Here is a 54,749-nt window from a genome sequence, read left to right on the forward strand (position 1 = left end):
CAGCCTCGCGACCGACGCCTTGCGGTTCATGTGGGTCGCTGCGACCAGCTTCCCAGAGGACTTGCACCCCCTAGCCAAGGCCCATGCTGGGCACACAAATGAAAAAGGCCCGGGTTTGCCCCGGGCCTCTCTCGTCGCGCGTCCTGTGCCGCCGGTCAGACCGGCGCGGCGGTGGAGGCGATCTCGGGCGGGTAGTGCTCGTCGGCCATGCCGAGCATCTTCGGCAGGCTGGACCGGTGGGCCCAGGCGAGGCGATCGACCGAGGCCGTGAGGGCCCCCTCGATCACCAGCGACTCGCCGCCGACCGTTCCGAGCACGGTGAACGGCGCGCCGGCCTCCTTGGCGATCCGCTCCACCTCGGCGCGCTTCGCCGGCTCGTAGGAGATCACCACGCGGCTCGGATCCTCGGCGAAGAGGAGCAGGTCGGCGCGGGCGCTGCCCGGCACCTTCACCTTCGCGCCGAAGGCCTTGCCGCCGATGCAGCACTCCGCCAGCGCGACGGCGATGCCGCCCTCGGCGCAGTCGTGGGCCGAGGCGACGAGCTCGGCCCGGACCAGCTTGCGCACCGCCGCCTGCACGGCCTTCTCACGGGCCATGTCGAGGCGCGGGGGCAGGCCTGCGGTCTTGTCGAAGATCGCCTTCAAGTACTCGGAGCCGCCGGCCTCGCCGGTGTTCTGGCCGAGGAGCGCGATCTCGTGCCCTTCGGCCTTCCACCACGGCGTGGAGACCTTGTTCACGTTGGGCACGAGGCCCACCACCGCGCACGAGGGCGTCGGCAGCACGGCGCGGCCCTCGGTCTCGTTGTAGAGCGAGACGTTGCCGGAGACGACGGGCACGTCGAGCTCGCGGCAGGCGTCGGCGATGCCGCGCACCGCCTCGGCGAACTGCCACATGATCTCGGGGCGCTCGGGGTTGCCGAAGTTGAGGCAGTCGGTGAGGCCCACCGGCTCGCCGCCGACGACGCTCACGTTGCGGCAGGCCTCTGCCACGGTGAGGCGGCCGCCCTCGTAGGGATCGAGGTAGACCATCCGCGAGGGGCAGTCGACCGACAGCGCCACGCCCTTGTCGCCCTTGGAGTCGACGCGGACCACGGCGGCGTCGCCGCCGGGGCGAACCACCGTGCCGGCGCGGACCATGTGGTCGTACTGCCGGTAGATCCACTCCTTCGAGGCGATGGTCGGCCGCGCCATCATCTTCTCGAGCACGTCGTCCAGGGTCTTCGGCTGCGGGAGCGTCTCCGGCTGGAAGTCCTGGAGGATGTCGAGCTCCATCGGCCGCTTGCGGGGGCGGTCGTAGACCGGCGCGCCCTCGGTGAGCGGGTCGATGGGCAGGTCGCCGGCGAGCTCGCCGTGCCAGAAGAGCTTGAGGTGGCCGGAGTCGGTCACGCTGCCCACCACGGCTGCGTCGAGGTCCCACTTCTCGAAGATGCGCAGGACGTCCTGCTCGCGGCCTTCCTTCGCCACGATGAGCATGCGCTCCTGCGACTCGGAGAGCATGATCTCGTAGGGCGTCATCCCCGTCTCGCGCATCGGCACGCGGTCGAGGTGCATGTCGAGGCCGTTGCCGGCCCGGCCCGCCATCTCCACCGACGACGAGGTGAGGCCGGCGGCGCCCATGTCCTGGATGCCGACGATGGCGTCGGTCTTCATCAGCTCGAGGCAGGCCTCGAGGAGGAGCTTCTCCACGAAGGGATCGCCCACCTGCACCGTGGGGCGCTTCTCCTCGGTCTTCTCGTCGAACTCCGCCGACGCCATGGTGGCGCCGTGGATGCCGTCGCGGCCGGTCTTGGCGCCGACGTAGATCACCGGATTGCCGACGCCCGAGGCGTTGCCGCGGAAGATCTTGTCGGAGTCGAGGACGCCGAGGGTGAAGGCGTTGACGAGGCAGTTGCCGTTGTAGCTCTCGTCGAACATCACCTCGCCGCCGACGGTGGGCACGCCGATGGCGTTGCCGTAGCCGGCGATGCCGGCGGTCACGCCTTCGACCAGGTAGGCGGTCTTCTGGTGCGAGGGATCGCCGAAGCGCAAGGAGTTGAGCGAGGCGATGGGCCGCGCGCCCATGGTGAAGACGTCGCGGAGGATGCCGCCCACGCCGGTGGCCGCGCCCTGGTAGGGCTCGATGTAGCTCGGGTGGTTGTGGCTCTCCATCTTGAAGGCCACCGCCTGCCCGTCGCCGATGTCCACCACGCCGGCGTTCTCGCCGGGGCCCTGGAGCACGCGGGGGCCGCTGGTGGGGAAGCCCTTCAAGTGCTTGCGCGACGACTTGTAGGAGCAGTGCTCGCTCCACATCACCGAGAAGATGCCGAGCTCGAGGAGGTTGGGCGTGCGGCCCATGTGCTCCTTGATCCGCTCGTACTCGTCGGCTTTCAGCCCGTGGGTCGCCACGATGTCGGGCGTGATCTCGCTGCTCATCGTGCTGCTCCCATCAGAGACTCGAAGATCTTCTTGCCGTCCTCGCCACCGAGCACGCCTTCGCAGAGCCGCTCGGGGTGGGGCATCATCCCGAGCACGTTCTTCTGCTCGTTGACGATGCCGGCGATGTTGTTGCGGGCGCCGTTCGGATTGGCGTTGGCGGTGACGCGGCCGTCCGCCTCCACGTAGCGGAAGACGACCTGGCCGTTCCCCTCAAGGCTCTCGAGCCCCTCGTCGTCGAGGAAGTAGTTGCCTTCCGCGTGGGCGATGGGGATCCGCAGCAGGCTGCCCTTCTCGATCGTGCGGGTGAAGGGCGTCTCGCTGGTCTCGGTGCGCAGCCACACGTCCTTGCACACGAATTTGAGCGAGTCGTTGCGGCGCATCGCGCCGGGCAGCAGCCCCGCCTCGAGCAGGATCTGGAAGCCGTTGCAGATGCCGAGGACCTTGCCGCCCTTCTTCGCGAAGGCCACCACCTCCTCCATCACCGGAGAGAAGCGGGCGATCGCGCCGGAGCGCAAATAGTCGCCGTACGAGAAGCCGCCGGGGAGGACCACGCAATCGAGGCCCGAGAGGTCCCGGTCCTTGTGCCAGATGAAGCGCGCGTCCGCGCCCATCACGTGTTTCACCGCGTGGTAGGCGTCGTGATCGCAATTCGATCCGGGGAAGACGACGATGCCGAAGCGCACAGGGCTCTCCTTTGCTCGGAGCGAGCAGTCGTCAGGAACCGACGATCTCGATGCGGAAATCCTCGATCACCGTGTTGGCCAGCAGCCGCTGGCACATCTCGGTGAGGCGCTCCTTCGCGCGGGCGGGATCGGTCTCGTCGATTTCCACCTCGACGTACTTCCCGAGGCGCACGTCCTGCACCTCCTCGTAACCCATGGTCGCAAGGGAGCGGGCGACGGCCTTACCCTGGGGATCGAGGACCCCTCGCTTCAACGTGACGTAGACGCGGGCGTGCATCCGAGTGCCTCCTCGTTCGCCCCCGCGGGAGGGGGGCGGAGTCGGCGCGGCCTATAGCACGGGGCGGGCGCCATGCGAAGGCCGTTCGGGGTCCCGCCGGGGCGGGTGGGCGGACCGGGCTGCCTCGGCTATGCTTTCGGGATAGTGAGCCTCGACGCCCTGCTCCTCGTCGTTGCCGGCGCTGCCGTCATCGCCCGTGCCCTCTTCGTCGCCGCCGATGCAGCGCTCGGCGGTGTATCACCCGAGCGCGCCGCCGAGCTGCGGGAGCGGAACGATTCCTTCGAAAATCGGGCGCTTCTGGCGCTGAAGCGGGACCTCGAGGGGACTGGCTTCACCACCCGCGGCGGCGCCATCGCGGCGCTCGCCCTCGCCGCGGCGCTGGCAGGCGCGGCCTCCCTGCGGCTCCTCGGCCCTGCGTTCGACCAGCTCCCCCTGGGGGAGCTCGCCGCTGCGGCGGTGGGCGGCGCCGCCTCCACCCTGGCGATCCTGGTGGTCGATCTGGTGCCCCGCTCCCTCGCGGTGGCCCGGCCCGAGCCCTGGGCGGGCCGGGTGGCCCTGCCCGTCTGGCTCGCCTCGCGGATCGTGGCGCCGCTGGGCAAGGCGATCCTCGGGGCGGTGGGGCGGATGCTCGCGCCGCTCGGCGTGAAGGCGACCTTCCGCTCGGCACCGCCGGCCCTCGAGGATCTCGAGCGCTACCTCATCGACGCCAGGGAGGACGAGGACGCGCCGGATTCGGAGCTGGTCCACTCGCTCTTCGAGTTCTCCACCCGGATCGCGCGCGAGGTGATGGTGCCGCGCACCGAGGTGGCGGCGGTGCCGATCGACATCACGCCGGCCTGCCTGGTGCAGCTCCTCGCCGAGAAGGGCCACTCGCGGCTGCCGGTCTACCAGGGGGACATCGATCACATCGTCGGCGTGCTCCATACGCGGGAGATCGTGCCGCTGCTCGCGCACCCGGAGCTGATCAAGCTGCCCGACGTGATCCGGCCCGCGACGTTCGTCCCCTGGGCCACGCGGGTGGTGCGGCTGCTGCGGGTGATGCAGCAGCAGCGGATCCACATGGCGATGGTCACCGACGAGCACGGCGGCTTCATGGGCGTGGTCACCCTCGAAGACATCCTCGAGGAGATCGTCGGCGACATCCACGACGAGTTCGACGAGGGCGAGACGGGGGAAATCGAGACACTCGCCGATGGCAGCTGGCGGGTGGACACCGGCATCGCCATCCCCGATTTCAACGACGCCCTCGGCGCGGCGCTCCCCGACGACGAGGACTTCGACACGCTGGCGGGCTTCCTCAACCACCTCGCCGGCGAGATCCCGGAGCGCGGCGCCACCCTCCACGCCCACGACCTCGTCTTCACCGTCGAGGACCGCACCCCCCGCCGGGTCCTCTCCGTCCGCGTCACCATCGCCCGCACGCGGCAGGTCGGTTGAGGTGACCGTGGCGGCGACAGTGCCGTGACCATAGACTGATGACCATGGGCACGACCAAGAAGACGATCCCGGCTGGGAGGTTCAAGGCCGAGTGCCTCGCGCTCATCGACGACGTCGCGCGCACCGGCCAGCCGGTCGTGATCACGAAGCGGGGCAAGCCGGTGGCACAGGTGGTGCCGCTGGAGGGAGAGGAGCCTCCTGGGCTCCAGGGGAGCGTTCTCTACGAGGGCGATCTTCTCTCCCCCATCGACGAGGACTGGGACGCGAACAGGTGATCGTCCTCGATACCCATGCCTGGATCTGGCTGGCCAGCGATCCGTCCAGGCTCTCAGCCAAGGCTCGACGTGCGGTCGCGCAGACACCTTTGGGCGTCGCAGCGATCAGCCTCTGGGAAGTTTCGATGTTGGTCACGCACGGTCGCATCCGCTTCGATCGGCCCGTCCGACAATGGCTCGACCAGGCCCTCGCCCTACCCGGCATCGAGTTGGTTCCGCTCGATCCAGAAGTGGCCTCGCACGCGGGAGAACTCGGCGACACCCTCCATGGTGACCCAGCCGATCGTCTCATCGTCGCAACCACGCTGGTGCGGGGCGCGAAGCTCGTCACGAAGGATCTTCGAATCCGCGGCAGCGGCATCGTCCAGACGATCTGGTAGCCCCCTGCTGCCCCTGCGGGTAGCAGCCTTGCCGCATGGGCCCTTCCTGCGCACCGTACAGAGATGCGCCATGCCGGCGCCGCGACCACCGCATCCGGGGCGCTGGCAGGGGGAACGGAGGAGCCATGCGCTGTGTCACCTGGGAAGAGTTCTTATCGGCAGGCGAATCGATCCTCGACGAGGCCCTGCGTTGCGGAACGCCGATCTACGTCCGCCGCCACGGAGAGATCGTCCTCGAGATCATGCCGACGGAGCAGGCCGAAGAGGCCGAGGAGGGAGGCGTCACCCCATCGGATCGCGCCTCGATCGCCGACCGCTGGTGCGCCGCCCAGCTGAGCAGCGACAACATCTAAAGGCCAGCACGGTCAGCTGTCCGCCAGACCGCCGCGGATGAGCGCAGCCAGCGCATCCGCTGCCTGGGCTTCGCTGCAATCGCCGCGGATCAGCGCTGCCGAGAGTGCCTCGCCTGCCCCGACCAGACCGATGCAACGCTGGTACAGCACGTCGTGAGCCAGCTTGCTGTGCGGTTCAAGCGCCGAGACGAAGAGCTGGACATAACCGTCCACGAGCTCCTGGTGCACGGCGCCCATCTCCTCGCTGCCTGAGAGCGCAGCCCCTACCGCATGCCACTCGCCGCTGTTGTCGGCATAGCAGTGCATGTAGGCGGCCGCGAGCGCATCGGCGGTCTCCTCGAACCCGCGTGGGTTGGCCCGCAACGCCTCCCGCAGCGCATTCGCGTGCTCCACGTCGATGGTCTTGTAGAGCTCGATGAGCAGGCCCGAGCGCGTGCCGAAATGCTCGTAGGCGATGGGCTTCGATACACCGGCGCGTGCGGCAAGGTGGCCCAGCGTCAGCCGGTCCGCCCCCTCCTCGCGCACGATCGCAAGCGCGGTGGCGAGCAGCTGCCGCCGCCGTTCGGCCTTCGAAAGCCGGCGCGAACCCGGTCCCTGGGTCGCAGTCTTCGATGAATCGGCCATGCGCGGCATTTCCCGTTGCGAACCTACGCCCAGAAACCTGCCACTGGTAACCTACTGAAGGTAGGCCACCTCGTTTCAGGAGCAAGCTCGCAATGATAAACGATCCGATTCTTCTCCTAGGCGGCTCCGGCATCGTCGGCCGCCGGACGGCGCAGTTTCTCCGCGCCGCCAACCCCACTGCGCCGGTGCTGATTGGCGGCCGCGATCTGGCCCGGGCGAGCGATGTAGCCGCTGGGATCGGGCATGCCGAAGGCGTGGCGCTCGATCTCGCTGCCGACGACCTCGGCCTCGGCGGCCGCCCGGTAGGCGCGGTGGCCATCTTCCTGAAGGACGACACGCTGGCCGCGCTGCGTTTTGCGCAGGCGCGCAAGGTGCCGCACATCAGCATCTCGTCCGGCACCTTCGAAATCGCCCCGGAGGTATCGGCGTATATCCACAATCCCACCGCGGCTCCGGTCGTCCTCGGCTCCGAGTGGCTCGCAGGCGCGGCGACGCTCCCCGCGCTCGAGTTCGTCAAGGCATTCGGCCGCGTGGACGACATCACGATCGGCGTGCTCCTCGATGAGCAGGACATCGGCGGCCCGGCGGCAGCGATCGACCTGCACCGGCTGACCGAAGTCGCGCCCACCGCGCTGCCCCGGCGCGACGGCGCCTTCTTCTGGCGCGTGGGTGACGAAGCCAGGGCAACCTACCGTGCCGTCGACGGCACGGAGATGGAAGCGTTCGCCTACTCGCCCTTCGACATCGCCGCCCTGTCGGCGGCGACCGGGGCACCCAATGTCCAGGTGAACATCGCGGTCGGAGTCAGTTCGACACGACGCCGCGGCGAACCGATGTCGACCGAGATCATCCTCGATCTGGCGGGCGAGGATCACGCTGGGCAGCCGCTCCGCACCCGCCATGCGATCGTCCATCCCGAAGGCCAGGCGCCGCTGACTGCGCTAGGCGTCACGATGATGCTGGAGCGGCTCGTGGGGCTCGACGGTAAGCCACCCAGCCCCGCCGGACTCTATCTCCCCGAACATCTGGTCGACCCGGCCGAATATCTGCGCCGCCTGGAGCAGATCGGCGGAACGGTTTCGAAAGCGGAGGTGCAGTGATGCGTCTCGATCCCGTACTGCTCATCGGCGGCACCGGCGCGTTGGGACGCAAGATCGCCGAACGGCTGCGCGCCCGGAACCCGGACCTCCCGATCACCATCGCAGCGCGCAACCAGGAACGGGCCCAGGCGCTGGCGGGCCAGCTGGGCCACGCCGATGCCACGGCGATCGACCTGGCCCGGGCCGATCTCGGACTTAGGGATCGGCGGTTCAGCATCGTCGTGCCGGCGTTCAAGGACCACGGCCACGTCAGCTACCGCTTCGCCCAGGACAGCGGCATTCCCTATCTGGCGCTGTCGGAGGTGGCATTCGAGATCGGTCCGCTCGTAGCGATGCACGCGCACCGTCCCCACACGCCCCTGCTGCTGGTCGGCCACGTCCATGGCAGCCTGCCCGCGATGATTGCGCTCGCGCTCTCGCGTTCTTTCGCTAGCGTCGACGCAATCCGGCTCGGTGCGATCTTCGATCCCGCCGACCCCCTGCCGCCCGGCGCGGAGGTCGACATGGCGCGGATCACGAAGGCGGGCCCCCCGCCGCTGGCGCTGGTCGACCGGAGGTGGCGTTGGCTGTCGCCCGAAGAGATGCAGTCGATCCGCCGCGAGGGAACCGAATCGGTTCCGGCCGAAGCGGCGGGGCTCACCGACACGCTCGGGCTCTGGGCACCCACCGGCGCACGGTCGGTCCGGCTCGACATGGGCGTGGGCGCGACCGCACCGGGCACGGACGGTAACCCCGGCCACGAGGTGGTCATCGAGATCGCTGGCACCGATACGGAAGACCGTACCGTCACCAGGCGCTGGAAGCTGACCGATCCGGACGGCAACGTCGCCTTTGGCGCCAAGGGGCTGCTGCTGGCCGTCGAACGCTTGCTCGGACTCGACGGGAGGCCGCCGGCGTCGGCCGGCCTCTACCTGCCCGAGACGCTGTTGGACGCCGACCACGTCGCCAGCCAGCTCCCGTCCTTCGGCATCACGCTGACCCAGGTCGCGTAGGCCGTACCGACCGCGGTCCGTTCTCCTGCGGACCCGGTCCTCGATCGGGCCGCTCGGTGATCTCAGCCACCGGGCCGGAGCCTGCCGTCGAGATCGAAGGGCACGCGCACCGATGCCGTCCTGCCGGGCACGCGGACGACCACGCTGCCCCGCACCTGCACCGGCAGCGCGCCGCCGCGCTCGAGCCGGCGCACCGCCAAGTCTGATTCGAGCAGACCCCGCTGGTCCGAGTTCCGCGGGGAACGCTCCGGATTGGCTCGACCATGCAATAGCCTTGGCAGTGATCGGTATCCCAGCACGGATGCCATAGTCCTCCGTCGGCAGCATGCAACGTCGGTAGATGTCACTCGCCGGGACCGGCAGACCGCCAAGGTTCCAGCACCCCTCTGCCGTCGGCGGTTCTTCGATCGTAACCGTTCACCGGTTTGCTAGGCCGCCGGCACTCTTGGCTCAGGTAGCAGCGAGGGCCGCGGTTTACCGCGGGCGGCTGCGTCCACCGACTGCGCGAGGAAGTCGAGCGCAGGGCGCTTCTGCTTTCGCAGCGTCGTAGTCACGGTGAGGATGCGCTCGGCATAGCGGCTGCCGTTCTCGCTGTCCGTCCCAAAGCAGCGCTTCCGCCAAAGCACCGCGCGACGCAGGTCACGCTCCGCCGCGTTGTTCGTCGGGTCGATCCCCTCCGTTTTCACGAAGGTCCAAAGCGCCGACTCGACCTTGAGGATCTCGGCGCACATGCCGGACACGCGGCCATCAGGGCACACCTCTCCGTCGCGGAGAAGGTCGCCGATGCGGCGCTCCACTTTCCTCATCCGCCGCTGGAATCGCTCGCGCGGCAGCGTGCCGTCACGGACCCGAGCCCACCACCTGAACATCTTCGACAGCTGCACGAGGAGCGCCTCGCCAATCTGCTTGCCGGGGCCACCGCGGTCGACCATCCCCTGGAAATCTCGCTTCACGTGAGCCCCGCCGATCGGGCGCTGAGAGAGCAGCAGCCACGAGTATGCCGCCCAGCGATCGCTGATCACGACGCCGGCAAACCCCTCGTTGAGGATCTCCAGGGCGACCTTCTTGCCGCGACTGCGCGCGATGGTGAAGACGCTCACCAGCGCGGTGGCAGCTACCCACAGCCAGGCCCGCCGCTTGTCCTCACGCCAGCCGGTCTCGTCCAGGTGCGCACTGGGCGCGCAGCGCACGAAGTCTCGCGCCTCTGCAACCGCGCCGGCCGCGGCCTCGCTCACGACCTGCTCGGTGTTGCTGATCGAGCCGCCAGCGAAATCGATTCCGAGCACGTCGGACACGAACTCGCGCGCCGAGCGCTTGGAAACGCCGAGCTTGCCAGTCAGCAGCGCGACGACGGCGACGAGGCGCGAGCCGAACGAGCCGCCCGGCAGGTTCGCCGGTTCGCCCGGGCGCGAGACGATGCCGCAGTCCGGGCAGCACAGCGCGTGGTAGCGAACCTCGGTGACGTCCGGCTCGATCTTCGGCAGGTCCACGATCTGGCGGCGACGCGGATTCGGATCGGTGCCCTCGAGCGGGCGCCGGCAACGATCGCAGTTGGAGGGCTTGAGGTCCACGAAGCGGTTCACCTTCTCGGGAGGCAACAGCTCGCGCTTGTGGTGCTTGTGGCCGCGCTGGCCACCGCGTGCTCTGCCGGTCGGATCCTTCTGCGGACGCGGAACGGACGGCGGATCGGACGACGGTGGTTTCGAGGAGTTGGTCGAATCGAGCTTCAGCTGGGCACGCAGCTCGGCGTTCTCCGCCTCGAGCTTCTCGATCTTCACCAGGGCAGCGGTCAGCAGCGTCTCGAGCTGCGTGATGCGGCCCTCGAGTTCGGCGATGCGCTGGTCTCTGGGATCGGCGTGCGACACACCGAGGTTGGATCAGACGGAGATCCTCTAGTCGGTCCCCGATCCACCCGCCTCCATGTGGAAACCCGTGAACGGTTACGCCCATTCTTGCTGCTCCGCGAAGAGGGCCCGCCCGGCCAATGCCGAACGAGCCCTCTCCCGCGCCGTGGCGACGCCGGTGCGGCGCCGGAGGCCCTACTCGATGCGAAATGTCTGCACCGCGTCGGCGGTGAAGGAGGCGTCGCGGATCATGACGGTCTCCGCGCCGACGGCGCCGTCGACGCACTTGATGCCGGTCGCCTGGTCCTTGAAGAAGAGCTCCATCTGCACGGTGGTGCCGTCGGCGGAGATCGAGCCGCGGCCCTCCTGGGCGAAGCCGTTGAAGGTGGCGGTCACGTCGAAGCAGCCGCCGTCTTCCTGCACGTTTTCGATCAGGATGTTGGTCGAGGTGTAGGTGAGCTCGTTCGATACGGTCGCGTGATCGCACTCACCGGTCTCGCCGATGTCGGCCGCGCCGTTGAGGGTGCCGAGCTTCGAGGTCACGGCCCACTGGCCCGCCTGCACGAGGATGCTCATCTCGGCGTAGCACTGGGTGGCGCCGCCGAGGTTGGTGTCCTCGTCGTAGCCGTTCGGGTGCGACGGGATGTCCTCGCCCGTCATCAGCATGACCTTGCCTTCGAGGTAGGCGTTGATCTTGGTGGCGGTCGAGAAGTCGTTGACGGGGCCGCCGCCACCTGCGCCGCCGGCGCCACCCATGCCGCCGTCGCCACCTGCGCCGCCGGTACCACCGGCGCCGCCCGTGCCGCCGCTGCCGCCCACGGCGCCGGTTCCGCCGGCGCCACCGTTGTTTTCGCCGCTGTCGGTGCCCTCGCCGCACGCGGTGACGGCGGTGGCTGCTGCGAGGACCGAGACGAGAAGAATGCGCTTCATTTGATGGATTCCTCTGAAGAGAGCACTGCCGATGCAAGACGGCCGGGAACCCCCGACCAACGAAAATCGAGACGGCGGGTTACGCCCTTCCAGCGGGCGCGACGGGTGCAGCCTCGCGCCGGGCGTGAACCCTGCGGCCGAACGTAGAGACACCGAGCACGACGAAGCGACGATCCCCTCGGTGGCGGAGACGGCGGGTTCATGGTCTCGCCCCGCCCCCAGACGACGATGACGTAGTGGACGAAGGACCACCAGCGCGACCAGCACACCGCCGTTGGCGGCGAGCCCCAGGTGCAGGAGCGCGCTCACGCCGTGTGCGTAGACGAACCCCCGGGTTGATCACGAAGGTGGCGGTGCTCGCCACCGACGCAGCCAGGGTGATGCCGACGGTGATCGGGCCGAGATCACCGTTGGCGAGGGCGAAGGTCTGCGTCTTGCGCATTCCGCGCCAGACGAGCCACGCGGTTGAGGCGGCGTAGCGTCCGAAGATCAGCCAGGCGAGCTGCAGCTTGTCCATTGGCCAGCATCCTCACTGCAAGGCCGTTGACCCGTCAATCGAACCACACCCCGACGGGGTTAGACACCACCCCGTGCAGGGAGAGCCGGCGCGGCGGAGAGTCGAGCTGGCCGAGATGGAGGAGCGGTCGCCTTCCTTTGCAGCGACGAGACCAGGAAACCCACTGGCTGTGCCCTCGCAATGGACGCCAGCTGGCCCCTGGACTGACCAAAGCTACGGTGCAAGCTCCACCGGCCGGAGCCTGCCGTCGAGATCGAAGGGCACACGCACCGATGCCGTCCTGCCGGGCACGCGTACGAGCACGTTGCCCCGCACCTGCACCGGCAGCGCGCCGCCCCGCTCGAGCCGGCGCACCACCGCCGTCGGGAGTTGATCCCAGCCGAAGGTCAGCGGCAGCTGCAACGCAGCGGTGCCGCCTGCCGGAACGAGCACGCCGGTGGCCCCGCCCACGGCGGCGCTGCCCACCGCCACCGTCTCCTCCTCGAGGCGCACGTCGTATTCGAGCGCGTGGGCGGAGACCGGCTCCTCGGAGCGGCTCCGCAGAACGAGGGAGAGATCGAGGATCGCCTGCCCCGCGTCGAGCCGGTAGGCGGCGTGGTCGAGCGCTTCGGCGCGGAGGGGCGCGCTCTCGGCGCAGGAGAAGAGCAGCGGCAGGACGAGGAGGGCACGGCGCAACACGGGCCGCACCCTACCCCACTCCCTGCGTTTTGCGACGGCCTCGCTCAAGCGCGCTCGTAGATCGCTTCGCAGCGGGCCGCCGCGGCGTCCCAGCTGAAGTCCTGCGCCATCCCCGCCTGCTGGATCTCGCGCCAGCGCGCCGGGTGCTCGAAGGCCCGCAGGGCCCGGTCGACCGCATCGATCAGCGCGCCGGCGTTCGGATCCTGGAAGCGGAAGCCGGTGCCGAATCCCCCGGGCACGGTGGCGTCGACCACGGTGTCGACGAGGCCGCCGGTGGTCCGCACGATGGGCACGGTCCCGTATTTGAGCGAGTACATCTGGTTGAGGCCGCAGGGCTCGTAGAGCGAGGGCATCAGGAAGGCGTCGGCGCCCGCCTCGATCCGGTGGGCGAGGCCGTTGTCGTAGCCGACGTAGAGGCCGATCCGCTTGCCGTGGTAGCGCTTCGCCCCCTCGAGCCTGTCGACGTAGTGCTGCTCGCCGCTGCCGAGGATCGCGAGGTTGACGTTGCGCTCCATCAGCGCCGGGATCGCATCGACGATCATGTCGATCCCCTTCTGCCAGGCGAGGCGGGTGACCACCCCGAGGAGCATCGAGCCCGGGCGATCCTCGATGCCGAGTTCCTCGCAGAGCGCGCGCCTGCAGACGGCCTTGCCGGCGAGATCGTCGGGGCCGTAGCGCGAAGGCAGGTTGCGATCGGTGGCGGGGTTCCACTGGCCGTAGTCGACGCCGTTGAGGATGCCGACCAGCCGGTTCGAGCGCGACCGGATGAAGCCGTCGAGGCCGAAGCCGTGCTCGGGTGTCTGGATCTCCTGGGCGTAGGTCGGCGAGACGGTGGTGATCCAGTCGGCGAAGGCGACGCCGGCCTTGAGGTAGTTGACCCGGTCGTATTGCTCCATGCCCCAGGGCGTGAAGGCATCCCAGCCCAGGCCCAGCTCGTCGATCACCTTCTTGTCGAAGACGCCCTGGTAGCCAAGGTTGTGGATGGTGAAGACGCTCTTGGTGAAGCCGGGGCGCAGCCCCCGCTGCCGGGAGAGCTCGAGGGCGGCGACGCCGGTCTGCCAATCGTTCAGGTGGAGGATGTCCACCGGACCGAAGCCCAGGGCGTCCGCGGTGGGCAGGATGCGCCGGGAGAAGAAGGCGAAGCGGTGGGCGTTGTCGTCGTACTCCTTGCCGCCCTCGTCGTAGATCCCCGGCCTGTCGAAGAAGTGGCCGTGCTCGAGGAACACCACCCGCACGCCGCTCTCGAGCACGCGCTCGTGCACCGGCATGTCGAAGACGCGGGTCGAAGTGGGCCAGATGCCGTGCTTCTTCCGGTCGATCTGCCCGTAGAGCGGCGTCACGACCAGCACCTCGTGGCCGCGCCTGGCGAGCGCGTCGGGGAGCGCTCCAGCCACGTCGCCGAGGCCACCGGTCTTGGAGAAGGGCGCCACCTCGGACGCGGCGAAGACGATCTTCAAGCGTTCCTCCTACAGCTCGAGCTTGCGCAGAAACGAGGCCGCCTCTTCCGGCGGCGTGGGATTGATGAAGAAGCCGGAGCCCCACTCGAAGCCGCCGATGCGCGTGAGCGAGGGGGCGATCTCCAGCCGCCAGTGGTAGCTGGGCGAGCTCTCGAAATGGAGCGGGCTCGTCTGCAGCATCAGGTTGTACGAGGGATGCTCGAGGGCCTTGTCGATCTTGCGGAGGACGAGCCGGAGCGCCTCGGCGAGAGAGGCGAGCTCCTCGCGCTTGATCGTCTCGAAATGCGAGCGGTGGACCTTGGGCAGGATCCAGGTCTGGAAGGGCGTGCGCGACGCATACGGGCAGAGCGCGACGAAGCGGTCGTTCTCGAAGACGATGCGGCTACCGTCCTTGCGGTCCTGCCGAATGACGTCGCAGAAGACGCAGCGCTCGCGGAAGGCGTGGTAGCGGGCAGCGCCCTCGATCTCCGCCCGCGGCTCCCGCGGCACGATCGGCAGCGCGATGAGCTGGCTGTGCTCGTGCTCGAGCGTCGCGCCGGCAGCGGGCCCGTGGTTCTTGAAGACGAGGATGTACTCGAAGCGCCGGTCGCGCTTGAGGTCGACGATCCGCTCGCGGTAGGCCCAGAAGACCTCCTCGATCTCCCGCACCGAGAGCTGCGCCAGCGTCGCCTCGTGGCGCGGCGTCTCGATGATCACCTCGTGGGCGCCGATGCCGTTCATCCTGTCGTAGAGCCCCTCGCCCTCGCGGTCGAGGCTTCCCTCCACGTGCAGCGCGGGAAATTTGTTGGGGACGACGCGCACCGACCAGCCCGGCTCGTCGCGGCCGGTGCCGTGGCTCCGCCAGGAGAGGATCTCGCGGGGCGTCGCCGCCTCGTTGCCGGGGCAGAAGGGGCAATAGCCGCCGCTCTGCACGGTGGTGATGGTGTGGAAGTCGCTGGGGCGCACGCCCCGCTCACTCGCCACGATCACCCAGCGCCCGGTGATCGGGTCCTTGCGCAGCTCCGACAAGCTGTCACTCCTTGTGATGCACCGCTGCGGGCGCCCTGCGTCGCTTCGCCGTGTGGACAGGCGGGCGAACGTAGCCCCCCGGATCCGCACCTGCAAGGCGCAGATCCGCTCGGGTGTTCACCGGGAGGTAGGCTGCGCGCTACCCGACCACGCAGTTGCGGCCGGCGCGCTTGGCGGCGAGGAGGTTCATGTCGGCAGCCTTGATGAAGGCGACCGGGTCGACGATCTCCGAGTTCATGTCGGCGACGCCGACCGAGACCGTGATCGGGATCCGGCGGGTCTCGAAGAGGAAGCGGTGGTCCGCCACCAGGGCGCGAAGCTTCTCGGCGAAGATCCGCACCTTCTGCGGCCCGCTCTCGGGAAGCACCACCGCGAACTCCTCGCCGCCGTAGCGGGCGACGAGCTCCTCCTTGCGGATCATCCGGTTCTTCACCAGCAAGGCGAGCTCGCGGAGCACGTAGTCGCCGGTGAGGTGGCCCAGCTCGTCGTTGACCTGCTTGAAGTTGTCCACGTCGAACATGAGCAGCGAGAGCGGTCTGCCGTAGCGGGAGCAGCGCGCCATCTCCCGGTCGAGGAATTCGAGGAAGTAGCGCTTGGTGTGGACCTGGGTGAGGCCGTCCACGACGATCGTCCGGTAGATCTCCTCGTGGTAGAGCGCCTCGACGTTGCCGGCCTGCAGGAATTTGAGGATGCAGCCGCCCACCTTGATCAGATCGCCGGAGCGGAGCTGCCGCTCCTCGGGGCGGCGGACCTCCTGCTCGTTGACCCAGGTCCCGTTGGTGGAGGCGAGATCCTGGATGGTCACGCCGGCGTCGCGGCAGCGCACCACGCAATGGCGGCGCGAGACGTTCTCGAGCTCGACCACCAGGTTGCAGGAAGGATCGCGGCCAAGCACGGTCTCCGCCGCGAGCAGCGGGATCCGCCGCCCCAGCCCCGGCCCGTAGATGATCACCAGGCAGCTCTCGCCCTCGCCTTCCGGCAGCGTGAGCCCCGGTCCCACCCTGGTGACCTGCGTTTTCAGCGACGCCATTGCCAGCTACACCTTCCAGTGGACCCGCTCGAAATGCTCGTCGGGAACGTCGAAAGAGAGCCATCCCTGCGACGGGATCCGCTCCGCCTCGACCTCGCCGCGCATTCCTCGAACGGAGACGCCCGCGCGCTGTCCCGCGTGCAGCCCCACCGCTGCAAAGGGAATCGCGAGTTCGACGATAACACGCATCCGTCCGCCTCCAATCGCACCCCCATGGCCATGGTGTAGGCGGATGTCTTCATCCTTCAGCTCGGCCCGCAGCTCGATCACCTCGTCCTCGCGCTGCAGGCTGATGCGCAGGCCGTCGAGCCGTTCGGTGAAATCGGCGCCCTCCTCCACCGGGTCGAGCCGCAGGTAGAGGTGTTCGGCGTCGAAGCCGTAGTAGAGCGCGCCGAAGGTGCCGACGTTCTGGTGCATCGCGCCGCCGCGGGCCTGCTCCGCCCGGAAGAGGCCGGCGCCGAGCCATTCGCGCCAGCTCTCGGCTTCGCCGTCGATGGTGGGATGGATGAAGCCGGTCGGCTCCTTCGCCGGCGTGGCCTCCGCTGCGCTCGGCCGGACGCCCGCGGCGATCGGCTGCAGCACCCGCGGCGGCGGCGGCAGGCCGAGGATCCGGAAGACCGCCTGGATGTGGCCACGGAAGAGTCCGTCGAATTCCGAGGCGCTCTCGGTGACGAAATCCTCGCCGTACCACCAATACCAATCGGAAGCCTCTGCAGCGAGGAGGTGCTCCCGGGCAGCGGCGATCCGCTCGGCCTCGACCCCTTCGGTCGCAGCGGTCTCCAGCGCCTTGCGCGCCTCGCCGACCAGGGTCCAGGCGGTGACGTCCTCCTCGTGGCCGATCCAGATCCGGTAGCTCGCCTCGATCCAGGAGCCCGACCAGATCTTCTCGATCCGCCCGGGCGGCACGCCCCTGGCGACCCGGGCGCCGATGGTCGTGGTCCGCACCCCGCCCTCCTCCTTCTCGAGCCGGGAGAAGAGCTCCGTCAGGAAGAGGTGGCCCGACTGCGGGTAGTGCTCCCAGGGATTCTCGCCGTCGAGGATCACCGAGCAGAGCGGCGGCTCGCCCCCCTCCCACGGCGCACCGTGGGCGATGCGGCCGAGGTGGCCGAGGAAGTCGTTGACCGCGTCGCGGGCGGGGCTGCGCGCGTAGGTGAAGCCGAGGAGGTCGGAGAGGCCGTGATCCCGGAAGACCATGGCGATCTCGCCGTCACCTGCCCGCGCCGACCACGGGCGGTAGAGCGCGCGGCGGCGATCCGTCCCCGCTGGCAGGGAGCGGAAGAGCACCTCCTCGTCGGTGGCCACCCACTTCACGCCCTCGGTGGCGAAGACCTCGAGGGCCTCCGGCGAGACCGAACCCTCCGCGGGCCACATGCCCTCGGGACGCTTGCCGAAGACCTGCTCGAATTTCTCGAGGCCGCGGGCCACCTGCTCCCGGGCGTCGTCGGTGGCGCGCATCCGCGGCGGCATCGGGTGGTGCGGCAGCGCGATCTGCGCCGCATCGGTGTCGCAGAGCAGCGGCAGGATCGGGTGGTAGTAGGGCGTGGCGGTGAGCTCGACGCTCCCCTGCTCCTGCAGCTTCTTCCAGGTGGGGATGATCGAGCCCACGATCTGGCGCTGCGCCTCGAGGAGCGCGTGCTTCTCCTCCTCGGTGAAATCCCGGCCCTTGCGCACGAGCGCCTTCACCGTGTCGTTGCTCTCGCGGGCGGCGAAGCCCATCCACGCCAGGTTGAAGAGCACCTGGAGGTCGCGGATCTCGCCCACCGTGAACGAGCGGGCGACGCGGTCGAGGTCGACGCGCGAGAGATCGGTGCCACGCTTGTGGAGGATCTCCCAGTAGCGGGGGAGCGGGCGCACGCCCTGCTCCCAGCTCACCATGAAGAAATTCCGGAGCAGGAAGACACGCTCGGCGTCGACCAGATCGGCCGCGGAACGGGCGGTGAGGTCGAGGAAGCGATCCCGCGCCGTGCCGGCGGCGTAGTCCTCGAGCTGCGCGAGCAGGCTGGGGACGAAGTTGACGGTGCTCCGCACGCCGGGAAAGCGCTCGTGGATCGCCGCCATGTCCAGATAGGCGCGGGTGGCGTGGAGCCGCACCCACGGCAGGATGTACGCACCGCTCTCCGGATCGCGGTAGGGCGGCTGGTGCATGTGCCAGAGAAAGGCGAGTTCGATCCGAGACATAGGTCGGGCAGCCTACCTAAGCTGCGTCGGCCGGGGCCAGCGTGCATTGCCGCGGCCTCGGGGGCCACCAGCTTTCAGCGGAGGAGGCGATCGGCGTCGCGGGTGGCGGCACGGTCGGTGCGCAGCAGCCAGAGCGCCAGCGCGCCGCAGAAGCTGGCGGCGGCGAGGCGGTAGATCACCGCTTCGAAGGTGCTGGCGTCGTTGCCGCCGCCGAAGGAGAGCGGCGCTGCGCGGACGGCGTCCACCAGCGACACGACCGCCAGCACGGCAAAGAAGAAGCCGCCCAGCCGGGCGAAGGGCCGGCGCCTTTTCTTCCGCTGGAAGATGTCCTCCACAGGCGGCGCACTCTGCCAGACGGACGGGTCGTGAATCCAGCGGCCCGGCGAACAAAAACGGGCGCCCGGCAGATGCACGGGCGCCCGCTTGCCTGGCGTCGTCCGATCGCTACTGGGGCTCGATCATCATGCCCTTCGGGATCACCACGATGCCGCTCTCGGTGACGGTGAAGCGGCGCTTGTCCGCCTCCGCGTCGTAGCCGATCGTGGTGCCCGGCGGCACGTCGACCCCCTTGTCGATGATCGCCCGGCGGATGCGGCAGTTGCGGCCGACGTTGACCCGCTCGAAGACGATCGAGTCCTCGATGTGCGAGTAGGAGTTGATCCGCACCTGCGGCGAGAGCACGCAGCGGTGGACGCTGCCACCGGAGATGACGCAGCCCTCGGAGATGAGCGAGTCGGTGGCGGTGCCGACGCGGTCGTGCTCGCGGTCGGCGAAGACGAACTTCGCCGGGGGCTGGTTGTGCTGGAACGTGTAGATGGGCCAGCGGTTGTTGTAGAGGTTGAAGACCGGATCGACGTCCACCAGGTCCATGTTCGACTGGTAGTAGGTGTCGATGAGCCCCACGTCCCGCCAATAACCGCGCTCCTTCGGCCCCTGCCCCGGCACCGAGTTCTGGGCGAAGTCGTAAACGAAGACGCGGGAGTGCTGGTACATCTCCGCGATGATCGACTTGCCGAAGTCGTGGGCCGATTCGCGGCCTGCGTCGCGGACGATCTCGCGGACCAGCGAATCGGTGGTGAAGATGTAGTTGCCCATCGACGCGAGGATCTTCGTCTTGTCGTTGGGCATGGTCTTCGCGGTCTCGACGCTGGGCTTCTCCTGGAAGCCGATCATCCGGCCGCTGCGATCGACCTCGATCACGCCGAACTGCGGGGCGTCCTCCACCGGCATCGGGATCGCGGCGACGGTGCAGTCGGCGCCCATCTCCCGGTGGAATTGGAGCATCTGCCGCACGTCCATCCGGTAGACGTTGTCCGCGCCGAAGACGAAGACGAAGTCCGGCTCCTCGTCGGTGACGAGGTTGAGGTTCTGGTAGACCGCGTCGGCGGAGCCCTTGAACCACTCGGGGCCGGTCCGCATCTGCGCCGGCACCGTCTCCACGTAATTGCCGAGCTGCGAGGAGAGCCGCCAGCCCCTGGTGATGTGTGTATTGAGCGACTCGGATTTGTACTGCGTCAGGACCTTCATCTTGAGAAAGCCCGAGTTCGCGAAATTCGAGAGGACGAAATCGATGATGCGGTAGCGGCCGCCGAACGGCACGGCGGGCTTGGCCCGGTCCCTGGTGAGTGGATCGAGGCGGCGCCCTTCGCCACCGGCCAGGATCAAGGCAAGCGTTCTCGACATGGCGGTGAAGCCCTCCCTGGGAGCCCCGGTCTCCCCGGGGCCCACGGCTGCGCGGAACAGCGTTTTCCGGCGGATCTAGCTGCGCCCTTCCGGGTGGGCAAGGAGGGGATCCCGGTACCTTTCCCGCAGCGAACAGTCCGGCAGCGGTGCCGCCGGAGCGCGCGGGCTCATTCCGCCCGCGCTTCGGCCAGGACGCGCTCGATCGTCGCCGTCACGTGGCGGAGGAGATCCTGCTTTTCGCGGTAGGGGAGGAAGGCGCTCTTCCAGCCGTTGATCACGCAGGTGATCAGATCGTCCAGCGAGAGGCCGCAATGCTGGTGGGCGAGGAGCAGTTCCTTCGTCACGCTGGTGTCGGTGATCAGGCGGTTGTCGGTGTTCACCGTCACCCGCAACCCGTAGTCCAGGTAGAATTTGATCGGGTGGCTCTCGAGGCTCGGCACCGCGCCGGTCTGGACGTTGGAGGAGGGGCAGCACTCCAGCGGGATGCGGTGGTCGTTGACGTAGTTGAGGAGGTCGCCGTCCTCGCGCAGGCGCACGCCGTGGCCAATCCGGTGGGCGCCGCAGGTGTGGAGCGCCTGGGAGATCGACGCAGGTCCGTAGGCCTCGCCCGCGTGGCAGGTGCAGTTGACGTTGTTCTCGAGGACGAGACGGAAGGCGGCGAGGTGCTCCTTCGCCGGGTTGTTGTATTCCGCGCCGGCGAGGTCGAAGCCGCGCACGCCCCGGTTCTTGTAGGCGACCGCGAGCTCCGCGAGGCGCAGCGAGTGGGCCGGGTCCATGTTGCGGATGCCGCAGAGGATCACGCCGCTCTTGATCCCGGTCTCGCGCTTCGCGGCGCGCAAGCCGTCGAGCACCGCGTCGACGATGGTGGTGAGCTTCAGGCCGCCGCGCTGGTGGAGGATCGGCGAATAGCGGACCTCCACGTAATGGACGCCGTCGTTCCACTGGTCGATCGCCAGCTCGTAGGCGGCGCGGTAGAGCGCGTCCGCCGTCTGCAGCACCGAGAGGGTGACGTCGAAGGCGACGAGGTATTGCTCGAGCGAGCCGCAGAGCTCGCCCATGTGGATCGCCCGGGCGAGCGAGGCCTCGTCTGCAGCCGGGAGATCGACCGCCTGCTCCTTCGCCAGCTCGAGGATCGTGGAGAGGCGCATCGAGCCGTCGAGGTGGCAGTGGAGGTCCGTCTTCGGAAGCGCTCGGACGAGCGCTTCCGTGACTTTGACCTTCTCTTCCGCGCCCGGGCCGTCCACGCGCCCACCCCGCTTCCAACTCCGCGCAGTGGAAGGAATGCCGACCGGCGCTTCGTCGTCGAGGAGGGGATCGCTCATGCGCCGCGACCCTAATCCCGCCAGGGCGTGGCCGACAAGCACACGCTCGCCCTGCATGCGAGCAAGGCATCCGCGGTGGAGGCTGCACATGTTTCCGCAGTTCCCCCTCCCCCAACGAGGGGACGGTTCACGGAAGGAGGAGCCCGGGTATGCAGTGCAGGGACGTGATGTGGAGCAGCCCCGTCACCCTGGCCCCCGAGGATACGGCGCATGTCGCGGTGCGGAAGATCACGCAGGCCGATGTCGGTGCGCTGCCGGTGGTCGACGACGACGGGCGTTATCTGGGGATGGTCAGCGAGCGGGCGCTCGTACGGCAGGTGATGGCGGAGGGGCTCGACCCCAAGCTGACCCGCGTCGGCCTGATCATCGATCGGAGGATGCCGCAGGTCGATCCGGACGACCCGGTCTCGGTGGCCCTGAAGCGGATGGACGAGGCGCGGACGCGCTGGGTGGCGGTGGTGCAGGACCGGAAGGTGATCGGCCTCATCGGCACCCGGGACATCCGGCAGCGGGCGCGGAGCGAGGACGCGAGCGACCTGCACGTGGTGACCGACGCGGCGCTCCTGCATTGACGAGTGCTGTGCGGTGCTGCAAGCGTTCGACGCATGGACGACGAACAGGCACGTGAACGGCTCGAGGCGTTGCGCGCGGAGCTCGAGGCACAGCTCCGCGCCAACGCCGAAGGCGCGCGCCCCGTGGATCTCGATCAGCCGATCGGCCGGGTGAGCCGCGTCGACGCCCTCCAACAGCAACAGATGGCCCAGGCCGCGCGGCGGCGCGACGAGCTGCGCCTGCAGCAGGTCCGCGCCGCGCTGGGCCGCCTGCAACGTGGCGAGTACGGCGACTGCCTGCGCTGCGAGGAGCCGATCGGCGCCGAGCGGCTGCAGGTGAAGCCCGAGGCGGCATTCTGCATGGCGTGCCAGGCGGGCGCGGAGTAGCACCGCGGCCGATGACGAGGCGATCGTGCCAGCGGCGGCACCAGACAGCCGGCAGGGGCGGTACCGGCTAGCCGGCATCGCCGACACGACGCGAAGAACCCGACCGCACGCCGCCTCGAAAGCCCGGTTCGCGCCCCCGGTCCACACCCGACAGGTCTCTCACACGGGGTCTAACGTCCCTCCTACTCCCCATGCGAACATCAGCCTCATTCAAGTTCGCGGGGGCGGGCGATGGGCAATCGGCGGCAGAAGCACGAGCAGCGGGAGATGCGTTTCGAGACGGTCCGCTGGGGCGGCGCCCGCCAAGGCGCAGGCCGCAAGCCGCTGCCGAAGAGCAAGCGCCGGATCGCGCACCGGAGCCGCGAGGCGATCGGCCTGCAGCAGCCCGTGCACGTCACCTGGCGCGTACGCGACGACGTCTGGAACCTGCGCTCCCGGCGCTCGTTCCGGCCGATGCTTCGCGCGTTTGCAGCGGTCTCGGACCGCTGGGGCGTCCGGCTCACCCACTTCGTGGTGCTCGGCAACCACCTCCACGTCATCGTCGAAGCAGACGGCGCAGGCGCACTGGCGCGCGCGATGAAGGCCCTCGCCATCCGCCTCGCCAAAGGCCTCAACCGGCTGATGGGCCGCAAGGGCGCGCTCTTCACCGACCGCTACCACACCCGCGTGCTCCGCTCGCCCACCGAAGTGCTGCACGCGATCCGCTACGTGCTCGGCAACGCCAACGTGCACGCAGCACGGCAGGGCAGGCCCACCTCGCTACGCGCGGACGCCTACGCCGCCGGCTACGGCGTCAACGACGGCAGCGACGCGTCGTGGCGCGCGCTGGCGGACGACGGCCCGCCGATCGCGCCGCCGCGGAGCTGGCTCATGCGCGTGGGGTGGAAGGTCGCTGCCGCACGGACGGCGCGACCTGCCTGAGACGCCGCGCTACGCGCGCAGCGCGGCGTCCGCCTCGGCGAGCTCCGCCTCGGAGAAGACGGCGATGCCGTGCTGGCGCAGCAGCGCGGTGGTGACACCCTCGCCGGCGATGGCCTTGCCGGTGAAGGTGCCGTCGTAGATCTGCGAAGAGCCGCAGGAGGGGCTGCGCTCCTTGAGCACGGCGACCCGGATGCCATGTCGCTGCGCGATCTGCAGCGCCCGCTCGGCGCCGGCGCGGAAGGCGGCGGTGTCGTCGCCGCCCAGGTTGTTGCGCACGGCGGCCCTGCCCGCGAGCACGTCGGCGCCGACGCCGCTCCGGATCTCGGCTGGCGGCCGCGGCACGGGGAGCCCGCCGCCGATCTCGGGGCAGAACGAGACCACCCGGCCCTCCCGCTCCCACCGGGCGAGGATGTCGTCGTGCGAGCGCTTGTCGCGCCCGTCGTAGCGAACCCGCTCCCCGAGCAGGCACGCGCTCACCAGCACCTTTTCCATCCCCGCACCTCCGGCAGCGGCATAACGCTGTGCGCCGGTGCGGGCAAGGCCTACCAGCCCCCGCACGGCATCTGGCCCGGCACGGGCGGCTCCGCGTTCAGCGCCCTGGCACCGGCGCGAGCCAATCGTAGGGGACGGACGGCAGATCCGCCGTGGGATCCGGCGGCGGGTCACCCGGGTCGTGGGGCTCGGTGACCCTCCCGGCGACCAGCAACACGCCGGTGCGGTAGTCGCGCACGAGGAAGAGGAAGGGTCGATCGAAGTCCAGGTTGGCGGCGAGACGCGGGGCGCCTCGGGGGCCGTAGACGACACGCGCGTAGTCGCCGGAGAGGCTGCCGCCCTCGTCGAATTCGAAGGTGACGTCGTGGGAAGCGCCATCGACCTCGAGCCGGCTCGTCACCCGGAACCGCGGCACCTCGATGCGAATCGCGGCGGACTGCAGCTGGGAAATCCAGCGTGCGATGCGCTCGGTCGAGAGCATCGCCTCGATCGATGACAGAGGTCGCGGCTTCGGCTGTTCGGAGGGCGGGGGTGGCGGCTTGCTCGGGGTGGGGACGCCCGCTCTCCTGGCGAGTTCCTGCATCGCGGGGTCGGAACCGAGCAAGGCGTCGCGATTGCCTGGTCCGGTGTCCGGCGAGATCAGCAGCAGGGCGACGTCGCCGCAGGCATAGGGGATTTCGACCACGCGCACCCCATCGACGAGGGCGTAGCGGAAGGGCCCGAGGTAATCCCACAGCGACGTCGTCTCGACGGTGCGGTCCGGCGTCACGCGGAAGCGCAAAGTCGAGGTGCTGCGGATCGAAAAGGGGCTCGCCCATTCGGCTTTCCACGCAGCGGCCGCGACCAGCTTGCCACGCGCCGCCTGCCTGCTCTGGTGGTCCAGCACACACCGGGGGTCCCTGCTCCGCAGCAGCAGTTGCAGCGCGTCGCTCGTCCCCTGGAAGGGCTCGACGGCAGCCGGCGGTGAAGGCGCCGCGACGAGCGCTGTGGCCAGCGCAGGCCCCGATACGGCGACGTCCACACCGGCGGGCGCCGCGCGGAGGAGCTGCAGGGTCAACTTGTCCACCCGCGCCGCCAGCGCCAGCAGCTCCTCGGGTGGCGATCCATCGACGGGGGATTGCGGCCCGGTGGCGACCGGCGGGACCGGGCGTGAAGGCCGCGCGCCCACGGTCTCCACCACGGCGCGCGGCTCCGGCGTCGCCTCCGCCGGTGGCGCCGGGTCGCTGCAGCCGGCAGCCGCCAACGCCAACGACAGCCCGGTGATCGTTCGCAGCACCGCCATGGCCCCGATCCTCCCCGGGCCATGGTCCCACGGTTGGGCAGCGCCCGTCGTCACACCGGCTGCACGAAGCGCGCGACCACGCGCTTCACGCCGACGCCGGGGAAGCGGATCGAGAGCTTGTCGCCCTCGGCGCCCTCGACCATGCCGACGCCGAAGCTCGGGTGCCGCACCGGCGTCCCGATCGGATAGGCGCCGGGGCCGCCCATGCCCATCGACGGCAGGGTGGCGGCCTTCTCGATCACCTCGTTCGGCCTGCGGCGGAACATCGCCGGCTTCGGCGGCGCCACGCGCTGCTGCATCTGCGGCCGCTGGTCGAAGGAGTAGTCGATCGAGGTGTCGACGAAGCCGTCGTCGTCGCCGAGGTCGATGTCGGGGCCGGGCGCCTCGTCGTATTCGACGTAGGTGCCACCACCGCCGGCGACCTTCGCCTGGTGGCGTACCCGCTCGCCCGCTGCGCCGCCGACGCCGGCGAAGAGCTCCTTCGGGACATCGCCGAGGAAGCGCGAGGGCGGGTTGAAGCGCAGGTCGCCGTAGAGCGCGCGCGAGGTGGCGAGCGAGAGCACCAGCCGCCGCTTGGCGCGGGTGAAGCCCACGTAGCAGAGGCGCCGCTCCTCGGCGACCTCCTCGGCCCCGCCGTTCTCCCCCAGCGCCCGCGAGTGGGGGAAGACCTGCTCCTCCATGCCGGTGAGGAAGACCTCCTCGAACTCGAGGCCCTTCGCAGCGTGGAGGGTCATCAGGGAGGCGCGCGCGCCCTGCGCCTTCTCGTCCCCCTCGCCGATCAGGGCGATCTGCTCGAGGAAGGCGGCGACGGGCAGCGGCGGCTCCTCCTCGGGGGCAGCCGGGTCGACCTCGGGCTCCCAGGATTCGTCCCACTCCTTCGCCGCGCCCACGAGCTCGCGGACGTTGTCGAGGCGGTCCGCCGCCTCGTCGGAGCCGTCGGCGAGGAAGGCCTCCTCCATGCCGCTCTTCTTCAGGGCAGCCTCGGCGACGGCGCCGGCGCCGTCGGTGAGCGCCACCTGGATCAGCTCGCCGACGAGCTGGGCGAAGCGGCGCACCTTGGTCTGCGCGCCGCTGTTCAGGCCGGGGATCTGATCGGCCTGCGCACAGGCCTCGACCACCGAGACGCCCCACTCCTGCGCCGCCGCCTCGATCCGGCCCACGGTGGTGTCGCCGATCCCGCGGGCAGGCTTGTTGATCACCCGGAGCGCGTCCTGGTCGGAGCGCGGGTTGATCGAGAGCCGCAGGTAGGAGGCGAGGTCCTTCACCTCGGCCCGGTCGTAGAAGGAGCGGCCCCGCACGATGTGGTAGGGGATCCGGCCCAGGCGGAAGGCCTCTTCGAGCACTCGCGACTGGGCGTTGGTGCGGTAGAAGACCGCCACCTCGTCGGGATCGACGCCGTCCCGGATGGCGATGCGGACCTGGTCGGCGACGAGCTGCGCCTCGTGGCGCTCATCGCGCGCCACGATCAGCTCGAGGAGCTGGCCCCCCTCCTGCTCGGTCCAGAGCTTCTTCTCCATGCGCTGGCGGTTGCGGGAGATCACCGCGTGGGCCGCATCGAGGACGAGCTGGGTGGAGCGGTAGTTCCGCTCGAGCTTGACGATCTGCGCGCCGGGAAACTCCTGCTCGAATTGGAGCAGGTTGGTCACGTCGGCGCCGCGCCAGCGGTAGATCGCCTGGTCGTCGTCGCCCACCACGCAGAGGCCCCGCCCGTCGCCGGCGAGCATCTTGAGCAGCCGGAACTGGACGCCGTTGGTGTCCTGGAACTCGTCGACCAGCACGTGGCGGAAGCGGCGGCGGTATTTGTCGAGGGTGTCGGGCGATTTGTCGAAGAGCTCCACCAGCCGGTGGAGCAGATCGCCGAAGTCCACCGCGTTGGCCAGCGCGAGCGCCTTCTGGTAGCGCCGGTAGAGCTCGGGGAAGAGCCGCCCCGCCTCGTCGTAGGCGGGGAACTTCGCGCAATCGTCCGGCGAGCGGCCGTGGTTCTTGGCGTCGTCGATCCGGTGGAGGATCTTCCGCGGCTCGATCTGCTTGGCGTCGATCCGCATCGCCTTCATCACCCGCTTCATCTCCGCGAGCGAATCGCCTTCGTCGTAGATGACGAAGTTCTTCGAGAGGCCGATCGCCTCGCCGTCGCGCCGCAGGATCCGCGCGCCGGTGGAGTGGAAGGTGGAGACCCAGACGTCGGCCCCCTCCGGCCCGAGGAGCTTCTCGAGGCGCTCCTTCATCTCCCCGGCGGCCTTGTTGGTGAAGGTCACAGCGAGGATCTGCCAGGGCGCCACGTCGTGGGCGGCGATGAGGTTGGCGATCCGGTAGGTGATCACCCGGGTCTTGCCCGAGCCCGCGCCTGCGAGGACGAGGAGGGGCGAGCCGACGTGGGTGGCTGCTGCGAGCTGCTCCGGGTTGAGGAGCGAGGGGAGCTGCGAGGGATCGAAAGTCATTTCGGCGGGCAACCTAACGGACGGGCGGATCGATGGGCAAACGATGTCGTCGGTGGTCGGGAAGGAACCACCGATGCCGGGGCTCCATTCGGCCCCGCCACCATCGCATGCCCCTCCGACATCGGGCCCGAACCCTCCCGCCGGACTGCTAGCGCGCGCCCTCGAGGCGCCCCAGCGCGACGGCCCCGAGGAGCAGCCCCAGGTCGCGGAGCGCGATGTCGTAGTAGCGCCGCTGGGTGAGCAGGTTGCCGATGATCCCGCCGAGCCAGCCCGCGACCACGTAGCTGCCGAGCCGCGGCTTCGCCGCCACCAGCAGCCCCGCCGCCACCTCGATCCCGCCGACGAGCCGCATGAAGCTGCGCGGGCTCATCCCCAGGCGCTCGGCCACCCGCGGGTCGAGGTAGCGCTCCCAATCCACCAGGGCGTCGAAGAATTTGTCGGTGCCAGCGACCAGCGGCGCCACGGTGAAGCCGAGGTGGAGAATCTCCCGGGCCTGCACCACCGGGTCCCGCGCCTGCCGCTTCGCCGCTTCCAAATGCGCCGGTACCCTGCCGGCACGGCGGGAAGGGCGCTCGGCCAAACGGCCGGGCGGCTGCTCGAGGTGGGTCGTCGTTTCCATCCGGGCCTCCTCCCGCGAAGCTGGGGCGGTGCGCCCGGGAGACGCAACCGGACCGCTCCCGGTCCCGCCAAGGCACCGGCCTCCCGGCGGCTTGATCGGCCCCGGGGCGGGTGGTAGGTAGCGCCCTTTTTCGGCCCCTGCGGCACGAGAACCCATGCTCCGCATCATCCCCCTCGGCGGCCTCGGCGAAGTGGGCCTCAACGCCATGGTCTTCGAGACCGACGGCGAGGCCCTCCTCGTCGACTGCGGGATCATGTTTCCCCAGGCGGAGCAGCTCGGCGTCGACGTCGTCCTCCCCGACTTCACCTACCTGCGGCAGCTCGGCGACAAGCTCAAGGGCGTGGTCCTCACCCACGGCCACGAGGACCACATCGGCGCCCTGCCCCACTTCCTCAAGGAGTGGCGGGAGCTGCCCGTCTTCGGCTCGCGCTTCACCCTGGGGCTCCTCAAGAGCCGCCTCGACGAGTTCGAGATCGCCGCCGATCTGCGCGAGTTCTCCGCAGGCGACACGGTGGAGGTGAGCGAGGCCTTCCGGGTGGAGGGCGTGCGGGTCACCCACTCGATCCCCGACGCCCTCGGCCTCGCCATCCACACGCCCGAGGGGCTCGTCGTCCACACCGGCGACTTCAAGGTGGACCACACGCCGATCGACGATCAGCCGATCGACCTGAAGCGCTTCGGGCGCCTCGGCGGCGACGGCGTGCTCGCCCTGCTCTCCGACTCGACCAACGCCGAGCGCCCCGGCTCCACCATCTCGGAGCGCAAGGTGGGCCGGGCGCTGGATAGCATCTTCGCCCGCGCGAAGGCCCGGGTGGTGGTGGCCACCTTCGCCTCCAACATCCACCGGATCCAGCAGGTCCTCGACATCTCGAAGCGCTTCGGCCGCAAGGTGGTGCTCCTCGGCCGCTCGATGCAGCAGAACGTGAAGCTCGCCACCGAGCTCGGCTTCGTCGACGTCCCCTTCAACATCCTCGTGGAGCCCGAGCGCGCGCGCTCGATGAAGCATCACGAGGTGACCATCCTCTCCACCGGCGCGCAGGGCGAGCCCCGCTCGGCGCTGGCGCGGATGGCTGCAGGCGATCCCAACGCGCCGCTCTCCATCGACGAGGGCGACCTGGTCGTCCTCTCCTCGCGCTTCATCCCGGGGAACGAGGTGGCGATCGGCAACGTGATCAATCTCCTCGCCATGCGCGGCGCCGACGTGATCTACGAGAGCGCCGAGGAGATCCACGTCTCCGGCCACGCCTGTTCCGAGGAGCAGAAGCTGATGCTCCGGCTGGTGGATCCGCAGCATTTCGTGCCGATCCACGGTGAGTACCGCCACCTCCTCCGCCACGTGAAGACCGCCCACGCGGTGGGGATGAGCGACTCGCGGTGCCACCTGATCACCGACGGCGACGTGCTCGAGTTCGCCGGCGGCGCCGCGCAGCAGGCGGGCCGCGTCCCCTCCGGCCGCGTCTACGTCGAGCGGCGCGGCGGCCCCGACGTGCCCGAGCTCACCCTGCGCGAGCGGGCGCTGATCGCGGAGACGGGCCTGGTGACCGCGGTGGTGGTGATCGACCGCGCCACCGGGGCGGTGGTGCGGGGCCCGGAGATCACCGCCCGGGGGATCAACGTCCCCGACGAGGCGCGGCTCCAGGCGGACCTGCGCCACGAGGTGCTCACCGCCCTGGAGGCAATGTCGCCTCTCCTGCGGAGCGATACCGCGACCGTGCAGGAGGAGGTGCGCCTCGCCGTGCGCCGTGCCTATAAGCGGAGCTCCGAACGCAAGCCGGTGGTGCTGCCACTGGTCATCGAATTGTAGGAGGAGAAAGCCATGCCCTCGTTCGACATCGTTTCCGAAGTCGATCTCCAGGAGGTCGACAATGCCGTCAACCAGACCCGCAAGGAACTGGGCGGCCGCTTCGACTTCCGCGGCGTGCCCGTCGAGGTGAAGCTCTCCGACGACAAGAAGAGCCTGCAGATGAAGTCCGACGGGGAGGAGCGCCTCGACGCGGTCTGGGACGTGCTCCTCGGCAAGCTGCTCAAGCGCGGGATGACCGCGAACTCCCTCGAGCGGCAGAAGAAGGAGCCGGTCGGCGGCAAGCAGTACAAGCAGGACGTCAAGCTCCAGCAGGGCATCCCGACGGAGAAGGCCAAGGAGATCGTCAAGCTCCTCAAGGACTCGAAGATCAAGGTCCAGCCTTCGATCCAGGGCGAGACGGTCCGCGTCACCGGCAAAGACAAGGATGACCTGCAGTCCGCCATCCGTTTGGTTCGCGAAAACGCGGAGTCGATGAAGATCGACCTCCAGTTCACCAATTTCCGGGACTGACTCACCGCTGTCCGCTCGCAGGGCGGCCGAGGCACCAAGCTTTGACCCAGAAGAACGTCCACATCGTGACCCTCGGCTGCCCGAAGAATCGGGTGGACTCGGAAATCATGCTCGGCGGCCTCGTCGAGGGCGGCTGGCAGCTCACCGAGCAGGCGGAGGACGCCGACGTCCTCGTCGTCAACACCTGCGCCTTCATCGAGGCCTCGAAGCAGGAGTCGGTCGAGGCGATCCTCGAGGCGGCCCGCTTCAAGACCGAGGGCAAGGCGCAGAAGCTGGTGGTGACCGGCTGCCTCTCCCAGCGCTATGCGGACGAGCTCTCGCAGGAGATGCCGGAGGTCGACCACTTCCTCGGCACCTCGGCCTACGCGCAGCTGCCGAAGCTCCTCGCGGACGTGGACGGCGCGCCGCGGCAGGTGATCCCCGATCCCGACTACATCCACTCGTCGGCGACGCCGCGGATCAACTCGCTGCCCTCGTACACGGCCTACCTGAAGATCAGCGAGGGCTGCGACAACGACTGCGCCTTCTGCATCATCCCGACCTTGCGCGGCGGGCAGCGCTCCCGGCCCATCGACGACATCGTCCGCGAGGCCGAGGTGCTGGCGGGCCAGGGCGTGCGCGAGATCAACCTCGTCGCCCAGGATCTCACCGCCTACGGCCACGACCTGCCCGGCAGGCCGAAGCTCCACGAGCTCATTCGCGCGCTGGGGGAGGTGAAGGGCGTGCGCTGGGTGCGGCTCCACTACGCCTACCCCCGCAACTTCCCCGAGGCCCTGGTGGCGGCGATCCGCGACACGCCGAACGTGGTGAAGTACCTCGACATGCCGGTGCAGCACGCGTCCGACCGGCTGCTCCGCAGCATGCGGCGCGGGCGCAACGCCGACTTCCTGCGCGGGCTCCTCGGCGAACTTCGTGCCCAGATTCCGGACATCGTGCTGCGCACCTCGCTCATCGTCGGCCTGCCCGGTGAGACAGAGGAGGACTTCCAGCTCCTCCTCGACTTCATCCGCGAGCAGCGCTTCGACCACCTCGGGATCTTCCGCTACTCGCAGGAGGAGGGGACCCTCGCCGGCGAGATGGACGGCCAGCTCGACGAGGAGACCAAGCTCGTGCGCTGGAACCAGGCGATGGAGCTCCAGGCGGAGATCCGGGCGGAGCAGCAGCAGAACTACGTGGGCAAGGAGATCGAGGTGCTGGTGGAGGGTCCCCACGAGGAGACCGAGCACCTCCTCGTCGGCCGCCACGCGGGCCAGGCGCCGGAGATCGACGGCCAGGTGATCATCAACGACGTGCCGGAAGGCGGCGTCTCGCCGGGCGACATCGTCAAGGTGCGGATCGAGGAGGCGTACGAATACGACCTCGTCGGTGGTGTCACCGAGGTGGTGCTCAAGGCCCCGGTGGTGGCGCGGCCGACGCCCTTCGGCGCGCGGCTGCCCGTCTTCAACTCGCACCGCTGAAGGGAAACGATGACCGCGCGCCTCGCCAGGGAGATCGAGATCGCCAGCCGGCTGGCCCGGGAGGCAGGCCGGATCCTCCTCGAGGTCTACGACACCGACTTCGAGGTGATCGAGAAGGCGGCAGACGCGGGACCGGTGACCATCGCGGACAAGCGGGCGAACGATCACGTGGTGGCAGCGCTCCACGCCGCCTTCCACGGCGACGGCGTGGTGGCGGAGGAGACGAAGGACACCTCCGACGCCACCCGCTACGAGCGCTGCTGGTTCGTCGATCCCCTCGACGGCACCAAGGAGTTCATCAAGCACAACGGTGAATTCGCGGTGCACATCGGCCTGGCGATCGGCGGCGAGGCGCGGCTCGGCGTGGTCTACAGGCCCGTGGGCGACAGGCTCTACGCCGGCGTCGAGGGCGCCGGCTGCTTCCTCGAGACCGGGGGGACGCGGCGCGAGGTGCGCATCCCGCAGGCGGCGCCGGAGTCGCTGCGGCTCGTGACCTCGCGCTCCCATCGCTCGAAGAAGCTGGAGACGATCCGGGCGGAGCTCGGCATCTCCGAGGTGCTGGCGATGGGTTCGGTGGGGATCAAATGCGGCGTGCTCGTCGAGGGCGACGCGGATCTCTACGTGCACGCCAGCAAGGTGAGCTCGCGCTGGGATTCCTGCGCGCCGGAGGCGGTGGTGCGCGCAGCGGGCGGCGTCTTCACCGACATGGCGGGGGAGCGCTACCGCTACGACGGCAGCGAGCTGCGGAACCTCCGCGGAATCGTGGCCTGCAGCCCGGCGGTGCTCGAGCGGGCGCTGCCGGTGATCCAGCGGGTCGGCCGCGAGGCCGGGCTGATCTGAGCGGTCGATGCGGCAAGGCCGCCAGCCCTCTCGAGCCGGCGGCCTCGCTACCTCACGGTAGCCTCGAGCCTTGTACGTTCCCCACTCGCCCCGCTAGCGCGGGGCAAGCGGGCAACGTGGCGCGCTGCGCGCGCAAGGAGCCTTTGCGTTTGAGACCCGCGGGGTCTCAGAGCGGCTCCGGCTCCTCCGTGCCCTTCTTCTTGCACTTCTTCACCTCGACGGTCTCCGAGTCGCTGCCCTCCACCGGGTCCTGGCACTCGTCGATGCCCTCGAAGGTCGCGGTGTTGGTGTAGGAGACCGACCTGCCGATGTCCTCGACGATGACGTAGGTCGCCTCGCAGGTGAAGGTCTCGCCCTCCGCCAGATCGATGAGGCAGTTGGCAGGGATCGGCGTGGTGGTGGCAGGCACCAGCTCGCAGGTGTTGCCGATCCCGTTCACCGGCAGGACCGGGCAGACGAAGACGTCGCCGGTGCCGCCCATGTCGTCGACCAGCGTGCCGTCGACGATGTCGCCGACGCCGGTGTTCTCGACGGTATAGGTGAAGGTCATCTCCGCGTCGTCACCCTTCTCGACGCAGTCGATGCGGTTCGAGTCGGCGGTCTTGGTGACCGTGACCTCGGAGTCGACCGGGCAGACCTCGCCGCCGGCGAAGCCGCCCACGCCGCCGGTGCCGCCGGTGCCGCCCGTACCGCCGGTGCCACCCGTACCGCCGGTGCCACCCGTTCCGCCGGTACCGCCGGTACCGCCGGTACCGCCCGTGCCGCCCGTACCGCCGGTGCCACCGCAACCCGTGCACTCGTCGGAGATGTCGACGAACTCCTCGCTGCAGACATTCGCCGACTTCGCGAAGCCCCACACGTCGGGCGGCGTCACCACGTTCTCGAAGACGAGGCAGAGCCGGTAGGACTGCTCGGTCAGGCCCTCCCACTTGCAGACGGTCCCCTCGTACGTGAAGGGCGTGTCGCAGCCCTCCGCGAGTCCGGTTCCGCAGACGGGGTCGGCGCTGATCGGCGTGGTCGAGGTGCCTTCGTAGAGGAAGGCCTCGAACTCCTCACCGGGGCAGCCCGCGGTCGCATAGGCGACGAAGCTGATGTCCTGGTCGTTCGAAATGGTGAAGCACTGCTCCACGCCGCACGAGTTGATGAGCTCGTACGGCTCCGCATCGATGATGTCCACGCCCGGAACGATGGACGAGTTCCCGCGGCCCTTGCTGTCCGAGCCGCAAGCGAGACCGCCCGCCCCCAGTGCAAAGGCCGCCGCCAGACAGAGGCCCCACTGCGTTCTTGCTCCCATCCTTCACCCTCCTCAGGAAGTTCCAGCTGCGGCCATTCGCCGCGCGGCGGGACGAGGGAGCAAGGGCCGTGCCCCACCTTTCGGCAGCCCGTACGCCATCCATGCAGGCAAGCAGGCGCGAGGCGAGGGCAGCGCCGGGGAACGACAGGGCAATCGCCTTCCCAATCGCACCTTCGCGATGCCCTCCGATGCGCCGTTGGGCACCGTGCACTCCCTGCCGGGCTACTTGCCGCCGGGCTGCCCGATGACCAAAGCTTGATCCGCTCCGACAACCGAACCCGCGGCACCCCGGCAAGCCTGCAGGCCTCTCGGCAAGCAGCAGCGCGGGAGCCCCAGGAGGAGGACATGCCGCTCTACCGCGCCACCGGAAACCTCGTGATCCGTCCCTGCGAAACCTGCCTCGCCCTCGTGCTCCACGAAGAAGGAGCGGCGGCGAACGAAGCGACGGAAGGCGAAGAGATGATGCACGCGCGTTGGCGCCCCTTCCCCCACCACGCGCCGGGCGGCGTCGCCTGCATCGGCGGCGGATCGATGCGCACGGCAGGGCGCAAGACGGTGCAGCGTCCTGCAGCTGCAGCCCGGCGGGTGCAGGCCCGCGTAGGGAAGCGCCAGTAGGTCGGTGGGATCGGTAGAGAAGGGCCCGGGCGATCGCGGCATGGTGCTCGCGCAGGATGAGGCGCGATCGCCCGGGTAAAGCACGGTGCGCGCGGCGGCAGCGTCGTGTGTCGAGCCACGACGCTGCTCTTGCCGCAGCGCGATTCTCGGACGGCGGGTGACGGCGTTGGTGGGGTGCCTGGCTGGCGCTTCCCTTCCGTCGCGAGAACGGGGCGGCTAGTACCGCAGCGAGCTGGCAGGGTCAATACGGCGCAAAGCGCTATCACCGCAACTGCACCACTTCATGAAGATCGCTGCAGGAGGAGCTCCATTTGGGGCGTGCATGGCGATTCGGTGCACGTGTGGTTGCAATGGTGCAGCGCCTATCGACTGGTTTGCAACAGAAAATACGATGCCAGCGGCAGGCTACTGCTGGCCGGGGATCGCCGCCCTGGTGAGCGTGGTGCCGGCTGGGAAGACCTTCGCCGGATCGAACTCTCCTGCTTCCACCGAGGCGTCGAGCTTCGGCTCCACGAAGGAGATCCGGTTCTCGCTCCCGTTGGCCTGCACCACCACCGACTGGCGCACGGCGCCGGTGGCGGGGTCGACCACGAGGAAGACCTGGCTGAAGCCCTGCCCCTGCTTCTTCGGGGTGAGCTCGAGGGCGACGCCGTTTCCGTCGAGATCGGTGCGGGTGGCCCGGGCGATCTCGAACTCCTCGGCGATCCGGCCCTTGCCCCAGAGGAAGGTCACCGCAGCGGAGAGGTTGGAGGCGTCGACGCGGTACTCCGTCGCCTGCTTCGTGTCGGGGTCGTAGCTCCAGCTCTTGTCCCCCACCAGGAGGAGGACCCGCCCGTCGGCGTAGTCCCAGCGCATGAGCGGACCGCTGGCGCCGTCGGGCTTGCGGAAGCGCATCCGGCCCTGCGCCGTCGATCCGGCGAAGCGGGAGGGCATACCCCCCTGGCGGAAGCTCTGCTCGAAGCGGGTGTCGAAGCCCCGGGTCTTCTCGTAGAAGGCCTGCATCCGCGCCACGATCGAGCCGATCGGCTGCTGGGCCTCCTGCTTCGGAGCCGTCGCGGGCGCGGCCTTATCGGCAGCGTACGCGCTGGCGGCAGTTGCGAGGATCGCTGCGGCGACGAGGAGCTTCTTCATCCGTCTTCCTCCTCCCCCCGCAGCTGCGCGAGCAGCTCAGGGGGCGGCTTCTTGTGGCCGAAGATGCGCCGGCGCTGGCGCACGGCCTGGAACGAGAAACGCTCTTCGAGCTCCCTTGCTTCCGCTGCCGGGAGATCGCCCGGCAGGCCGCCCTTCTCCCGGGCGCGGTGGAGCGTGAGCCACGAGAGGGAGACGGCCACCGCCACCGAGATGTTCAAGCTCTGGGTGAAGCCGAACATCGGCACCACGAAGGAGCCGTCGCAGGCGGCGATCGCCTCGGGGGAGACGCCGACGCTCTCGTTGCCGAAGACGAGGGCGAGCTTCTCGCCGTGGGGCAGATCGTGGAGGGGCGTCGAAGCGCCGTCGAGGCGCGAGGCGAGGACCCGGAAGCCCTCGCCCTGCAACCTGCGGATGGTGGCGACCACGTCCCGCGAGCGGTGCACGTCGACCCATTTGTCGGCGCCGCGGGCCACCAGCTTGGCGGTGTGGAAGGGGCTGCGCGGCCCCTCCACGACGTGCACGTCCTGGACGCCGAAACACTCGGCGGTGCGGAGGACCGCCGAGTGGTTGTGCGGATCGTGGACCTCTTCGAGGACCACCGTGAGGGAGCGCGTCCTGCCTGCCACCACCCGCTCGATGCGGGCGAGCCGCTCGTCGGTGAGCAGATCCGCCGGGCGCACGCTCCTCAACCCCAGAGCACCTCGGCGCAGGCATCGACCACGGCGTCGACGCCCTCGCGGGTGGCGGCGGAGATGAGGAAGACCCGCGGCGGGTTCTTCCGCTTGCGCACCTTGCGGGCGAACTCCTCGGCCCGGGCCCGTGCATCCGGCAGGTCGCATTTGTTGAGGACGAGGATCTGCGGGCGGCCGGCGAGCTCCTCGGAATAGCGGGCGAGCTCGCGGTTGATCGTCTTGTGATCCTTGTCGAGGTCGCGCTCGGGATCGAGATCCGGCGCCGAGGCATCGACCAGGTGGACGAGGATCTTGCAGCGCTCGACGTGGCGCAGGAATTGGTGGCCGAGCCCCGCCCCTTCGCTCGCACCCTCGATGAGACCGGGGATGTCGGCGACCACGAAGCTCTTGTGGTCCTTGTAGCCGACCACGCCGAGGTTCGGCACCAGGGTGGTGAAGGGATAGTCGGCGATCTTCGGCCGGGCCCGGGAGATCACCGAGATCAGCGTCGACTTGCCGGCGTTGGGGTAGCCGATGAGCCCCACGTCCGCCAGGAGCTTGAGCTCGAGGACGAGGGTCTTCTGCTGCCCGGGGATGCCGGGCTGGGCGAAGCGCGGCGCCTGCCGGGTCGAGGTGGCGAAGTTCATGTTGCCGAGGCCACCGCGGCCGCCCTTCGCCGCGACCCACTCCTGCCCGGCCTCCGCCAGGTCGGCGAGGATCTCGTCGGAATCTTCTTCCTTGAAGAGCGTGCCCACCGGCACCCGGAGGACGAGGTCCTCGCCGTTGTGGCCGTTGCAGTCGGCGCCGCCGCCCTGCTCGCCGTTCTGCGCCTTGTGGTGCTGCTGGTAGCGGTAGTCGAGGAGGGTGGTCAGCTGGGGATCGGCGCGGAAGATCACGCTGCCGCCCCTGCCGCCGTCGCCGCCGGAGGGCCCGCCCTTGGGAATGTGCTTTTCGCGGCGGAAGGCGACGGCACCGTTGCCGCCGTCACCCGACTTCACGTAGATGCGGACCTGATCGACGAATTTCATGGCGTTCGCGGCGGTGGCCGCCCCCGAAAAACAACAGAGCCGCTACGGCAAATCGCCGCGGCGGCTCGGTTGGGATGACGCGCGTACGGGCGCTGTCCGGCGGACCGGATCAGGCCTGGACGATCGTGGCCTTCTTGCGATCCTTGCCGTAGCGCACGAAGGTCACGACGCCCGGAACGAGCGCGAAGAGGGTGTAGTCGCGGCCCATGCCGACGCCGTCACCCGGGTGGATCTTCGTGCCGAGCTGCCGCACGATGATGTTGCCGGGCACGACGCGCTCGCCACCGAACTTCTTCACGCCACGCCGCTGCGCGTTGGAATCGCGCCCGTTGCGAGACGAGCCCTGCCCCTTTTTATGAGCCATGGTTCAACTCCTGCCGTTACGCCTGCGAAAAGAGGCGGAAAATCAGTGGGCGATCCGGGTGACCTTGACCGCGGTGAAAGCCTGGCGGTGACCGCGGATGCGCTTCCAGCCTTCCTTGCGCTTGCGGAAGGCGAAGACCTTGCGGCCGCGGCCCTGCTCCACGATGTTGCCCTCGACCGTGGCGCCCTGCACGACGGGCATGCCGATCTTCGGCTGCTCCACGTCGCCAATCATGAGCACCTCGGCGAAGTCGACACGGTCACCCGGATTGCCGGCGAGCTTCTCGACGCGGAGGGTGTCACCCTCCTTCACCCGGTACTGCTTGCCGCCCGTCTTGATCACGGCGTACATCGGAAACCTCAACGTTTTTGATCGAGCCCGGGGGACCGGAACACTCGACGAGTTGCACTGCTCGCAGACCCCGTGCACGGGGGGGCCCCGCGGAAAGCGGCTGATCTAGGGGATCGCCCGGGGGCTGTCAAGCATCCACAACCGGATTGATCGCACCAGCTCGAAACGCCCCGCTTCGGAGGCGCATTTCCACGGCTGGCCCCGCGTAGGGGCGGAAAACGGGCGCACTGTAGCGGATCGCGAGACGTTTTGCAGCGATCGGAAGACGAAACGCGCGAAGGCCGCCTGCCCGACGGGGGAGACGGCCTTCACCAGACGGCCATGGGGCCGCTCCTCAGTGGAGGCTGGAGCCTGGCGGCTGGCGGCCCTCTTCGCCCCGGGGCTCCGTGGGCCGCTCGCCCGGCAGCCTCGTCCCGGAGAGCACCTTGTGCTCCGCCTCGTTGTGCGCCTCCCACTGGTGGAGGCGGAGGAGCTCCTCGTCGCCGCTCGAAGTCTGGTAGCGATGCCGCGCCGCGTGCACGCCCGGCGTCTCGACGTCGCGGATCCGCAGGGCGAGCCAGGTGGCCATCGGCACGCCGAAGAAGACCGCGTGGATCAACGCCTGGGTCACGGCGTTGAGCTCGCTGACGTACCAGGGATAGAGCCACCTGCCGATGAGCTCCATGTTGATCGCCCAGAGCACGAGACCGTAGGCGGCGCCGCCGGCGAGCTCGAGGGTGAGGTTGTTGCGGACCGGCCGCTTGATCGCCGCGACGATCAGGCCGAAGAGCGCGCCGAAGGCCGCGGAGAGGCCGAAGTGGACGAACGCGCCGAGGACGAAGGTGCCGATGTCGAGGCGCCCCTCCATCTGCCCGGCGCCTCCAGCCACCGACGCGAAGAACTGCCACGGCGCACCGGGCGGGAGGCCCATGATCGCCGCTGCCAGCGTCTGCCCTGCGGCGAAGGCGGCGCCGCCGATGATGCCGGCGACGATGCCCTCCCGGATGATCTTCTTGCGCGAAAGCTCGGCCATGCGTCCTCCATTCGGATCCGCGGCGGCACGGGCTCGTCCGCGCGCCACCTCCATCTGCCAACCCTTCGTACGGGCAGCGGCGGCGGCAAGGAGCGAGCTACACCACGGTCCGTCGCACGCCCGCAGCCCCCTCGATCGGCCGCAGCCGGGCGGTGAGGTAGAGGCCGAGCGGCAGGCCGAACGCCAGGGCGTGGAGCAGGATCTGGGCGAGGGCGTTGGTCTGCAGGAACCACGGGTAGACCACCCGGGCGATCACCTGGAAGTTCACCAGCCAGATCACCAGGCCGTAGATCATCGCCGCCACCGCGTGGGCGCCCCAGCTGTCGCGGATGCCCCGGGAGACCGACTTGGCGGTGGCGCCCCAGATCAGGCCGAAGAGCGCGGAGAGGACGAAGTGGACGACGAAGCCGACGATGAAGATCCCCAGGGTGAACTCGGCGCTCAGCGCACTGCTGCCGAGCAGGATCGAGGCGAACATCGCCCAGGGACCGAAGATCGATCCGCCCATCGCCGCGGAGACGAGCATTTCAGCGAGGGCGAAGACCGCGCCGGCCAGCAGGCCGCCGATCAAGCCTTCGCGGAGCACGGTGCCGGCGAATGCCTCGCGCTCGCGCTCGATGATTGCGTCAGCCATACATGCCTCCTTCCGCATGCCGTGTGCGTGCGCATGCGCGGCCCCGGCCTGCGGGGCTCCCGCTAGCCTTCGGTCCTGCCGTGCATGACGACAAGCCACGGCCGGCCGCGGCGGCGCTCGCCGCATGGATCGATCAGGCGAACGCCCACCAGAGGAGGATCGCGAGCAGCACGAAGGCGCTGCCGAGGCTCTGCCAGGCAGCGAGGCGCCGCTCGGCCGGTGCGGGATCGGGAAGGCGCAGCCCTGCCGCCACCCGCGCGATCCGGCGCCAGGCGGCGGTGCTGGCAGCGAGCGCCGCCCCGCCCCACCCCGCCGCGAGGGCGGCGATTCGCTCCATGGGCCCGAGCAGATCGCCGAGGGGAAGCAGGGGCGCCCGCACCCGCAGCACGAGGGCGGCAGCGACGAGGGCGACGCCCAGGAGCACGGGCCAGGCGGCGGTCCACAATCCTCCGGTTGCGAGCACCTTCTCCCGCACCGCCGGCGCTGCCAGGAGCCAGGGCACCAGCGGCGCGAGGAGCGTGCAGGCGCCGAAGGCGAGCCAGCACGTCGCCGGTGCGCCGCCGTGGCGCTCCGCCCGCCGCACCACCAGCAGGTAGCGGGCGAGGAGCGCGGTGCTCCCCAGCGCCGCGACCGAGAAGGCGAGCGCCACCGCTTCGGGCGCGCCATCCTTCACCGCCGCCTTGGCGAGGGCGCCGCCGGTGAGGGGCGCGCCCGCCAGCGCGAGGGCGAGGAAGAGGAGGAGGCCGAGCGCCAGGGGGCGGCGCGCGGTGCCGAGCGCCACCGTGGTGCCGAGGAAGAGGCCGGCTTTCGCCAGGGCGTGGTGGACGACGTAGAGCGCCACCGCGGCAGTGGCCCTGTCTGCGGCGCCTGTGCCCAGGGCGAGGCCGGCGGCGCAGGAGACGAAGCCCATCTGGCTCACGCTCGAGTAGGCGAGGATCGCCTTGGGCGCCCGCTGGCAGAGGCCGAGGAGCGCGCCGGCGAAGGCGCCGACCAGCCCCACCACCACGAGGACCGCCGCTGCGTCGACGGCGCCGGGCAGGAGGCGCAGCCAGCCGAGCACCGCCACCTTGAGCATCGCGCCGCTCAAGACCGCGCTCGCCGGCGCCGGCGCGATCGAGTGGGCGGGCGGGAGCCAGACGTGGAGGCCGGGGAGGCCTGCCTTCACCCCGAAGCCGAGGACGAGGAGCGCAGCGATCCAGGGGTGCGCGCGGACGGCGGCGGCGATCGCCCCGAGCTCGATCGCGCCACCGGCAACGGCGCTGCCGGCGACGAGGCCGGCGAGGACCAGCACCTCGCCGACCAGCATCCACACCAGGTAGACGCGGCCTGCGTGGCGCCCCGCCGCGCCGCCCACGTGATCGACGAGCGCCCAGGTGGAAAAGCCCATCACCGCGTAGGCCAGGTAGAAGCTCGCTGCGTCGAGGGCCAGGGGCAGCGCGAGGTTGCCCGCCATCGCCACGAGGAAGAAGCAGCCGAAGCGGAGCCGACGCGGATCGTTTCGCAGGTAGCCCAGGGCGTGCACCGCGGCGAACAGGTAGAGCAGCGAGGTGGCGAGGAGGAAGGGGCCGCCGATCCCGTCGAGGCCGAGCCGGGCGTCGAGGAGAAATCCGTCCACCACCGCCGGTGGCGCCTCGACGAGACCCAGCGCGAGGAGGAGCGCCGGCACCGGGGCGAGGACGGTGGCGAGCGGGATCAGGCGCCGTCCGGTGGGCGGGGCGGCGAGGAGGAGCACGAGAAGCGGTGGCAGGAAAGCGGCGAAGGCGCTCACCGCACGAACTCCCCGAGGGCGACGAACTCGGCCCAGGAGAGCGGGCTCCAGGCGGCGCCTGCGGCGAGGCCCACGGCGAGGGAGAGGAGGGCCGTGGTGACGGGCGGCACGACGAGGCGCGGATCGCCGTGGGCGTGTTCCCTGGCGCCGGCGGCAGGCTGCCGGAACCACGCCCGATGGAGGAGCGGCAGGAAGTAGGCAGCGTTGAGGAGGGTGCTGGCGACGAGGATCACCACCGCCCAGCGCTGGCCCGCCGCCACCGCGCCGACGCCCAGGTACCACTTGGAGACGAAGCCTGCGACCGGCGGCGTGCCGATCATCCCGAAGGCCCCGACGGAGAAGGCGGCCATCGTCCAGGGCATCTTCCTGCCTGCCCCGTCGAGCTCGCGGATCTCGTGGATGCCCAGCCCGTGGGCCAGCGCGCCGGCGCAGAAGAAGAGCGTGATCTTCATCAGCCCCTGGTGGACGAGATGCACGAGCCCGCCGGTGGTGGTGATCGCGCCGGCGAGCGCCGTGCCCAGGGTGATGTACGAGACCTGGCTCACCGTCGACCAGGCCAGCCTGCGCTTGAGGTTCTCCTGGCCGAGGGCGCGGATGGAGCCGTAGACGATGGTGATCGAGGCGGCGATCGCCAGCGGGTGGAGCACGCCGATCTCCGCGGCGTAGCCGACGCCGAAGAGCTCGTAGACCACGCGCACGATCCCGAAGGCCCCCGCCTTCACCACCGCCACCGCGTGGAGGAGCGCGCTCACCGGCGCCGGCGCAACCATCGCCTCGGGGAGCCAGCCGTGGAGCGGAACCAGCGCCGCCTTCACCCCGAGGCCGACGACGAAGAGGGCGAAGAGCAGGCGCGCGCGCTCCGCGTCGAGGAGCTCCGGCCCGAGGGAGCCGCCGGGACGGAACTCCACCGGGCCCGCGGTGGCGTGGAGCAGCGCGGTGGCGAGGAAGAGGACCGCGCCGCCGGCGAGGGTGTAGGTGAGGTAGATCCGGCCGCCCCGCAGCGCGGCGGGCGTGGCCTCGTGGATCACCAGCGGCCAGGTGGAGAGGGTGAGGAGCTCGTAGAAGACGAGGAAGGTGATCGGGTTGCCCGCCAGCGCCACGCCCATGGTGGCGGTGACGCAGAGGCTGAAGAAGCCGAAGAAGCGGCGCTGGTCGTGGGAATCGGCCAGGTAGCCGATGGCGTAGACGGTGGTGAGGAGCCAGAGCACCGCCGAGAGCGTGGCGAAGAGGAGCGTGAGGCCGTCGGTGAAGAAGTAGAGGTCGAGCCCCGGCAGGAGCGCAAGCCGCGTCTGGTAGCGCTCGCCCGCCTGGATGCCCGCGATCATCCACGCCACCAGCCCCACCTTCACCGTCGCGCCGGCGAGGTTGAGAAAGGAGCGGGTCGCGCGGCGCTCCTCGGGCAGGAGCAGGATCGCCACGCCGGTGACGAAGGAGCTGAGGAGCACCAGCACCGGCAGCCAATCGTTGCCGGTCACGGCGCCTCCCCGATCACCAGGCGGAGCGGGAGGGCGGCAGTGAAGCCGAAGGCGATCGCCGCCAGCGCCAGGCCCAGGGCGGCGAGCTCCATCGAGCGGGGCACGTGGTGGAGCGGGGGCGCGCCGGCTGGCACGAGGTGGGCAAGCACGCGCACCAGGTAGCCGGCGGCGAGGAGGCCGCCGACGAGGAGCACGACGGCGACCGGCCACACGCCCTGCGCCAGCGCCGCCTCGAGGAGGAGCCACTTGCCCACGAATCCCCCCGAGGGCGGGAGGCCCACGATGCTCACGCCGCCAGCGGCCAGCGCAAAGACGCTCGCCGGGCTGAGCGCGGAGGCGCCGGCGAGGCGATCGAGCCTGTCGTCGCCAAAGGCCTTCTGCAGGTTTCCCGCTGCGAGGAAGAGCGCCGCCTTGGCGCAGGCGTGGGAGGCGGCCAGGGCCACCGCGCCGGCGAGCGCCTGCCGCCCGGCGAGGCCGAAGGCGAGGAAGAGGTAGCCGAGCTGCGCCACGGTGGAATAGGCCACCACCTGCTTGAGGCGCTGCTGCAGCAGGGCCTGCCACGAGCCCCACAAGACCGCGGCGCCGCCGAGGGCCGCCACGACCTGCGCCGCGCCGCTGGCGGGGGCGAGGGTGCCGAAGAGCCGCAGCGCCACCACGAAGGAGCCCTTCACCACCAGCGCCGAGAGCGCGGCGCTGGCCGGCGCCGGCGCGCTGCCGTGGGCAGGTGGCAGCCAGCCGTGGGCGGGAAAGAGCGCGCTCTTCAGGGCGAGCCCCGCCACCGCGAGGCCCAGCGCCAGGGGCGGCACGGCGACACCCGCCGCTGCTGCCGTGAGATCGAGGACCCCCACCCGCGCGTAGAGGAGCGCGATCCCCGCGAGGTAGCCCAGCGAGCCGAGGAGGCCGACGAGGAGGTAGCGCATCGCCGCGGTGGTGGCGGCGGCGCCGTGCCCGAGGGCGACCAGGGCCACCGCGGCGAGCCCCAGGATCTCGAAGGCCACGTAGGCGTTGAAGAGATCGGCGGTGAGGACGAGGGTGGCGAGGGCCGTCTGGACCAGGAGCCAGAGGGGCCAGAAGGCGTCGCGGGCGCTGCCGTGGAAATAGCCGAGGGCGTGCACGCCGATGCCGACGGAAGCCAGGGCGAAGGAACTGGCGAGCACCGCCGCCGTGCCGTCCACGGCGAGCTCGATCCCCAGCGGCGCCCCCCAACCGCCGAAGGCGTAACGGAAGGCGCCTGCGGCATCCACCCGCAGCAGCAGGGCGATGGCGCAGGCCAGCGCGCCGACGCCTGCGACGAGGCCGATCCACGCAGCGGCACGCCCGCGGAGGACGAAGGCGAGGAGCGCTGCGGCGAGGGGCCAGAGGATGGGCCCGGCGATCCAGAGCGCGTCGCTCATCGCTGGTCCGGCGCCTCCTCGGGCAGCGCGTTGGTGCCGGTCTCGCGGCGCAGCCTGCCGAGGAGCGCCAGGGCGAAGGCGGTGGTGCTCACCGCCACCACGATGCCGGTGAGGACCATCGCGTGGGGCACCGGATCCGGCGGCACGCTCCGCGCCGCGGTGGCGACGAGCAGCGCGAAGATCCCGTTGCCGAGCACGTTGAGCGCGAGGATCTTGCGGAAGAGGTGGCGGCGGACGAGGAGGCCGTGCAGCCCGATCGCCACCAGGAGCGTCGCCGTGATCCAGTAGAGCGCGGGGGGCGTCATCGCGGGCTCCTGGCGAAGAGCGCCGCGAGGATCGCCGCGATCGAGACGGTCGCCGCCACCTCGATGCCCAGGATCGAGGCGAAGGCCGCGCCGCCGCGGTAGGTGAGGAGGGGCGTCTGCAAGCCGGTGACGCAGCCCACCAGCAGGAAGATCGCGGGGCCGGCGGCGATGCCCGCCCGCAGCGGCCCGCTCTCTCCCGGCAGCCACGGCAGCTGCCGCGCGAGGAAGAGGAGCACCGCGCCGCCGGCGAGGGTGGCGCCTGCCTGGAAGGCGCCGCCCGGGGCCTTGCTGCCGATCCAGAGCAGGTAGAGCGCCGTCACCAGCAGCGGCGGGAGGAGCACGCGGGCGAGCACGTCCACCAGCGGCTCGGCGGGGCCGGGGAGGCTCCGCTCCGGCACGCCGAGGGTCCACGAGGCGGCGAGCGCGAGGAGGAGCACCGCCAGCTCGAGCAGCGTGTCCCACGCTCGAAAGTTGAGGAGGACGGCGGTGACCGGGTTGGAGACGCCGCTCGCCTCCAGGGCCGGGGCGATCAGCGGGGGCAGCGGCGCCACGCCGGCCCTGCGCCCTTCCGCGAGGAGGCCGAGGCCCAGCCCGGCGATGGGCAGCACCGGCAGCAGCTCACGCACCGCCGTCGTCTCCGATCCAGCGGCGGGCAGCCACCAGCAGCGCCGCGGTGAAGCCCGAGCCGAGCGCCACCTCGGCGAGGGCCACGTCGACGGCGCCGAGCCGCGCCCAGGCGATGGCGATGAGCACGCCGAAGGAGAGGAAGAGCACCACGCCGCGGAAGAGGTTGGCGGAGCCGAGGCTCGCCAGGGCGAGGGCGGGGATGGAGAGCGCGAGGATCCAGTCGACGATCACGGCCGCCCCTTCGGAATGGTGGTGGCGATGAGCTGGCTGCCCACGCCGCCGGCGAGGAGCGCCAAGCCCCAGACAGCGAGGAGCTGCACCGCCTCCAGCAGCACGGTGGTGCGGACGAGCAGCCCGAGGACGACGAAGCCCAGGCCCGCGTTGTCCGCCTTGGAGAGCGCGTGCAGCCTGCAGAACGCGTCGGGAAAGCGCAGCAGCCCCAGGGTGCCGGCGAAAAAGAAGAAGGCGCCGAGGAGCACGAAGCCCACGGCGAGCAGGTCGCGGATCACCTCGTCCTCCTGGTGGCGAAGACCACCGCCGCGAGCGCGGCGAGGAGCGCGACGAGCAACGCCATGTCCCGGAGCTGGTGGCGGGGACCGACCTCGCCCAGGAGGAGGAGCACCGCCACGCCGCCGCTGGCGAAGAGCGAGGCGGTCATCATCCGGTCGGTCGAGGTGGGGCCGCGGGCCACGCGCACCAGGCCGCCGAGGACGGTGAGGAGGACGAAGGCGGCGGCGCCGCCGAAGAAGAGGCTCACCTGCCGCCTCCCGCCGCCGCGGCGATCAGGATCTCGATCCGCTGCACCTCGGCCCGCGCCGCTGCAGCGCCGGCGTCGCTGCCGTCGAGGAGGTGGAGCACGAGGCGCTCCCCCTCGTCGCGGATGCCCAGGGTGCCGGGGACGAGGCTGACGAAGGTGCGCAGCAGCGCCCGCTGCGTCGCGGTGGGCAGCGCGACCGGCACCGCCGCCAGTCCGGGGGCGACGGGAGGCCCCGGGCGCAGCGCCCGGAACGCGACGTCGAAGGAAGCGACGAGGCTGCGGGAGAGGAAGAGGAGGGTCAGGCGGAGGAGGGGTCCCGGGCGCAGGAGCCTTCCGCGGGGCGGCAGCAGGCGCAGGCTCGCCCCCACCGCGAGCGCCACCGCCACCGCGCCGGCGCCGATCGTCGCAGGATCGCCCGTCCCGGCGAGCGAAGCCCAGAGCATGCCCGCCGCGCAAACCCGCACGAGCAGCGAAACGCCGTACGCCACCACGCAGCCTCCCGAATCCAGGGATCGGTAAGGCGCGGCTCCTCCGGGGGGAACGGCGCGCGGCCCGCCGGGGGGGAACGGCGCGGGTAGCGGGCGCAAAAAAGCCGCCCGGTGGGGCGGCCCTTTCGCGGAGGCGTCTACGGCTTGCGCGCGTTGCGCTGCGCTTCGATCCAGCGCTCCCGGTCCCTGGCGGCGCGGCGCCGCTCGGCGACCCGGGTGGCGCCGAAGGTGAGCATCAACATGCCGCCAGCGGCGAAGAGGGAGCCCTGGCCCGCTCCGCCACGGGGCGAGAGGTCGAGCTGGAAGCCCGAGGCCCAGAGCTGCTGGGCGAGGCCCACGACGCCGACCACGATCCCCGCCACTGCCAGCGCCCGGGCGACCCGGACGAGGATGGGGGCGCCACCCGTGAAGATGGAGATCGCGGCTGCGATCACACCGAAACCACCGAGAAGGCCGCCCACAGCTGCCAGCCCCGCCATCTATCCCTCCAGCTTCGCCTTGAGGACGTCGGTGACCACCTTCGGATCGCCCTTGCCCTGCAATTCCTTCATCACCTGGCCCATGAAGAACCCGAGGAGCGCGGTCTTTCCTCCCCGGTATTTCTCCACCTGGCCCTGGTTGGCGGCGATCACCTTGTCGGCTGCGGCCTCGATGGCGGAGGTGTCGGAGACCTGGCCGAGCCCCAGTGCCTCGACCACCGCGGCGGGATCCTGGCCGGTCCCGTGCACCGCCTCGAGGACCTGCTTCGCGGCGGCGGCGTTGATCTTCCGCTCGTCGAGGAGGCCGAGGAGCTGCGCCAGCTTCTCCGGCGTCGCCTGCGTGGCGGCGATCCCCTCGGGCGAATCCTTCACCAGGCGCAAGAGCTCGTTGATCACCCAGTTGGCGACGGGCTTGGCCCCCCTGCCGTAGGCCTGCACCGCCCGCTCGTACCACGCGGCCACCGCCTGGTCGGCGACGAGGACGCCTGCGTCGTAGGGCGAGATGCCTTGTTCCTCGACGAAGCGCTTCGCCTTCGCCCGCGGCAGCTCGGGGAGCTCGCCGCGGACCCGCTCGATCCACGCCTGGTCGATCCGCAGCGGGAGGAGATCCGGCTCCGGGAAGTAGCGGTAGTCGTGGGCCTCCTCCTTCGAACGCATGGCGCGGGTGACGCCCTTCTGCGTGTCGAAGAGGCGGGTCTCGGTGATCACCGTGCCGCCCTCCTCCCAGACCTCGATCTGCCGGTCGATCTCGAACTCGATCGCCTGCTTCACGAAGCGGAAGGAGTTGATGTTCTTCAGCTCCACGCGGTTGCGGAACTTCGCCTCGCCGCGCTGGCGCACCGAGACGTTGGCGTCGCAGCGGAAGGAGCCCTCCTCCATGTTGCCGTCGTTGATCCCGAGGTAGACGACGATGTCGCGCAGCGACTTGAGGTATTCGACCGCCTCGTCGGAGGAGCGAAGATCCGGCTCGCCGACGATCTCGAGGAGGGGCACGCCGGCGCGGTTCAGATCCACGCGGGAGGGGCCGCCCTCGGGGTCGTGGGTGTTCTTGCCCGCGTCCTCCTCCATGTGGATCCGGGTGATGCCGACGCGCTTCTCGCCGTCCGGCGTGTCGATCAAAAGGTGGCCGTGCTCGCAGATCGGCAGGTCGAATTGCGAGATCTGGTAGCCCTTCGGAAGGTCCGGGTAGAAGTAGTTCTTCCGGGCGAAGACGCTCTCGCGGCGGATCTCGCAGCCGGTGCCGAGGCCCGCGCGGATCGCGAACTCCACCACCTTCTCGTTGAGCACCGGCAGCACGCCGGGCATGCCGAGGCAGACCGGGCAGGTCTGGGTGTTCGCCTCGGCGCCGAAGCGGGTGGAGCAGCCGCAGAAGATCTTGGTGTGGGTGAGCATCTGGGCGTGGACTTCGAGCCCGATGATCACCTCCCAGTTTTCGCGGGAACGGGTGGCCATCAGACCACCTCCTTCGGAGCGCGCGTGTGGAAGTCGGTGGCGTTCTGGAAGGCGGCGCCGACGCGGAAGAGCGTCGCCTCGTCCAGCGGCTTGCCGATGATCTGCAGGCCGTTGGGCAGCCCCTGCGAGGTGAAGCCGCAGGGCATGCTGATGCCGGGCAGGCCCGCCAGGTTCGCCGACAGCGTGAAGACGTCGGCGAGGTACATCTGCAGCGGGTCGCTGAGCCGCTCGCCGAGCTTGAAGGCCGGCGTTGGCGTGGTGGGCGTGACGATGGCGTCGACCTTCTCGAAGGCCTGCTCGAAGTCCCGGCGGATCAGCGTCCGGACCTTCTGCGCCCGCAGGTAGTAGGCGTCGTAGTAGCCGGAGGAGAGCGCGTAGGTGCCGATCATGATCCGGCGCTTCACCTCGGGCCCGAAGCCCTCGGCCCTGGTGCGGAAGTACATCTCCCGCAGGCCGCCCGCCTCGCGGACGGAGAGGCCGTAGCGCACGCCGTCGAAGCGGGCGAGGTTGGACGAGCACTCCGCCGGCGCCACCACGTAGTAGGTGGCCACGCCGTAGTCGGTGTGCGGCAGCGAGATGTCCACGAGCTCGGCGCCGAGATCGACCAGCGTCTGCATCGACGCGCGCACGCACTTCTCGACGTCGGGATCGAGCCCCTCGCGGAAGTACTCGCGGGGCACGCCGAGCTTCATCCCCTTCACGCTGGCGTTCGCCAGGGGCGAGACCCAGTCCGGCACCGGCGCGTCGAGGGAGGTGGAGTCGAGGGGATCCTTGCCGGCGATCGCCTGGAGGATCATCGCGCAATCCTCGGCGGTGCGGGCGAAGGGACCCACCTGATCGAGCGAGGAGGCGAAGGCGATCACGCCGTAGCGCGAGCAGCGGCCGTAGGTCGGCTTGATGCCGGTGGTGCCGGTGAGCGCCGCGGGCTGGCGGATCGAGCCGCCGGTGTCGGTGCCGAGGGTGCCGAAGACCTGCCGGGCCGCCACCGCCGCGGCGCTGCCGCCGGACGAGCCGCCGGGGGTCCGCTCGGTATCCCAGGGATTCCTGCAGACGCCGTAGGCGGAGGTCTCGTTGGACGAGCCCATCGCGAACTCGTCCATGTTGAGCTTGCCGACCAGGACGGCGCCGGCCTCCTTGAGGCGGGTGACGTGGGTCGAGTCGAAGGGCGGCACGAAGTTCTCGAGGATCTTCGAGCCGCAGGTGGTGCGGATCCCCTTCGTGCAGAAGATGTCCTTGAGCGCCAGCGGCACGCCGTCGAGGTGGCCGAGACGCTCGCCGCTGGCCCGGCGCTGGTCGGCGGCCCTGGCCTGCGCGAGGGCGCCCTGCTCGTCCACCACGAGGAAGGAGTTGATCGTCGGGTTGGTGGCGGCGATCCGCTCGAGGCAGGCGCGGGTCGCCTCCTCCGAGGAGATCGCGCCTTCCGCCAGTTGCCGGGAGAGCGCTGCGAGGGTGAGGTCGGTCGCTTTCACTCGAGGATCCTCGGCACGAGGAAATGGGTTCCCTCGCGCTGCGGGGCGTTGGCCAGGGCTTCGTCTGCGGTGAGGCTCTCGCGGGGAACGTCGGCGCGGAGCGGCGTGCTCGCCACCTCCACCGCGTGGGTGGTGGGCGGGACCTCGCCCACGTCGAGCTCCTGGAGTTTCTCGATGTAGCCGAGGATGGACGAGAGCTGCTCGCTGTAGCGCTCCACCTCGTCGGCGGAGAGCGAGAGCCGGGCGAGCTTGGCCACGTGCTCGACCTGCTGGCGGGTGAGCGCCACGGGTACCTCCGAAACGACCGCCCCCGAGCCGCCAGCCGCCAGGCTGCCGGGATCGGGGGCGGGCGCGAAATGCGGTGCGTTCAGCGGAAGATGTTGAGGATGCTGCGCATCACCGCGCCGGGCTCGTTCTCGTCGACGCCGAGCTTCTGCAGCTCACCTTCGTCGAAGACGGTGACGCCGCAGCTGAAGCAGCGGTCGATGTCGACGCCGCGGAAGCTGATCTCCTGCATCTCCATGCCGCACTTGGGGCAGTGCATCCAGTGGAGCGCCTTGAGCTTCTCGCGCTCGTCGGCCTGCATCGCCCTGGCGCGATCCAGCGAGATCCTCCGGAGCTTCTCGGCGTTCTCCCGCGCGAAGTACTCCTCTTCGGCGCTCGACGGCTTGTTGGACGGGGTGTTGGCCATGGCTTCTTGACTCCTGTCGATGACGCTTCGCTGGCGATTTCGCGTCCGCCTGCATGCCTACCCCGATTCTAGGGCATCGGGGGGCGCCGGGGCGGAGAAAGGCGCGGACGCTAACCAAACGGAAATGACGCCGCAAGGCGTTCCGCAAGGCACGGGGGCCCGCTCGCCTGCAAGCCCGGCGAGGACTTCTGCAGGCCGACCGGCGGGCCCGTGACGATCGTGAAGGATGACGCCGGCCCGCACGGTCGGCGCTGCCCGTCGCGACGGGCGAGGAGGTTGGCAGATGGAAACCAGGTGGGCGAAGGGGTTGGCGCTGGGGCTCCTGGTCGCCGCCGGCAGTGCCGGCGCGCAGGGCGACACCCAGCAGCAGGGCGAGATGGACCACGGCGCGATGGGCCACGGGCAGATGGAGCAGCCAGAGACCAGCGCGTCGGCGCAGGCGACCAAACACGTGGCCTACGTCAACGCGGAGCTCGACGGCGCTGCCACCAACGCGCTGATGCTCTTCGAGATCACGAAGAGCGACGAGACCTACGACAGGGCCCACGGCGAGGCCTTCACCAGGAACATCCGCGACTCGATCGCCGGGGCCCAGGAGCACATCCGGCACCTCGAGCCGCTGGCGAAGACCGATGCCGAGAAGGAGCAGCTCCGGCTCCTGAAGGAGCGGGTGACCAAGGCGCAGGCCATGGTCACCACCCTCCAGAGCAAGCTCGACCAACGCAGCGAGCTCCACTTCACCGCCGGCGCGATGCACAAGCAGCTCGAGGGCAGCCTCGATCCGCTGATGCAGCTGGCGAAGGACTGGGATACCGGCATCCAGGCCGGGTGACGACGGCCCCCCGGGCCGATCGTCTCCACGGGGCCGGGCGACCCAGCAGGGGCGCCCGGCCTTTCTCCACACCTGCCCCTCCCCCGAAAAGTTGACCGATAGCGCTATCGGACGATGCTGGCCGCCTGCAGCGGGCTCGTCCGCTCGCTGCGCCAGGTCCATGCACCCCGGAGGATTCGAGACGATGGAACGCGCCCGCGAGAGCCGCCTTTCGTTGCAGGGCGCCAAATCCACCCGTTCGAACCGCCGCCTCAAGACCCGCGAACCGAAGAAGGCGCCCGCCAAGGCCCGCCGGCGGGAGTCGGACAAGGGCGGCGCCGGCCCCTCGAAGCTCGCGGGTCTCGCCGGCGATCGCCGCGAGATCGTGGCGGTGCTCTTCCTCGCCGCTGCGCTGGTGAGCGGCCTCGCCCTCGGCTCCTGGGATCCGGCCACCTCCGGCAACCTGATCGGCAGGGCCGGCGGCTGGCTCGCCCGCCACCTCTTCGGCATCTTCGGCATCGGCGCCTTCGTACTGCCGGTGAGCCTCTTCCTGGGCTTCCTCGGCCTCGTGCGTCCCGAGGGCAAGCAGCCGGGCCTCGTCGTCTCGGTGGCCTGGCTCTCCGTGCTCGCGGGGCTCGCCGTCTTCATCGAGCTGGTGGCCCCCACCGCCACCTTCTTCGGCGCGCGGCCCGCCGGCGCTCTCGGCGGCACCGGCGCGGATCTGCTGCGGCGGGTCTTCTCCACGGTGGGCTCCGCCATCCTCGTCCTCGCCATGCTGGCGGTCTCGCTGGTCATCGCCGCCGGGGTGAAGTGGAGCCGCCTCGTCCTCCTCCTCGGCAACGGGGCGAGGCAGCTCGGCGCGTGGGTGATGGCCTTCGTGCGGGCGCAGATCGAGCAGCACCGCGAGGAGCGCGAGGCGCGCCTCGCCGAGGAGGCCGCCGCGGAGGCCGAGGCCCGGGCGGAGGAGGAGGCTGCAGCAGCGGCTGCCTTCGACGAGGCGCTGGGCGACCTCGAGACGGAGCTCGCCGAGGCGAAGGCGAAGAAGAAGGGCCGCAAGAAGGAGGAGCCCGGCCTCGAGGCAGACCTCGACGGCCGCATCGCCGTCGCGCCGCCCGAGGAGGCGAAGCCGAAGGTCGTGCTCGCCCCCACCGCTCCCCCGGCGAAGAGGGATCGCAAGAAGGAGAAGGCCGAGGAGAAGCGCGCGGAGCCGGAGGAGGCGCTCGCCCCCGTCGTTCCGCTCATCCCCGCCGATCCGGCCTGGGCGGCGGGTCCCGTGCCCGTGCCCACCGGCAAGCCGGTCGAGCCGACGCAGGCGATCTCGCCCCCCGTCGAGCCGAAGCCCGAGGTGGTCGAGGAGGCTTCCCCCGCGGTGGCCGCGGCGCCGGCGATCGTCGCCGCCGAGCTGCCCGAACCCGCAGCGCCGACTGCGGAGGAGCTGGTGGCGGACCTGCCCCCCGCAGCGGTGCAGGCCCTCGTCCGCGCGGGCAAGCTCCCGCCGACGGCCCCGGTGATCGAGCTGCCACAGGCGCCGCCGAAGCCGAAGAAGACCGACTCGCCCTTCGAGCTCATCGCCAGCGACGACGGCTTCTCGCTGCCCCCGCTGGCGCTGCTTCAGGGCGGCGACGAGGAGGCCAGGGCCGAGGTGGACGAGGCGCTCCTCCACGCCACCGCGGACAAGCTCCGCCAGAAGCTCGCCGACTTCGGCATCCAGGGCCACGTCGAGCGCATCCGCCCGGGCCCCGTGGTCACGATGTACGAGTTCGCGCCGGCGCCCGGCGTGAAGATCTCGAAGATCAGCGGCCTCTCCGACGATCTGGCCATGGCGCTGGAGGCGCTGCGCGTCCGCATCGTGGCGCCGATCCCCGGCCGCGGCGTCGTCGGCATCGAGGTGCCGAACAAGAAGCGCGAGATCGTCTACCTGCGCGAGATCCTCGAGCAGGACGCGTTCCGCAAGGGCGCCTCCAAGCTCACCATGGCGCTGGGCAAGGACATCGAGGGCATGCCCTTCGTCGCCGATCTGGCGCGGATGCCGCACGTGCTCATCTCGGGCACCACCGGCTCGGGCAAGTCGGTGAGCGTCAACTCGATGATCATGAGCCTCCTCTTCAAGTCCACGCCGGAGGAGGTTCGCTTCATCATGGTGGACCCGAAGATGCTCGAGCTCTCGATCTACGAGGGCATCCCGCATCTCCTCCTGCCGGTGGTGACCGATCCCCGCAAGGCGGCGCTCGCGCTGCGCTGGGCGGTGGACGAGATGGAGCGTCGCTACGCGCTCCTCGCCGAGAACGGCGTCCGCGACCTCGCCTCCTTCAACAAGCTGATGGGCGAGAAGATCAAGGAGCGGGAGGCCCGGGGCGCAGCGCAGACGGAGGAGCCCGCCTCCGACGACAAGGTGCTGATCATCGACGTCGAGAAGGGCGAGACCGAGGACGACGCCCTCGAGCGCCAGCTCGCCGAGGAGCCCCTCGATCCGGTGGAGGCCTTCCTCGAGAAGAAGCTGGAGGAGGAGCTCGAGCCCAGGAAGCTCCCCTACCTCGTGATCATCATCGACGAGCTCGCCGACCTGATGATGGTGGCGTCGAAGGAAGTGGAGACGTACATCGCGCGCATCGCGCAGAAGGCCCGCGCCGCCGGCATCCACCTCATGGTGGCGACGCAGCGCCCCTCGGTGGACGTGGTCACGGGCCTGATCAAGGCCAACTTCCCCTCGCGCGTCTCCTTCCTCCTCCGCTCCCGCGTGGACTCGCAGACCATCCTCGACCAGCCCGGCGCGGAGAAGCTGTTGGGCCAGGGCGACATGCTGATCCTCCCGCCGACCAGCGCGCACATCCAGCGTGTGCACGGCGCCCTGGTGACGGAGAAGGAGATCAAGAAGGTCGTCGATCACCTCAAGGCGCAGGGCAGCCCGGTCTACGACGAGTCGATCCTCAAGGATCCGGAGGCGGAGGGCGACGGCGGCATGCCGGACGACGACCTCTCCGACGAGCTCTACGACCAGGCGATCGCCATCGTCTCCGAGATGAAGACCGTCTCGATCTCGATGCTCCAGCGCAAGATGCGCATCGGCTACAACCGCTCGGCGCGCATGATCGAGCGGATGGAGCGGGACGGGATCGTCGGCACCGCCGACGGCGCCAAGCCCCGCGAGGTGCTGATCCGCAAGCTGGGCGAGATGCCCGGGGCGTGAGCAGGTTGGGCCGGTGCTCCACCTGCCCTCCACCCTCCACCTCGAGGTGACGCTGCACAACGAGGCGGCGCAGGTGGTGGGCGCTGCCCTCGACACGCCGCTGCTGGTGCTGCGGCCATCGGTCGGTTGACCGATGGGGAGGGGATCTCAGGCGGGCGTAGCGTCGCCGCCGTGAGAACCATCCGGGACGAGGCGGGACAGGTGGTGGTGGAGGCGGCGATCGTGTTGCCGCTCTGCCTCTTCGTGCTGCTCGCGCTGCTGCA

At 70.1% G+C, this 54,749-nt stretch carries 58 protein-coding genes and 1 pseudogene (1 of these 59 running past the window's edge); 18 read left to right on the forward strand and 41 right to left on the reverse strand.

Annotated elements, in window-relative coordinates:
- Positions 1-155: 155 nt before the first annotated feature.
- Genes purL through purS form a run of 3 tightly spaced genes read right to left on the reverse strand, consistent with a single transcriptional unit; the run spans position 156 to position 3,374 of the window.
- Positions 156-2,411 carry a phosphoribosylformylglycinamidine synthase subunit PurL gene (gene purL, locus ACESMR_RS13660; RefSeq protein ID WP_373047648.1) on the reverse strand — a complete coding sequence of 752 codons (2,256 nt, stop codon included), beginning with the start codon at positions 2,409-2,411 and terminating at the stop codon, positions 156-158.
- Positions 2,408-3,097, reverse strand: coding sequence for a phosphoribosylformylglycinamidine synthase subunit PurQ (gene purQ / locus ACESMR_RS13665; RefSeq protein ID WP_373047649.1), 690 nt, complete (start codon positions 3,095-3,097; stop codon positions 2,408-2,410). Before purQ ends, purL begins: the two co-directional genes overlap by 4 nt.
- A gap of 31 nt (positions 3,098-3,128) precedes the next feature.
- Positions 3,129-3,374: a phosphoribosylformylglycinamidine synthase subunit PurS gene (gene purS, locus ACESMR_RS13670; protein WP_373047650.1), complete on the reverse strand. Its 246-nt coding sequence runs from the start codon at positions 3,372-3,374 to the stop codon at positions 3,129-3,131.
- Between the two features lie 144 nt (positions 3,375-3,518).
- On the opposite strand from purS, the gene ACESMR_RS13675 reads away from it, so the two are divergent.
- The 4 genes from ACESMR_RS13675 to ACESMR_RS13690 all read left to right on the forward strand — a co-directional run bounded on the left by ACESMR_RS13675 (position 3,519) and on the right by ACESMR_RS13690 (position 5,819).
- Positions 3,519-4,811: a hemolysin family protein gene (locus ACESMR_RS13675; protein WP_373047651.1), complete on the forward strand. Its 1,293-nt coding sequence runs from the start codon at positions 3,519-3,521 to the stop codon at positions 4,809-4,811.
- A 38-nt stretch (positions 4,812-4,849) separates the two neighbouring features.
- Positions 4,850-5,086: a type II toxin-antitoxin system Phd/YefM family antitoxin gene (locus ACESMR_RS13680; protein ID WP_373047652.1), complete on the forward strand. Its 237-nt coding sequence runs from the start codon at positions 4,850-4,852 to the stop codon at positions 5,084-5,086.
- A complete protein-coding gene (locus ACESMR_RS13685; protein ID WP_373047653.1) occupies positions 5,083-5,466 on the forward strand; it encodes a type II toxin-antitoxin system VapC family toxin in 384 nt (127 codons plus the stop codon). Before ACESMR_RS13680 ends, ACESMR_RS13685 begins: the two co-directional genes overlap by 4 nt.
- Positions 5,467-5,591: 125 nt before the next feature.
- Entirely contained in the window at positions 5,592-5,819 is a 228-nt protein-coding gene (locus tag ACESMR_RS13690) for a hypothetical protein (RefSeq protein ID WP_373047654.1), read from the forward strand.
- 12 nt (positions 5,820-5,831) lie between these two features.
- Here ACESMR_RS13690 and ACESMR_RS13695 read toward each other — a convergent pair whose 3' ends face one another.
- Complete coding sequence (locus ACESMR_RS13695; RefSeq protein ID WP_373047655.1) at positions 5,832-6,443, reverse strand: TetR/AcrR family transcriptional regulator; 612 nt, start codon at positions 6,441-6,443, stop codon at positions 5,832-5,834.
- 92 nt (positions 6,444-6,535) lie between these two features.
- On the opposite strand from ACESMR_RS13695, the gene ACESMR_RS13700 reads away from it, so the two are divergent.
- Both ACESMR_RS13700 and ACESMR_RS13705 read left to right on the forward strand, forming a co-directional pair.
- Entirely contained in the window at positions 6,536-7,543 is a 1,008-nt protein-coding gene (locus ACESMR_RS13700; protein ID WP_373047656.1) for an NAD(P)-dependent oxidoreductase, read from the forward strand.
- Positions 7,543-8,535: an NAD(P)-dependent oxidoreductase gene (locus ACESMR_RS13705; RefSeq protein ID WP_373047657.1), complete on the forward strand. Its 993-nt coding sequence runs from the start codon at positions 7,543-7,545 to the stop codon at positions 8,533-8,535. The genes ACESMR_RS13700 and ACESMR_RS13705 overlap by 1 nt, the downstream gene beginning before the upstream one ends.
- A gap of 62 nt (positions 8,536-8,597) precedes the next feature.
- On the opposite strand, the gene ACESMR_RS13710 is transcribed toward ACESMR_RS13705, so the two are convergent.
- The 3 genes from ACESMR_RS13710 to ACESMR_RS13720 form a co-directional block, all read right to left on the reverse strand.
- Positions 8,598-8,735, reverse strand: a complete 138-nt coding sequence (locus tag ACESMR_RS13710) for a hypothetical protein (protein ID WP_373047658.1) — start codon at positions 8,733-8,735, stop codon at positions 8,598-8,600.
- Between the two features lie 228 nt (positions 8,736-8,963).
- Complete coding sequence (gene tnpC / locus ACESMR_RS13715) at positions 8,964-10,400, reverse strand: IS66 family transposase (RefSeq protein ID WP_373047659.1); 1,437 nt, start codon at positions 10,398-10,400, stop codon at positions 8,964-8,966.
- Positions 10,401-10,574: 174 nt separating this feature from the next.
- A complete protein-coding gene (locus ACESMR_RS13720; RefSeq protein ID WP_373047660.1) occupies positions 10,575-11,309 on the reverse strand; it encodes a hypothetical protein in 735 nt (244 codons plus the stop codon).
- Positions 11,310-11,644: 335 nt separating this feature from the next.
- Between ACESMR_RS13720 and ACESMR_RS13725 the strand changes: the two genes are divergently transcribed.
- A complete protein-coding gene (locus ACESMR_RS13725) occupies positions 11,645-11,788 on the forward strand; it encodes a hypothetical protein (RefSeq protein WP_373047661.1) in 144 nt (47 codons plus the stop codon).
- A gap of 251 nt (positions 11,789-12,039) precedes the next feature.
- On the opposite strand, the gene ACESMR_RS13730 is transcribed toward ACESMR_RS13725, so the two are convergent.
- The 8 genes from ACESMR_RS13730 to add all read right to left on the reverse strand — a co-directional run bounded on the left by ACESMR_RS13730 (position 12,040) and on the right by add (position 21,182).
- Complete coding sequence (locus tag ACESMR_RS13730; RefSeq protein WP_373047662.1) at positions 12,040-12,504, reverse strand: hypothetical protein; 465 nt, start codon at positions 12,502-12,504, stop codon at positions 12,040-12,042.
- 44 nt (positions 12,505-12,548) lie between these two features.
- Positions 12,549-13,961 carry a glycogen synthase GlgA gene (glgA, locus tag ACESMR_RS13735; protein ID WP_373047663.1) on the reverse strand — a complete coding sequence of 471 codons (1,413 nt, stop codon included), beginning with the start codon at positions 13,959-13,961 and terminating at the stop codon, positions 12,549-12,551.
- Positions 13,962-13,970: 9 nt separating this feature from the next.
- Positions 13,971-14,969: a galactose-1-phosphate uridylyltransferase gene (gene galT, locus ACESMR_RS13740; RefSeq protein WP_373047664.1), complete on the reverse strand. Its 999-nt coding sequence runs from the start codon at positions 14,967-14,969 to the stop codon at positions 13,971-13,973.
- Between the two features lie 139 nt (positions 14,970-15,108).
- The gene (locus ACESMR_RS13745) at positions 15,109-15,999 is read right to left on the reverse strand and encodes a diguanylate cyclase (protein ID WP_373047665.1); all 891 of its coding nucleotides are present in this window, start codon (positions 15,997-15,999) and stop codon (positions 15,109-15,111) included.
- Between the two features lie 6 nt (positions 16,000-16,005).
- Positions 16,006-18,177, reverse strand: a complete 2,172-nt coding sequence (locus ACESMR_RS13750) for a glycoside hydrolase (RefSeq protein ID WP_373047666.1) — start codon at positions 18,175-18,177, stop codon at positions 16,006-16,008.
- A gap of 74 nt (positions 18,178-18,251) precedes the next feature.
- Positions 18,252-18,512 carry a hypothetical protein gene (locus tag ACESMR_RS13755; protein ID WP_373047667.1) on the reverse strand — a complete coding sequence of 87 codons (261 nt, stop codon included), beginning with the start codon at positions 18,510-18,512 and terminating at the stop codon, positions 18,252-18,254.
- Between the two features lie 109 nt (positions 18,513-18,621).
- Positions 18,622-19,860, reverse strand: a complete 1,239-nt coding sequence (gene glgC / locus ACESMR_RS13760) for a glucose-1-phosphate adenylyltransferase (RefSeq protein WP_373047668.1) — start codon at positions 19,858-19,860, stop codon at positions 18,622-18,624.
- A gap of 167 nt (positions 19,861-20,027) precedes the next feature.
- Entirely contained in the window at positions 20,028-21,182 is a 1,155-nt protein-coding gene (gene add, locus ACESMR_RS13765; protein WP_373047669.1) for an adenosine deaminase, read from the reverse strand.
- 149 nt (positions 21,183-21,331) lie between these two features.
- On the opposite strand from add, the gene ACESMR_RS13770 reads away from it, so the two are divergent.
- The 3 genes from ACESMR_RS13770 (at position 21,332) to ACESMR_RS13780 (ending at position 23,041) form a co-directional block, all read left to right on the forward strand.
- Positions 21,332-21,754: a cyclic nucleotide-binding/CBS domain-containing protein gene (locus ACESMR_RS13770; protein ID WP_373047670.1), complete on the forward strand. Its 423-nt coding sequence runs from the start codon at positions 21,332-21,334 to the stop codon at positions 21,752-21,754.
- 33 nt (positions 21,755-21,787) lie between these two features.
- Positions 21,788-22,120 (forward strand): TraR/DksA family transcriptional regulator, encoded by a 333-nt coding sequence (locus ACESMR_RS13775; RefSeq protein WP_373047671.1) that lies wholly within the window; start codon positions 21,788-21,790, stop codon positions 22,118-22,120.
- 231 nt (positions 22,121-22,351) lie between these two features.
- Positions 22,352-23,041, forward strand: coding sequence for a transposase (locus tag ACESMR_RS13780; RefSeq protein WP_373047672.1), 690 nt, complete (start codon positions 22,352-22,354; stop codon positions 23,039-23,041).
- Positions 23,042-23,050: 9 nt separating this feature from the next.
- Here ACESMR_RS13780 and ACESMR_RS13785 read toward each other — a convergent pair whose 3' ends face one another.
- From ACESMR_RS13785 to ACESMR_RS13800, 4 genes are all read right to left on the reverse strand, one after another.
- A complete protein-coding gene (locus ACESMR_RS13785; protein WP_373047673.1) occupies positions 23,051-23,533 on the reverse strand; it encodes a DUF523 domain-containing protein in 483 nt (160 codons plus the stop codon).
- Between the two features lie 97 nt (positions 23,534-23,630).
- The gene (locus ACESMR_RS13790; protein ID WP_373047674.1) at positions 23,631-24,815 is read right to left on the reverse strand and encodes a serpin family protein; all 1,185 of its coding nucleotides are present in this window, start codon (positions 24,813-24,815) and stop codon (positions 23,631-23,633) included.
- 50 nt (positions 24,816-24,865) lie between these two features.
- Positions 24,866-27,253 (reverse strand): UvrD-helicase domain-containing protein, encoded by a 2,388-nt coding sequence (locus ACESMR_RS13795; RefSeq protein ID WP_373047675.1) that lies wholly within the window; start codon positions 27,251-27,253, stop codon positions 24,866-24,868.
- A gap of 148 nt (positions 27,254-27,401) precedes the next feature.
- Positions 27,402-27,872, reverse strand: coding sequence for a hypothetical protein (locus ACESMR_RS13800; RefSeq protein WP_373047676.1), 471 nt, complete (start codon positions 27,870-27,872; stop codon positions 27,402-27,404).
- Between the two features lie 154 nt (positions 27,873-28,026).
- Here ACESMR_RS13800 and ACESMR_RS13805 point away from each other — a divergent pair, with 154 nt between their 5' ends.
- The 4 genes from ACESMR_RS13805 to ACESMR_RS13820 are packed head-to-tail and all read left to right on the forward strand — an operon-like array spanning position 28,027 to position 32,483.
- A complete protein-coding gene (locus ACESMR_RS13805) occupies positions 28,027-29,676 on the forward strand; it encodes a ribonuclease J (RefSeq protein ID WP_373047677.1) in 1,650 nt (549 codons plus the stop codon).
- A 12-nt stretch (positions 29,677-29,688) separates the two neighbouring features.
- Complete coding sequence (locus ACESMR_RS13810) at positions 29,689-30,186, forward strand: YajQ family cyclic di-GMP-binding protein (RefSeq protein ID WP_373047678.1); 498 nt, start codon at positions 29,689-29,691, stop codon at positions 30,184-30,186.
- Between the two features lie 41 nt (positions 30,187-30,227).
- The gene (gene rimO, locus ACESMR_RS13815) at positions 30,228-31,643 is read left to right on the forward strand and encodes a 30S ribosomal protein S12 methylthiotransferase RimO (RefSeq protein WP_373047679.1); all 1,416 of its coding nucleotides are present in this window, start codon (positions 30,228-30,230) and stop codon (positions 31,641-31,643) included.
- Positions 31,644-31,652: 9 nt separating this feature from the next.
- Positions 31,653-32,483: a 3'(2'),5'-bisphosphate nucleotidase CysQ gene (locus ACESMR_RS13820; RefSeq protein WP_373047680.1), complete on the forward strand. Its 831-nt coding sequence runs from the start codon at positions 31,653-31,655 to the stop codon at positions 32,481-32,483.
- A 166-nt stretch (positions 32,484-32,649) separates the two neighbouring features.
- Here the strand turns inward: ACESMR_RS13820 and ACESMR_RS13825 are convergent, their stop codons facing one another.
- Positions 32,650-33,777, reverse strand: coding sequence for a hypothetical protein (locus ACESMR_RS13825; protein WP_373047681.1), 1,128 nt, complete (start codon positions 33,775-33,777; stop codon positions 32,650-32,652).
- Positions 33,778-34,122: 345 nt separating this feature from the next.
- Between ACESMR_RS13825 and ACESMR_RS13830 the strand changes: the two genes are divergently transcribed.
- Positions 34,123-34,392 (forward strand): hypothetical protein, encoded by a 270-nt coding sequence (locus tag ACESMR_RS13830; RefSeq protein ID WP_373047682.1) that lies wholly within the window; start codon positions 34,123-34,125, stop codon positions 34,390-34,392.
- 405 nt (positions 34,393-34,797) lie between these two features.
- On the opposite strand, the gene ACESMR_RS13835 is transcribed toward ACESMR_RS13830, so the two are convergent.
- From ACESMR_RS13835 to ACESMR_RS13935, 21 genes and pseudogenes are all read right to left on the reverse strand, one after another.
- Positions 34,798-35,523: an outer membrane lipoprotein carrier protein LolA gene (locus tag ACESMR_RS13835; protein WP_373047683.1), complete on the reverse strand. Its 726-nt coding sequence runs from the start codon at positions 35,521-35,523 to the stop codon at positions 34,798-34,800.
- Positions 35,520-36,203: a TrmH family RNA methyltransferase gene (locus ACESMR_RS13840; RefSeq protein WP_373047873.1), complete on the reverse strand. Its 684-nt coding sequence runs from the start codon at positions 36,201-36,203 to the stop codon at positions 35,520-35,522. The genes ACESMR_RS13835 and ACESMR_RS13840 overlap by 4 nt, the downstream gene beginning before the upstream one ends.
- Positions 36,127-37,222: pseudogene (obgE, locus tag ACESMR_RS13845) on the reverse strand (GTPase ObgE); the annotation flags it as partial. The pseudogene obgE and the gene ACESMR_RS13840, both read right to left, overlap by 77 nt.
- Positions 37,223-37,331: 109 nt before the next feature.
- Positions 37,332-37,586, reverse strand: a complete 255-nt coding sequence (gene rpmA, locus ACESMR_RS13850) for a 50S ribosomal protein L27 (protein WP_373047684.1) — start codon at positions 37,584-37,586, stop codon at positions 37,332-37,334.
- Between the two features lie 42 nt (positions 37,587-37,628).
- The gene (rplU, locus tag ACESMR_RS13855) at positions 37,629-37,937 is read right to left on the reverse strand and encodes a 50S ribosomal protein L21 (protein ID WP_373047685.1); all 309 of its coding nucleotides are present in this window, start codon (positions 37,935-37,937) and stop codon (positions 37,629-37,631) included.
- Positions 37,938-38,271: 334 nt separating this feature from the next.
- Positions 38,272-38,949: a hypothetical protein gene (locus tag ACESMR_RS13860; protein ID WP_373047686.1), complete on the reverse strand. Its 678-nt coding sequence runs from the start codon at positions 38,947-38,949 to the stop codon at positions 38,272-38,274.
- A gap of 97 nt (positions 38,950-39,046) precedes the next feature.
- Positions 39,047-39,583, reverse strand: a complete 537-nt coding sequence (locus ACESMR_RS13865; protein ID WP_373047687.1) for a hypothetical protein — start codon at positions 39,581-39,583, stop codon at positions 39,047-39,049.
- A gap of 133 nt (positions 39,584-39,716) precedes the next feature.
- Complete coding sequence (locus tag ACESMR_RS13870; protein ID WP_373047688.1) at positions 39,717-41,351, reverse strand: proton-conducting transporter membrane subunit; 1,635 nt, start codon at positions 41,349-41,351, stop codon at positions 39,717-39,719.
- Entirely contained in the window at positions 41,348-42,826 is a 1,479-nt protein-coding gene (locus ACESMR_RS13875; protein ID WP_373047689.1) for a complex I subunit 5 family protein, read from the reverse strand. Before ACESMR_RS13875 ends, ACESMR_RS13870 begins: the two co-directional genes overlap by 4 nt.
- The gene (locus ACESMR_RS13880) at positions 42,823-44,220 is read right to left on the reverse strand and encodes a complex I subunit 5 family protein (RefSeq protein ID WP_373047690.1); all 1,398 of its coding nucleotides are present in this window, start codon (positions 44,218-44,220) and stop codon (positions 42,823-42,825) included. The genes ACESMR_RS13875 and ACESMR_RS13880 overlap by 4 nt, the downstream gene beginning before the upstream one ends.
- Positions 44,217-44,525, reverse strand: coding sequence for a sodium:proton antiporter (locus ACESMR_RS13885; protein ID WP_373047691.1), 309 nt, complete (start codon positions 44,523-44,525; stop codon positions 44,217-44,219). Before ACESMR_RS13885 ends, ACESMR_RS13880 begins: the two co-directional genes overlap by 4 nt.
- A complete protein-coding gene (locus ACESMR_RS13890) occupies positions 44,522-45,151 on the reverse strand; it encodes an MnhB domain-containing protein (protein WP_373047692.1) in 630 nt (209 codons plus the stop codon). The genes ACESMR_RS13885 and ACESMR_RS13890 overlap by 4 nt, the downstream gene beginning before the upstream one ends.
- Positions 45,144-45,383: a Na(+)/H(+) antiporter subunit B gene (locus ACESMR_RS13895; RefSeq protein ID WP_373047693.1), complete on the reverse strand. Its 240-nt coding sequence runs from the start codon at positions 45,381-45,383 to the stop codon at positions 45,144-45,146. The genes ACESMR_RS13890 and ACESMR_RS13895 overlap by 8 nt, the downstream gene beginning before the upstream one ends.
- On the reverse strand, positions 45,380-45,661 hold the full coding sequence (locus ACESMR_RS13900; protein ID WP_373047694.1) for a cation:proton antiporter: 282 nt from the start codon (positions 45,659-45,661) through the stop codon (positions 45,380-45,382). The genes ACESMR_RS13895 and ACESMR_RS13900 overlap by 4 nt, the downstream gene beginning before the upstream one ends.
- Positions 45,658-45,909 (reverse strand): monovalent cation/H+ antiporter complex subunit F, encoded by a 252-nt coding sequence (locus tag ACESMR_RS13905; protein ID WP_373047695.1) that lies wholly within the window; start codon positions 45,907-45,909, stop codon positions 45,658-45,660. The genes ACESMR_RS13900 and ACESMR_RS13905 overlap by 4 nt, the downstream gene beginning before the upstream one ends.
- Complete coding sequence (locus tag ACESMR_RS13910; RefSeq protein ID WP_373047696.1) at positions 45,906-46,397, reverse strand: Na+/H+ antiporter subunit E; 492 nt, start codon at positions 46,395-46,397, stop codon at positions 45,906-45,908. The genes ACESMR_RS13905 and ACESMR_RS13910 overlap by 4 nt, the downstream gene beginning before the upstream one ends.
- Before the next feature lie 137 nt (positions 46,398-46,534).
- Positions 46,535-46,876 carry a hypothetical protein gene (locus tag ACESMR_RS13915; RefSeq protein ID WP_373047697.1) on the reverse strand — a complete coding sequence of 114 codons (342 nt, stop codon included), beginning with the start codon at positions 46,874-46,876 and terminating at the stop codon, positions 46,535-46,537.
- Complete coding sequence (gene gatB / locus ACESMR_RS13920) at positions 46,877-48,328, reverse strand: Asp-tRNA(Asn)/Glu-tRNA(Gln) amidotransferase subunit GatB (protein ID WP_373047698.1); 1,452 nt, start codon at positions 48,326-48,328, stop codon at positions 46,877-46,879.
- Positions 48,328-49,797, reverse strand: coding sequence for an Asp-tRNA(Asn)/Glu-tRNA(Gln) amidotransferase subunit GatA (gene gatA / locus ACESMR_RS13925; RefSeq protein ID WP_373047699.1), 1,470 nt, complete (start codon positions 49,795-49,797; stop codon positions 48,328-48,330). Before gatA ends, gatB begins: the two co-directional genes overlap by 1 nt.
- Positions 49,794-50,084: an Asp-tRNA(Asn)/Glu-tRNA(Gln) amidotransferase subunit GatC gene (gene gatC, locus ACESMR_RS13930; RefSeq protein ID WP_373047700.1), complete on the reverse strand. Its 291-nt coding sequence runs from the start codon at positions 50,082-50,084 to the stop codon at positions 49,794-49,796. Before gatC ends, gatA begins: the two co-directional genes overlap by 4 nt.
- Positions 50,085-50,164: 80 nt before the next feature.
- A complete protein-coding gene (locus ACESMR_RS13935; RefSeq protein WP_373047701.1) occupies positions 50,165-50,488 on the reverse strand; it encodes a zf-TFIIB domain-containing protein in 324 nt (107 codons plus the stop codon).
- A 283-nt stretch (positions 50,489-50,771) separates the two neighbouring features.
- Here ACESMR_RS13935 and ACESMR_RS13940 point away from each other — a divergent pair, with 283 nt between their 5' ends.
- The 3 genes from ACESMR_RS13940 to ACESMR_RS13950 form a co-directional block, all read left to right on the forward strand.
- Entirely contained in the window at positions 50,772-51,320 is a 549-nt protein-coding gene (locus ACESMR_RS13940) for a hypothetical protein (RefSeq protein WP_373047702.1), read from the forward strand.
- A gap of 184 nt (positions 51,321-51,504) precedes the next feature.
- Positions 51,505-54,486, forward strand: a complete 2,982-nt coding sequence (locus tag ACESMR_RS13945; protein ID WP_373047703.1) for a DNA translocase FtsK — start codon at positions 51,505-51,507, stop codon at positions 54,484-54,486.
- Positions 54,487-54,657: 171 nt separating this feature from the next.
- On the forward strand, positions 54,658-54,749 hold the start of the coding sequence (locus ACESMR_RS13950) for a TadE/TadG family type IV pilus assembly protein (RefSeq protein ID WP_373047704.1). It continues 529 nt past the right edge of the window; the window shows 92 of its 621 coding nt (coding positions 1-92); the start codon lies at positions 54,658-54,660; its stop codon lies off the right edge, out of view.

The organism is Vulgatibacter sp., assembly GCF_041687135.1.
Classification (GTDB): domain Bacteria; phylum Myxococcota; class Myxococcia; order Myxococcales; family Vulgatibacteraceae; genus JAWLCN01.

Coding starts and splice junctions, on each gene's coding strand:
- purL (WP_373047648.1), bottom strand. CDS start 2,411: ATGAGCAGCGAGATCACGCCCGACATCGTGGCGACCCACGGGCTGAAA.
- purS (WP_373047650.1), bottom strand. CDS start 3,374: ATGCACGCCCGCGTCTACGTCACGTTGAAGCGAGGGGTCCTCGATCCC.
- ACESMR_RS13680 (WP_373047652.1), top strand. CDS start 4,850: ATGACCATGGGCACGACCAAGAAGACGATCCCGGCTGGGAGGTTCAAG.
- ACESMR_RS13690 (WP_373047654.1), top strand. CDS start 5,592: ATGCGCTGTGTCACCTGGGAAGAGTTCTTATCGGCAGGCGAATCGATC.
- ACESMR_RS13695 (WP_373047655.1), bottom strand. CDS start 6,443: ATGGCCGATTCATCGAAGACTGCGACCCAGGGACCGGGTTCGCGCCGG.
- ACESMR_RS13700 (WP_373047656.1), top strand. CDS start 6,536: ATGATAAACGATCCGATTCTTCTCCTAGGCGGCTCCGGCATCGTCGGC.
- ACESMR_RS13705 (WP_373047657.1), top strand. CDS start 7,543: ATGCGTCTCGATCCCGTACTGCTCATCGGCGGCACCGGCGCGTTGGGA.
- ACESMR_RS13720 (WP_373047660.1), bottom strand. CDS start 11,309: ATGAAGCGCATTCTTCTCGTCTCGGTCCTCGCAGCAGCCACCGCCGTC.
- ACESMR_RS13745 (WP_373047665.1), bottom strand. CDS start 15,999: ATGGCGTCGCTGAAAACGCAGGTCACCAGGGTGGGACCGGGGCTCACG.
- ACESMR_RS13750 (WP_373047666.1), bottom strand. CDS start 18,177: ATGTCTCGGATCGAACTCGCCTTTCTCTGGCACATGCACCAGCCGCCC.
- glgC (WP_373047668.1), bottom strand. CDS start 19,860: ATGTCGAGAACGCTTGCCTTGATCCTGGCCGGTGGCGAAGGGCGCCGC.
- add (WP_373047669.1), bottom strand. CDS start 21,182: ATGAGCGATCCCCTCCTCGACGACGAAGCGCCGGTCGGCATTCCTTCC.
- ACESMR_RS13770 (WP_373047670.1), top strand. CDS start 21,332: ATGCAGTGCAGGGACGTGATGTGGAGCAGCCCCGTCACCCTGGCCCCC.
- ACESMR_RS13775 (WP_373047671.1), top strand. CDS start 21,788: ATGGACGACGAACAGGCACGTGAACGGCTCGAGGCGTTGCGCGCGGAG.
- ACESMR_RS13780 (WP_373047672.1), top strand. CDS start 22,352: ATGGGCAATCGGCGGCAGAAGCACGAGCAGCGGGAGATGCGTTTCGAG.
- ACESMR_RS13785 (WP_373047673.1), bottom strand. CDS start 23,533: ATGGAAAAGGTGCTGGTGAGCGCGTGCCTGCTCGGGGAGCGGGTTCGC.
- ACESMR_RS13790 (WP_373047674.1), bottom strand. CDS start 24,815: ATGGCGGTGCTGCGAACGATCACCGGGCTGTCGTTGGCGTTGGCGGCT.
- ACESMR_RS13795 (WP_373047675.1), bottom strand. CDS start 27,253: ATGACTTTCGATCCCTCGCAGCTCCCCTCGCTCCTCAACCCGGAGCAG.
- ACESMR_RS13800 (WP_373047676.1), bottom strand. CDS start 27,872: ATGGAAACGACGACCCACCTCGAGCAGCCGCCCGGCCGTTTGGCCGAG.
- ACESMR_RS13805 (WP_373047677.1), top strand. CDS start 28,027: ATGCTCCGCATCATCCCCCTCGGCGGCCTCGGCGAAGTGGGCCTCAAC.
- ACESMR_RS13810 (WP_373047678.1), top strand. CDS start 29,689: ATGCCCTCGTTCGACATCGTTTCCGAAGTCGATCTCCAGGAGGTCGAC.
- ACESMR_RS13820 (WP_373047680.1), top strand. CDS start 31,653: ATGACCGCGCGCCTCGCCAGGGAGATCGAGATCGCCAGCCGGCTGGCC.
- ACESMR_RS13825 (WP_373047681.1), bottom strand. CDS start 33,777: ATGGGAGCAAGAACGCAGTGGGGCCTCTGTCTGGCGGCGGCCTTTGCA.
- ACESMR_RS13830 (WP_373047682.1), top strand. CDS start 34,123: ATGCCGCTCTACCGCGCCACCGGAAACCTCGTGATCCGTCCCTGCGAA.
- ACESMR_RS13835 (WP_373047683.1), bottom strand. CDS start 35,523: ATGAAGAAGCTCCTCGTCGCCGCAGCGATCCTCGCAACTGCCGCCAGC.
- rpmA (WP_373047684.1), bottom strand. CDS start 37,586: ATGGCTCATAAAAAGGGGCAGGGCTCGTCTCGCAACGGGCGCGATTCC.
- rplU (WP_373047685.1), bottom strand. CDS start 37,937: ATGTACGCCGTGATCAAGACGGGCGGCAAGCAGTACCGGGTGAAGGAG.
- ACESMR_RS13860 (WP_373047686.1), bottom strand. CDS start 38,949: ATGGCCGAGCTTTCGCGCAAGAAGATCATCCGGGAGGGCATCGTCGCC.
- ACESMR_RS13865 (WP_373047687.1), bottom strand. CDS start 39,583: ATGGCTGACGCAATCATCGAGCGCGAGCGCGAGGCATTCGCCGGCACC.
- ACESMR_RS13880 (WP_373047690.1), bottom strand. CDS start 44,220: ATGAGCGACGCGCTCTGGATCGCCGGGCCCATCCTCTGGCCCCTCGCC.
- ACESMR_RS13885 (WP_373047691.1), bottom strand. CDS start 44,525: ATGACGCCCCCCGCGCTCTACTGGATCACGGCGACGCTCCTGGTGGCG.
- ACESMR_RS13915 (WP_373047697.1), bottom strand. CDS start 46,876: ATGGCGGGGCTGGCAGCTGTGGGCGGCCTTCTCGGTGGTTTCGGTGTG.
- gatB (WP_373047698.1), bottom strand. CDS start 48,328: ATGGCCACCCGTTCCCGCGAAAACTGGGAGGTGATCATCGGGCTCGAA.
- ACESMR_RS13935 (WP_373047701.1), bottom strand. CDS start 50,488: ATGGCCAACACCCCGTCCAACAAGCCGTCGAGCGCCGAAGAGGAGTAC.
- ACESMR_RS13940 (WP_373047702.1), top strand. CDS start 50,772: ATGGAAACCAGGTGGGCGAAGGGGTTGGCGCTGGGGCTCCTGGTCGCC.
- ACESMR_RS13945 (WP_373047703.1), top strand. CDS start 51,505: ATGGAACGCGCCCGCGAGAGCCGCCTTTCGTTGCAGGGCGCCAAATCC.